This is a genomic window from Marinobacter sp. NSM, assembly GCF_052380025.1.
In the GTDB taxonomy this organism is placed as follows: Bacteria; Pseudomonadota; Gammaproteobacteria; order Pseudomonadales; family Oleiphilaceae; genus Marinobacter.
Genome location: NZ_JBQTCK010000002.1, coordinates 1 through 57,473, shown reverse-complemented (window position 1 = coordinate 57,473; position 57,473 = coordinate 1). Strand labels below are relative to the sequence as shown.

General features: G+C 56.9%; 51 protein-coding genes, 1 tRNA gene and 1 pseudogene (1 of these 53 running past the window's edge). 15 read left to right on the top strand and 38 right to left on the bottom strand.

Translation table 11 applies throughout. From position 1 onward, the window contains the following. From ACTZWX_RS04335 to ACTZWX_RS04315, 5 genes are all read right to left on the bottom strand, one after another. A protein-coding gene (locus ACTZWX_RS04335; RefSeq protein WP_444712890.1) for an Ig-like domain-containing protein crosses the window boundary here: on the bottom strand, positions 1-474 show its start. It extends 2,808 nt beyond the left edge of the window; only the first 474 of its 3,282 coding nucleotides appear in the window; it begins with the start codon at positions 472-474; its stop codon lies off the left edge, out of view. A 13-nt stretch (positions 475-487) separates the two neighbouring features. Continuing rightward, positions 488-1,855 carry an outer membrane protein transport protein gene (locus tag ACTZWX_RS04330; RefSeq protein ID WP_444712889.1) on the bottom strand — a complete coding sequence of 456 codons (1,368 nt, stop codon included), beginning with the start codon at positions 1,853-1,855 and terminating at the stop codon, positions 488-490. 302 nt (positions 1,856-2,157) lie between these two features. Further along, the gene (locus ACTZWX_RS04325) at positions 2,158-5,277 is read right to left on the bottom strand and encodes an Ig-like domain-containing protein (protein ID WP_444712888.1); all 3,120 of its coding nucleotides are present in this window, start codon (positions 5,275-5,277) and stop codon (positions 2,158-2,160) included. A gap of 11 nt (positions 5,278-5,288) precedes the next feature. Further along, positions 5,289-6,632: an alkane uptake protein AupA gene (aupA, locus tag ACTZWX_RS04320; protein WP_444712887.1), complete on the bottom strand. Its 1,344-nt coding sequence runs from the start codon at positions 6,630-6,632 to the stop codon at positions 5,289-5,291. Positions 6,633-6,854: 222 nt separating this feature from the next. Beyond that, positions 6,855-8,519 (bottom strand): LuxR C-terminal-related transcriptional regulator, encoded by a 1,665-nt coding sequence (locus ACTZWX_RS04315; RefSeq protein WP_444712886.1) that lies wholly within the window; start codon positions 8,517-8,519, stop codon positions 6,855-6,857. 132 nt (positions 8,520-8,651) lie between these two features. Here ACTZWX_RS04315 and ACTZWX_RS04310 point away from each other — a divergent pair, with 132 nt between their 5' ends. Together ACTZWX_RS04310 and ACTZWX_RS04305 are read left to right on the top strand one after the other, a co-directional pair. Next, a complete protein-coding gene (locus ACTZWX_RS04310) occupies positions 8,652-9,419 on the top strand; it encodes a class I SAM-dependent methyltransferase (protein ID WP_444712885.1) in 768 nt (255 codons plus the stop codon). Then, entirely contained in the window at positions 9,420-11,117 is a 1,698-nt protein-coding gene (locus ACTZWX_RS04305; protein WP_444712884.1) for a hypothetical protein, read from the top strand. Here the strand turns inward: ACTZWX_RS04305 and ACTZWX_RS04300 are convergent. Further along, a complete protein-coding gene (locus ACTZWX_RS04300; RefSeq protein ID WP_444712883.1) occupies positions 11,100-12,545 on the bottom strand; it encodes a hypothetical protein in 1,446 nt (481 codons plus the stop codon). The genes ACTZWX_RS04305 and ACTZWX_RS04300 overlap by 18 nt on opposite strands. Before the next feature lie 726 nt (positions 12,546-13,271). Further along, entirely contained in the window at positions 13,272-13,832 is a 561-nt protein-coding gene (locus ACTZWX_RS04295) for an Lcl C-terminal domain-containing protein (RefSeq protein WP_444712882.1), read from the bottom strand. A gap of 86 nt (positions 13,833-13,918) precedes the next feature. On the opposite strand from ACTZWX_RS04295, the pseudogene istB reads away from it, so the two are divergent. Beyond that, a pseudogene (gene istB, locus ACTZWX_RS04290) lies at positions 13,919-14,209 on the top strand (IS21-like element ISSpu5 family helper ATPase IstB); the annotation flags it as partial. Between the two features lie 275 nt (positions 14,210-14,484). Here istB and ACTZWX_RS04285 read toward each other — a convergent pair. The 3 genes from ACTZWX_RS04285 to ACTZWX_RS04275 form a co-directional block, all read right to left on the bottom strand. After that, positions 14,485-15,099: a tyrosine-type recombinase/integrase gene (locus tag ACTZWX_RS04285; protein WP_444712881.1), complete on the bottom strand. Its 615-nt coding sequence runs from the start codon at positions 15,097-15,099 to the stop codon at positions 14,485-14,487. 111 nt (positions 15,100-15,210) lie between these two features. Next, a complete protein-coding gene (locus ACTZWX_RS04280; RefSeq protein WP_444712880.1) occupies positions 15,211-15,525 on the bottom strand; it encodes a HigA family addiction module antitoxin in 315 nt (104 codons plus the stop codon). Between the two features lie 10 nt (positions 15,526-15,535). Continuing rightward, positions 15,536-15,814, bottom strand: a complete 279-nt coding sequence (locus tag ACTZWX_RS04275) for a type II toxin-antitoxin system RelE/ParE family toxin (RefSeq protein WP_072678653.1) — start codon at positions 15,812-15,814, stop codon at positions 15,536-15,538. Positions 15,815-16,139: 325 nt separating this feature from the next. On the opposite strand from ACTZWX_RS04275, the gene zapE reads away from it, so the two are divergent. After that, on the top strand, positions 16,140-17,600 hold the full coding sequence (gene zapE, locus ACTZWX_RS04270) for a cell division protein ZapE (protein ID WP_444712879.1): 1,461 nt from the start codon (positions 16,140-16,142) through the stop codon (positions 17,598-17,600). A 22-nt stretch (positions 17,601-17,622) separates the two neighbouring features. Here the strand turns inward: zapE and ACTZWX_RS04265 are convergent, their stop codons facing one another. The 6 genes from ACTZWX_RS04265 to rpsU form a co-directional block, all read right to left on the bottom strand. Next, positions 17,623-18,312: an endonuclease/exonuclease/phosphatase family protein gene (locus ACTZWX_RS04265; protein ID WP_444712878.1), complete on the bottom strand. Its 690-nt coding sequence runs from the start codon at positions 18,310-18,312 to the stop codon at positions 17,623-17,625. Between the two features lie 37 nt (positions 18,313-18,349). After that, complete coding sequence (locus ACTZWX_RS04260) at positions 18,350-19,246, bottom strand: GIY-YIG nuclease family protein (RefSeq protein WP_444712877.1); 897 nt, start codon at positions 19,244-19,246, stop codon at positions 18,350-18,352. A 789-nt stretch (positions 19,247-20,035) separates the two neighbouring features. Continuing rightward, positions 20,036-20,112: transfer RNA gene (locus ACTZWX_RS04255), tRNA-Ile, on the bottom strand. Positions 20,113-20,172: 60 nt separating this feature from the next. Further along, the gene (gene rpoD / locus ACTZWX_RS04250; RefSeq protein WP_152437230.1) at positions 20,173-22,020 is read right to left on the bottom strand and encodes an RNA polymerase sigma factor RpoD; all 1,848 of its coding nucleotides are present in this window, start codon (positions 22,018-22,020) and stop codon (positions 20,173-20,175) included. A 150-nt stretch (positions 22,021-22,170) separates the two neighbouring features. Continuing rightward, complete coding sequence (dnaG, locus tag ACTZWX_RS04245) at positions 22,171-23,907, bottom strand: DNA primase (protein ID WP_444712876.1); 1,737 nt, start codon at positions 23,905-23,907, stop codon at positions 22,171-22,173. A 153-nt stretch (positions 23,908-24,060) separates the two neighbouring features. Beyond that, positions 24,061-24,276 carry a 30S ribosomal protein S21 gene (gene rpsU / locus ACTZWX_RS04240; RefSeq protein WP_007153483.1) on the bottom strand — a complete coding sequence of 72 codons (216 nt, stop codon included), beginning with the start codon at positions 24,274-24,276 and terminating at the stop codon, positions 24,061-24,063. A 234-nt stretch (positions 24,277-24,510) separates the two neighbouring features. Between rpsU and tsaD the strand changes: the two genes are divergently transcribed. Beyond that, complete coding sequence (gene tsaD / locus ACTZWX_RS04235; protein WP_444712875.1) at positions 24,511-25,566, top strand: tRNA (adenosine(37)-N6)-threonylcarbamoyltransferase complex transferase subunit TsaD; 1,056 nt, start codon at positions 24,511-24,513, stop codon at positions 25,564-25,566. 12 nt (positions 25,567-25,578) lie between these two features. Here tsaD and plsY read toward each other — a convergent pair whose 3' ends face one another. Then, positions 25,579-26,172, bottom strand: a complete 594-nt coding sequence (gene plsY, locus ACTZWX_RS04230) for a glycerol-3-phosphate 1-O-acyltransferase PlsY (RefSeq protein WP_444713410.1) — start codon at positions 26,170-26,172, stop codon at positions 25,579-25,581. 145 nt (positions 26,173-26,317) lie between these two features. Between plsY and folB the strand changes: the two genes are divergently transcribed. Then, positions 26,318-26,689, top strand: coding sequence for a dihydroneopterin aldolase (gene folB / locus ACTZWX_RS04225; protein ID WP_444712874.1), 372 nt, complete (start codon positions 26,318-26,320; stop codon positions 26,687-26,689). Beyond that, on the top strand, positions 26,686-27,201 hold the full coding sequence (gene folK / locus ACTZWX_RS04220; RefSeq protein ID WP_444712873.1) for a 2-amino-4-hydroxy-6-hydroxymethyldihydropteridine diphosphokinase: 516 nt from the start codon (positions 26,686-26,688) through the stop codon (positions 27,199-27,201). Before folB ends, folK (ACTZWX_RS04220) begins: the two co-directional genes overlap by 4 nt. On the opposite strand, the gene pgi is transcribed toward folK (ACTZWX_RS04220), so the two are convergent. The 10 genes from pgi to dksA form a co-directional block, all read right to left on the bottom strand. Then, positions 27,184-28,845 (bottom strand): glucose-6-phosphate isomerase, encoded by a 1,662-nt coding sequence (pgi, locus tag ACTZWX_RS04215; protein WP_444712872.1) that lies wholly within the window; start codon positions 28,843-28,845, stop codon positions 27,184-27,186. The genes folK (ACTZWX_RS04220) and pgi overlap by 18 nt on opposite strands. A 54-nt stretch (positions 28,846-28,899) precedes the next feature. After that, positions 28,900-29,748 carry a pantoate--beta-alanine ligase gene (gene panC / locus ACTZWX_RS04210; RefSeq protein ID WP_444712871.1) on the bottom strand — a complete coding sequence of 283 codons (849 nt, stop codon included), beginning with the start codon at positions 29,746-29,748 and terminating at the stop codon, positions 28,900-28,902. Then, on the bottom strand, positions 29,745-30,539 hold the full coding sequence (gene panB / locus ACTZWX_RS04205) for a 3-methyl-2-oxobutanoate hydroxymethyltransferase (RefSeq protein WP_319635624.1): 795 nt from the start codon (positions 30,537-30,539) through the stop codon (positions 29,745-29,747). The genes panC and panB overlap by 4 nt, the downstream gene beginning before the upstream one ends. 119 nt (positions 30,540-30,658) lie before the next feature. Then, positions 30,659-31,159, bottom strand: coding sequence for a 2-amino-4-hydroxy-6-hydroxymethyldihydropteridine diphosphokinase (gene folK / locus ACTZWX_RS04200; RefSeq protein ID WP_444712870.1), 501 nt, complete (start codon positions 31,157-31,159; stop codon positions 30,659-30,661). After that, on the bottom strand, positions 31,156-32,526 hold the full coding sequence (gene pcnB, locus ACTZWX_RS04195; RefSeq protein ID WP_444712869.1) for a polynucleotide adenylyltransferase PcnB: 1,371 nt from the start codon (positions 32,524-32,526) through the stop codon (positions 31,156-31,158). The genes folK (ACTZWX_RS04200) and pcnB overlap by 4 nt, the downstream gene beginning before the upstream one ends. 711 nt (positions 32,527-33,237) lie before the next feature. Beyond that, entirely contained in the window at positions 33,238-34,635 is a 1,398-nt protein-coding gene (locus ACTZWX_RS04190; protein WP_152437239.1) for a sigma-54-dependent transcriptional regulator, read from the bottom strand. 7 nt (positions 34,636-34,642) lie between these two features. Beyond that, positions 34,643-37,606, bottom strand: coding sequence for an ATP-binding protein (locus tag ACTZWX_RS04185; RefSeq protein ID WP_444712868.1), 2,964 nt, complete (start codon positions 37,604-37,606; stop codon positions 34,643-34,645). Next, on the bottom strand, positions 37,596-37,772 hold the full coding sequence (locus tag ACTZWX_RS04180) for a hypothetical protein (protein ID WP_058090701.1): 177 nt from the start codon (positions 37,770-37,772) through the stop codon (positions 37,596-37,598). The genes ACTZWX_RS04185 and ACTZWX_RS04180 overlap by 11 nt, the downstream gene beginning before the upstream one ends. Before the next feature lie 4 nt (positions 37,773-37,776). Beyond that, positions 37,777-38,694, bottom strand: a complete 918-nt coding sequence (gluQRS, locus tag ACTZWX_RS04175; RefSeq protein ID WP_152437241.1) for a tRNA glutamyl-Q(34) synthetase GluQRS — start codon at positions 38,692-38,694, stop codon at positions 37,777-37,779. Between the two features lie 47 nt (positions 38,695-38,741). Further along, positions 38,742-39,182, bottom strand: a complete 441-nt coding sequence (gene dksA / locus ACTZWX_RS04170; protein ID WP_058090703.1) for an RNA polymerase-binding protein DksA — start codon at positions 39,180-39,182, stop codon at positions 38,742-38,744. Positions 39,183-39,359: 177 nt separating this feature from the next. Here dksA and sfsA point away from each other — a divergent pair, with 177 nt between their 5' ends. After that, positions 39,360-40,091: a DNA/RNA nuclease SfsA gene (gene sfsA, locus ACTZWX_RS04165; RefSeq protein WP_444712867.1), complete on the top strand. Its 732-nt coding sequence runs from the start codon at positions 39,360-39,362 to the stop codon at positions 40,089-40,091. Here the strand turns inward: sfsA and ACTZWX_RS04160 are convergent. The 3 genes from ACTZWX_RS04160 to ACTZWX_RS04150 are packed head-to-tail and all read right to left on the bottom strand — an operon-like array spanning position 40,075 to position 42,441. Further along, on the bottom strand, positions 40,075-40,446 hold the full coding sequence (locus ACTZWX_RS04160; RefSeq protein WP_444712866.1) for a Rieske (2Fe-2S) protein: 372 nt from the start codon (positions 40,444-40,446) through the stop codon (positions 40,075-40,077). The genes sfsA and ACTZWX_RS04160 overlap by 17 nt on opposite strands. Beyond that, entirely contained in the window at positions 40,443-40,811 is a 369-nt protein-coding gene (locus ACTZWX_RS04155) for a pentapeptide repeat-containing protein (RefSeq protein WP_058090706.1), read from the bottom strand. The genes ACTZWX_RS04160 and ACTZWX_RS04155 overlap by 4 nt, the downstream gene beginning before the upstream one ends. 43 nt (positions 40,812-40,854) lie before the next feature. Next, on the bottom strand, positions 40,855-42,441 hold the full coding sequence (locus tag ACTZWX_RS04150) for a bifunctional aminoglycoside phosphotransferase/ATP-binding protein (RefSeq protein WP_444712865.1): 1,587 nt from the start codon (positions 42,439-42,441) through the stop codon (positions 40,855-40,857). Positions 42,442-42,574: 133 nt separating this feature from the next. On the opposite strand from ACTZWX_RS04150, the gene mrcB reads away from it, so the two are divergent. Then, on the top strand, positions 42,575-44,893 hold the full coding sequence (gene mrcB / locus ACTZWX_RS04145) for a penicillin-binding protein 1B (protein WP_444712864.1): 2,319 nt from the start codon (positions 42,575-42,577) through the stop codon (positions 44,891-44,893). Then, entirely contained in the window at positions 44,890-45,471 is a 582-nt protein-coding gene (locus ACTZWX_RS04140; protein ID WP_444712863.1) for a tetratricopeptide repeat protein, read from the top strand. The genes mrcB and ACTZWX_RS04140 overlap by 4 nt, the downstream gene beginning before the upstream one ends. Before the next feature lie 60 nt (positions 45,472-45,531). On the opposite strand, the gene hemL is transcribed toward ACTZWX_RS04140, so the two are convergent. Genes hemL through ACTZWX_RS04115 form a run of 5 tightly spaced genes read right to left on the bottom strand, consistent with a single transcriptional unit; the run spans position 45,532 to position 50,485 of the window. After that, on the bottom strand, positions 45,532-46,812 hold the full coding sequence (gene hemL / locus ACTZWX_RS04135; RefSeq protein ID WP_444712862.1) for a glutamate-1-semialdehyde 2,1-aminomutase: 1,281 nt from the start codon (positions 46,810-46,812) through the stop codon (positions 45,532-45,534). Between the two features lie 12 nt (positions 46,813-46,824). Beyond that, positions 46,825-47,493: a thiamine phosphate synthase gene (thiE, locus tag ACTZWX_RS04130; protein ID WP_444712861.1), complete on the bottom strand. Its 669-nt coding sequence runs from the start codon at positions 47,491-47,493 to the stop codon at positions 46,825-46,827. Next, positions 47,481-48,287, bottom strand: coding sequence for a bifunctional hydroxymethylpyrimidine kinase/phosphomethylpyrimidine kinase (gene thiD, locus ACTZWX_RS04125; RefSeq protein ID WP_444712860.1), 807 nt, complete (start codon positions 48,285-48,287; stop codon positions 47,481-47,483). The genes thiE and thiD overlap by 13 nt, the downstream gene beginning before the upstream one ends. Further along, positions 48,284-48,706 carry a protoporphyrinogen oxidase HemJ gene (gene hemJ / locus ACTZWX_RS04120; RefSeq protein ID WP_061333554.1) on the bottom strand — a complete coding sequence of 141 codons (423 nt, stop codon included), beginning with the start codon at positions 48,704-48,706 and terminating at the stop codon, positions 48,284-48,286. The genes thiD and hemJ overlap by 4 nt, the downstream gene beginning before the upstream one ends. 3 nt (positions 48,707-48,709) lie before the next feature. Next, complete coding sequence (locus ACTZWX_RS04115; protein ID WP_444712859.1) at positions 48,710-50,485, bottom strand: chloride channel protein; 1,776 nt, start codon at positions 50,483-50,485, stop codon at positions 48,710-48,712. Between the two features lie 144 nt (positions 50,486-50,629). Here ACTZWX_RS04115 and argC point away from each other — a divergent pair, with 144 nt between their 5' ends. The 4 genes from argC to erpA all read left to right on the top strand — a co-directional run bounded on the left by argC (position 50,630) and on the right by erpA (position 53,282). Further along, entirely contained in the window at positions 50,630-51,667 is a 1,038-nt protein-coding gene (gene argC / locus ACTZWX_RS04110; protein WP_444713409.1) for an N-acetyl-gamma-glutamyl-phosphate reductase, read from the top strand. A 12-nt stretch (positions 51,668-51,679) separates the two neighbouring features. Then, positions 51,680-52,420 carry a DUF6776 family protein gene (locus ACTZWX_RS04105; protein WP_072678571.1) on the top strand — a complete coding sequence of 247 codons (741 nt, stop codon included), beginning with the start codon at positions 51,680-51,682 and terminating at the stop codon, positions 52,418-52,420. Between the two features lie 3 nt (positions 52,421-52,423). Next, positions 52,424-52,867, top strand: a complete 444-nt coding sequence (locus tag ACTZWX_RS04100) for a bactofilin family protein (RefSeq protein ID WP_444712858.1) — start codon at positions 52,424-52,426, stop codon at positions 52,865-52,867. A gap of 61 nt (positions 52,868-52,928) precedes the next feature. Then, positions 52,929-53,282 carry an iron-sulfur cluster insertion protein ErpA gene (gene erpA / locus ACTZWX_RS04095; RefSeq protein ID WP_061333558.1) on the top strand — a complete coding sequence of 118 codons (354 nt, stop codon included), beginning with the start codon at positions 52,929-52,931 and terminating at the stop codon, positions 53,280-53,282. Between the two features lie 4 nt (positions 53,283-53,286). Here erpA and ACTZWX_RS04090 read toward each other — a convergent pair whose 3' ends face one another. Then, positions 53,287-54,387, bottom strand: coding sequence for an anhydro-N-acetylmuramic acid kinase (locus ACTZWX_RS04090; RefSeq protein ID WP_444712857.1), 1,101 nt, complete (start codon positions 54,385-54,387; stop codon positions 53,287-53,289). Positions 54,388-54,389: 2 nt separating this feature from the next. Continuing rightward, a complete protein-coding gene (locus ACTZWX_RS04085; RefSeq protein ID WP_444712856.1) occupies positions 54,390-55,781 on the bottom strand; it encodes an OapA family protein in 1,392 nt (463 codons plus the stop codon). Between the two features lie 313 nt (positions 55,782-56,094). Between ACTZWX_RS04085 and tyrS the strand changes: the two genes are divergently transcribed. Then, positions 56,095-57,297, top strand: a complete 1,203-nt coding sequence (gene tyrS, locus ACTZWX_RS04080) for a tyrosine--tRNA ligase (RefSeq protein WP_072678568.1) — start codon at positions 56,095-56,097, stop codon at positions 57,295-57,297. On the opposite strand, the gene ACTZWX_RS04075 is transcribed toward tyrS, so the two are convergent. Next, on the bottom strand, positions 57,284-57,473 hold a 190-nt coding region (locus ACTZWX_RS04075), incomplete at its 5' end, for a hypothetical protein (RefSeq protein ID WP_444712855.1). The two genes, tyrS and ACTZWX_RS04075, sit on opposite strands and share 14 nt — an antisense overlap.

Below are 57,473 nucleotides of genomic sequence, written 5' to 3'. Positions count from 1 at the left end.
GAGCGCCTTGACGCCTGAAAAGCCCCCCCGCGTTGTAAACTGAATTCCCGGTTGTGTGTTTGCAGTACTGGTTGGATTCGAAATTAAACGCCCATCCGCCGTCTCCAGAGGAGACGAAAAGCTAACATCGTATTCAGTGCCCAACTCTAGGTTTTTTATCGGATCTAATACAATGCTACGGCCGCCATCAACGGCGCGAGCTTTGATTTCAGTTTGGCCCTCCGGGCCAGACAGGACAACACTTGAATTGACAGAGCTGATGTTAACTGGCGTGTTGAAGCGTAGGATAAGGTCAGAAATCGGACTGACATTTCGTTGCCCGTCGGCTGGATAGGAGTAAACCAGAGTGGCGGGACCGGTGATCGGTTCTCCGCTCTGGGGGTCAACCGGTGTAATGAGTGTTTGGCGATCACCGTCGCCTCCACAGCCAGTGATTGCAATGATGAAACCGAGCGGTATGAGATTTTTGTTCATGTCACCGTCTCCTCTAAAATTTAAGCGTGAGGGAGGCACTTACAACATGTATGTCCCCATCTGCGGTCACGGGGACGTCCGTTGTGTTGCCCGCAGAGTCTTCAGAAACAAGTGTAAAATCGCGTTCCAGCAATCGTTGGTATTGGTACCCTAAGTCCAGCCTGACCGGGAATGCGAGAATTCGAGTGCGCTCGTAGATGGCGGTTAAGCCCAAACCGAAGACAGCTCTATCGGTGTCGAAGTAATTGAGGTCAGGGTTGCGGTCTGTGCTCAGGGGCGACTCTTCGTAGGCCACACCACTTGTAACTATGAAGTTCCTGCTGAGTTGATACTCCAAACCGATGCGTGGGATCAGAATATCGTCAAATTTAATTCTCTGGCTCGGAGATAGCTCAGCCTGATCCTTGATCGAGTCCCCTTTGAACTCATCTTCCAATTCAGACCACCTTTGTTGTTCTAAAGATCCAGCTATGCGCCAGCCATCGCCTTTGTATTGCAAGCCCATTGAAAAAGTTTCAGGCTGAAAAGAATCTATAGTCGCTACTGCTATTGTTAAGCCAGGGTCGGGAATTGTTTGGTTTACTATGACGTTAGCGTCTACAGCCGTGGAGGCTGCAGATTTCGTGCGGTAAGCCAGAGCCAGCTCCCACCCGTCAAGAATGCAGTCGTCATTGCAGAAAAGTTTCGAGGGGGTGATTGTCGTACCCAATATAGCTTTTAGGGATGGCTCAGCGTTAACAGACAGCTTTTCTTTCGACGTTTCGCCGCCAAGGGTAGAGACCGCCTGCAAATTGGCGGAAGCTTCAAGTGTAACCCTTGCGGATGCGCCGACGGCTAAACCGTCGATTACTTCGGTTGCACCACCAACATTCAGGAACAGTGGTTCTTTTCCAAACTGTAAAAATTGGCCCTGATCAGACGTTTCCGAACGGAACGCGAGCATTTCTTTACCATACTTTTCAACACCAAGCATTAACCCGAGATAAATAGGACGTTCGGCTCTGGTTAAGGAGCTGAGGTTGGTCTTGAATCCGAGTAAAACATGTTGTGACGGCGAGTCGGCGAGTACATCGCCCGTAGCGTCGGACCTAGACGCTCTGAGCTCTTGTTCGGAGTGAAGAATGCCAGCGGTCATTTCTCCTCTCTCGTCTGACGTCAGAAAAGACGGATTGTAATAGGTAGCTGAGGCCTGTTCGTTAAACATGGAAAGGCCTTGGGCGGACGCAATGTCCATGGGAAGGAGGCCGTAGCTGGTAGCGAGATTGCCCATGCTAGCGTGGGCATTAACGGACAGGCCGGCAGTGGCAATAGCAAAGGATAGTGCCCGCAGGGCAAAGCGGTGAGTACCTATCATGTGTAAAGCTCCTGTTATTTTTGTCATTCAGGTGTTCATGAGCCGGCAATTATCTTGGCTGTTTTTTTCATATTTACACCTCTATGCTGGATATTAGCCCGCTTGTCTTTTTGGGACGTTGGCCCGGATGACGCATATCTGCGTCGAATTGAACACAGAATTTCCAATTTACAGGGTTAGACAAAGCAGGGAGATACGAAGATTAATGCGAGAGAGGTTTATGGGGGATGGGTGAGTCATTGCGACACTTTGTATCAAAAAGGCCAGCGGATGGCTGGCCATAAGGAAGATCTGATAGGGATAGCCCGGTTGCCCGGGCGGGCCTGTCCTCAATTCTGGGTATAGGGGGACAAGTAGTTCAGGTTCAGTTTGCCTGGTGGAATTTCCAGGTCAATCCGGCTGTTGGCATCTACGGCAACGTTGGCGATGCCTTGACATACGAATGTAAGCGGCCAGATGCCGCAGAGACCGCCAGTATTCTGGCCAGTGATTTCGATGGTCCCACGGGCATCCACATTGATAGGCACAGCTTCGACGTTGCTCAATGAGATCTGCATTCTGCCGTCTTCAAGGAACGTGATGGGGCCACGCAAGCGCAAATTGTTGATCTCATAGCTGCGAAGGTTGTGAGTCAGATTCGCAGGGCCGATACTCGGATTCAGGTACGGAGCATCAAGATAGACGTTCAGTGTGGTCTCGAATGTCAGTTGCCCGTCTTCATCGTTGGAGATGAAGCCTTTGGGCGGAATTCGACCGGCTTCGCTGTCGTTATCGTAGCGAATGCGCATCAGCATCGGCCCTGTCGGGATTTCCTCGTTCGGACTCAGGTCTACGCTCAGTATAAAGCTCGGGAAAGCATCGATAAAACTGGTATCAATCCGGACCCAAACACTGCTGGAGGTTGTCGCTAAGATCGACGGATAGATGTCGACCGGGATTCTTGGTTCGTTGTCGCCGTCACCAGCCAGGGGACTGCCATAGACCAATGTATCAAGCATCGCGGTAAGATAAATGGATTGGTCGCTGGCACAGTCCAAACCTACCTGGCAGCCAATATTCGCATTGGTTACGACCGTTGTGGTGTTCAACGGTGAAACGCCGGTTGCTCTCAGCCCTGCCGAATTCCGGAGAGTTTCGTCACCCGTCGCCCCTTGCTCGGTTCCCTTCTGGTAGGTCAGGTCAGAGTTGGCATCTGCGGTTGGCAGGTTGCGCAGAGGCAGGCTGACGGTTTGCGAATTCTCGGCTACCGCCATGAAATGATTTGCCAGGGCCTGTCCGCCGAAGGTCCGATTATTTCGATTCCGTGTGCCCTGTGTGAGCACTTCGGTTTGCAGTGGAAGGCCCGAGACAGAGCGGATGGCGTCGGTGCTGTTCAAGGTGTACCGATACTGAGCTCCTGGCTCCCAGCCGGCAACCGGCGTAATGACCAGACTGCGGGGGGTGCGGGTAACATCGTATTCGCCGGCAGGTACCGGTACCCAGAGACCATCCTGAACTACCTCCAGAGAGAAGTTTGCGCCAGGGACCAGAGTGTCTGGGTCGATGTTCTGTGAAAACCGTACCACCAGTGGCTTGTGGCTTGCGTGATCGGGAATAGGCAGCAGGTCGTCGGATGTCTTGCCACCTGCGCAGCGGCCCTGGTGGCCCTGGCTGAGGTTGATTCCGGTTTTTGTGCACGGGAAGCCGGGCATAGTTGCAAGCACCAGCGGTGATTGATCCTCTGGTGTTCCCGGTAGTGTCGGTGCAAGGTTGAAGTTCAAAGTGGTAGAGCCAAGGCTAAGCCCGGCGGTGTCCTCGATGTTCTCCAGAATCAAGCTGTACTCAGGGCCATGGGTCAGGGTTTGCTCAGGTTTAATGACCAGAACCGATCCGTTCAGAGAGCGTTCCGCGGTCAGCTCACTACCGCCTCCAAACAGCTTAACAGTGTCCTGATTAATGGTGCCGGGCAGTACAGGCTCCGAGAAGTAGACGATGAGTGGGTCGCCAGGGCGTAAGGTATCGGCGTAGTCGTCGCCCGGTACCCAGCTCTTGATGAACGGTGGCTGACTGTCCGAGAACTCTGTGGCTGCCGGCGCGTCGTCCGGATTCCGGTAGCCTTCCAATCGGAAAGAAATCAGTCCGGATGCTACATCCACGCCCATCACGTCTGGCTCGATTACGCCGACCGCTTCAATGGTCAGTGTGCCTTGCTCCACAATGGCCGTACCAATAAGATGTACGTGCAGCAGCTCCTGGGCCAACGCCGCATTGGCAATATTGTTCCCGGTATTGAGCGCCATGTCGATAAAGAGCTCAACCATTCTGGGTGCGTTTTCATCATCGGTGTAAGGGTTAGCCATCAGGAAGCCTTCCGCATCTGACAGGAAGCGCACTTCTATTGCCTCCGACGAAAAGCCTGCGGGCAACTCACCCGCCACGTTGACATCCACATTGGAGCCGGTCATCAGGGTGCCCCGGTCAATCCGCAACGGCACGCTCTGTTTGTTGGCGTCGAACCTCGGTATGTAGCCCAACTCTGCAAAGACGGTTCCCTGCGCACGGGTGATATTGTCCTGCCCCAAAAGCACCGAACGCAGGCCTACCGAATTAAAGCCTTCGCCGGAAAGCGACAGATCGCCCAGGGTGGTTGTGGCCGTTTGCGGCATCCGTTCCCGTTCCCCCTGGGGAGAGCGGGAATCGAGCGGTTGGATGGTCAGGGGAGAGTCATCTGACAGGTTTAACGGCGCCTGGGCCAGCGTGCTCCGGATGTCGTCACTGAGGTGCAGGGAATAGGTTTGGTTTGGGTCCAGGTCTGACTCAGGGTCAATGGTGACCCGGTGGCCACTGACATAAAGTTCCGCCGCAACCGGTTCACCCTGGCCATCCCGCAGTGCAATGGTGTCTCCGTAACGGAGGGTTTGTTCATCTACTGGTTCGGTAAACTGAATTCTCAGGGCCGAGATGTCTGTTGCGGGATAGCGATCGTTGCCCGCAGGAATAATGCGGGCGAGTTCAAAGCCCGTGCCTTCCGCGCGGTCCAATAATGGACCACTGGTGGCCGGTGCAGTGGTAAATTCAATGCCGCCATTCGGGAGCGTCACCAGGTCGCTGCCAGCCTTCAGGCCATTGGTGATCAGGGTGTAACGGGTGCCGGGTAACAGGGCTTGTGCCGGCCGAACTGCCAACCCCTGGTTCTCTGCGGTCATCTTCGCGTCCGTCAGAGTTACAGTGTCACCGTGCTCGCTCTCGAGTTGAAGACTTGAAGCAAGTTCATCCTCCGGAGTGGCTATACTCTGGGTAAAGCGCAGGAAGATCGGAGTGGTGGTGGCTACAGCGGCTTGCCCCGCCATGGGGTAGCTGAAATACAGGTCAGCCTGTGTTACCTCTGAGCGGTTGACGGTTTGCTCGTCGCCGCCGCAGCCCGCGAGAACAGCGGTGGCTACGGCCAGTGCAAGAATGGAACGCTTCATACTACACCTCGTCAGAACTTGAAGGTCACAGAGCCTGCGACAACGTGAACGTCGCCATCGGTTTCAACGGTTTCATTGGCGGTTTCACTACCGTACGGGGTTACCTGAAAATCCCGCTTCTGCAGTTGCTGGTACTGGTAGCCAAGATCAAACCGGACCGGATAGGCGAACAGGCGCGTGCGCTCATACTCAGCGCTGACACCAAGGCCGATCACGATCTTGTCGTTGTCGAAATAGTTGACCTCCGGATTCTGGGTGCTGCGTAAGGGGGATTCCTCATAAGCAACGCCAGCGGTGAGGGCAAACGCCTTGGTCAGCTGGTATTCACCGCCAAGTCGTGGCACCAGAATGTCATCAAAAGACATTCTCAGGCCCTCACTGACACCGCTTTGGTTCTTGATCGTGTCACTGGCGAAGGCATTCTCAAGTTCCGACCACTTCTGATGCTCGAGACTGGCCCCGATGCGCCAACCATCGCCCCGGTAATGCACGCCAAAAGCGAAGATTTCTGGTTGAAAGGAGTCGATCGTAGAGACGGCAAGGGGCAGGCCTGGCTCGGGAATCACCTGGGGCACCACCACATTGGCATCGACGGTCGTTTTGGTGTTGGAACGCGCACGATAGGCGATGGCCGTCTCGAAACCGCTGAGGATGCAGGCCTGTTCCGGGCAGAAGGTCTCGCCCAGTTCTGCATTAACGCTGGCGATACCTTTGAGCGACGGCTTGGCACTGACACCTAGCCGCTCCTGGCTGGTTTCGCCGGCCAGTGTTGAACGGGCATCCAGACTCGCCTCAGCTTGCAAGGTAATCCGTGCCGCCACACCGACATCAATCCCCCGCCAAATCGTGGTAGCGCCACCAATATTCAGAAACAGCGGCTCACGGCCGTACTGCAGGAACTGGCCGTCTTCCGAGGTTTCCGATTCAAAGGCCAGCATTTCCTTTCCGTACTTTTCAACACCGGCGATGAAGCCGAGATAAAGCGGGTGTCCGAAACGAGTGAGTGATCCGAGATTCGTTTTCATGCCAATCAGAACATGCTGGCTCGGGGAGTTGGATACCACATCACCGTCTCGGGTGGGGCTGCTGGCACGCAGTTCCTGCTCGGCATGCAGCAGGCCGGCTGTCAGCTCACCCCGGGGATCTTTGGTCAGATAGGCAGGGTTGTAGTAGGTGGCAGACACTTGTGTATTAAACATCGACAGCGCCTGCGCCGAGGCTATGTCACTTGGCATCACGCCATAGGTGGTGCCAAGGTTGCCCATACTGGCATACACGGGTAACGACAGGGATAGACTGATCGCCGAAACAGAGGCGCACAGAATCCGCTTACCTGCGAAATCAAAGCCATTCATTGTAATACTCCGTTGTTTTTTTTAGTCGCTTGTCGGTCTTGTGACCAATTTATCATTATTGTTGGATGATAAGCCCCAGCCGGACGAGCATGGTGTGGCCTTGGTGACAGTAGGTGCGAAGCCCAAAAGTCAAAGTTGATGTAAGTATCTGACAGATTATGGAATAGTCATCCAGAAGGGTGGGGCTGTGCCGTAGGATAAAGTGTATATATGTGACAAGGATCACAAAATTGCAAGAGGCGGCTGGTGTTCAGACAGCGCAGCAACAGCATGGTAGAGCCGTTCCGTTTGTGACACCGCCAATGTCAGCCCCTCGCCTGCAATCAGTTCGATAGTGATATTTGGGTTAATGCTTCGAAAAATGTCCAGGTGATGCGCCGGGGTGCTGGCATTACAGTCACCATGAATAAGTGTCAGAGGCAGGTTCGGAGTTTCCAGCAAGTGGCCCCAATCCTGAATCATAATCCTGAGATCCTCCAGGTACCCCGCCCCGAGTTGATTGACGTAGAACCCGTAGGCTGCAATCACTCCCTGTTTGAGGGAGTTCTTGCGAATTACATGCTCATCCGGCTCTACACCCTCGAAAATCACTTTTGGCCACTGCTCCGGCCCGAGCTTCCTCATCCTCAGGATCAATAGCCGAATCAACAGCCTCGCCAGCCAGGGCGCGTGGCGAGCAGCCTGGATGAAAATCGCTTGGTGAGCAGGCATGGCGTTAATCTGCTCCAGCTCTTTGAACGGGGGAGCTGCAGAGACGGAAACAATGCCGTTTATGTCGATGCCTGGCTGTTTCAGCAGCGCAAGGGCGGGGATAAGGGCGACTTCATGGGACAGAATGGTTACCCGAGAGATCGACAGCGTTTCCAGCACGGCGAGTATATCGTGGCACTGGCTTTCCAGTGGGTCTTCGGATTTGTCCGAGGGTTCGGTCCTGCCATAACCGGCGCGTTCGACGGCAATGACATCCAGCCCAAACTGAGCCGCCAGTCGCCGTTCGTCCGGAAAGTCCCCGGCACCGAAGGAGGGGCCATGGAGGAATAGCACCGGTTGCCCGCCGGGGCGGCCAAACCGGCGCCAGCCAATTCGCCGGTGATCACGGACCACCTCGTGAATACTCATGGGATAGTCGTCGTAATAGGCAGACAGCAAATCCCCTTTCGTTTTCACGGTATCCATGGCGGTCGCGGCAGAGGCGGCCATGGTAGCTGCCTGCACCTGACTTTTGGCGCCCAGCTTCTGCAACAGGCTTTTGATTTGCTGCCGGACGGTTGCCACCGAACTGCCTCGCTCTTCAGCGATCTCTTCCGACGAGCAGCCTCGTGATAGTAGCGCGAGGATGTGGCGTTCACTGGCGGACAGGCCGAACACGTCTGCGAACGCCAGATCAATGGATTCCGGCCAGTGTTGCTGCAAGGCATTCAACACGAAGGTTTTCAGTTTCTGCTGGTACATGCCCACGAGAATCAGGGGCAGGGTATGTTCATCACTGCCTTTTCGATAGGCCTTCAACAACGTGGGGCCCTGGGTGGAGGCGAGGCGTTCCTTGAACTGATGAAAGGCCTCCGGGCTGATGCCCAGGGCAACCAAGCCATCACCGGATTGCATATCAAACAGCTGGGCTGCGCCCACGTTCAGAGCAACCACCTGGCCAGACTCATTGAGAGCCAGGGCGGGGGCTGTGTGGTCGTTAACCAGTCTGTATAGCGGATCGTGGCCCGTTGCACGCTCTTCCAGGTCGTGCAGCGCCGTAGACAGTTCCAGGGCAAGGTCAGTCGGCAGAATGGCCTGTGAGCTAAGATCCGGTGCCAGAGCGACGATCAGGTCGGCAAATTCCGCTCGCCTGGCGGCAACGGCCGAGATGAGTTCCTTGAGGTTGTTGTCTGACATCGGGCTCTACCGGATATATCCCACCATTTAAACGAAATCAGGGAATTTCCGGATCACTTTATACCATGTGGTAGATGCCGCTTGGTGGCAGGCCCATTAATGTTAGCTCAAAACGCTGGGAGATACGGACAGTTGCTTGCAGATTACGCTGAAATTTTCCGGCACCGGGGTGGCAGTTACCATAAGGCCATGCTCACTGTGCCTCATGCGAGGGTGCTTGAGTTTAAACGGGCTTTAGAGCCCCTTATAGCAGATCTTGCAGCCCGTCCCGCCTTCCGGATAGCCGATGTGCCGTCTGGCGGGGAGTACCTGCGGAGTTTTCTGCCCGCAACGGTGGAGTACCATGGCTTCGACCCCAGTTCTGGCTTTAATACCGGCCCGGCTGAAGGTGGCGATCTGGCTGACTTGCCTTTCTCGGACCTATCGATTGATGCGTTTATAAGCCTGGCGGGGCTCCACCACTGTCTGGATAAGCGCCCTTTCCTGAATGCGTGTCACCCCGCACTGGTCCCCCATGGTTTGCTGTCTGTGCTGGATGTCCGGTCAGGGTCTCCTGAAGCCCGGTTTCTCGACGAGTTTGTAGGTGAATACAACGGCATGGGGCATGAAGGCGATTATCTTGGGCCTGGGTTCGTTTTACAGTTTGAGCCATCAAGATGGGATGTCCTGTCAGCGGGTATGGTGGATTGCCACTGGCAATTCACCAGTAAAACCGAACTGTGCGAATTCTGCCGTGGGCTGTTTCGTTTGCAGGGCGTTTCAGACAGCCTGATCCTTGAGGCCGTCAGAAGTTACCTGGGCGTCAAACCGAGTATTGATTCGCAAGAATCTGTGCAAATGCCATGGCGCCTTTACCGAGTGGTAGCCCGCAAATGCATCCCCAACCTTCAGGAGCACTGAATGCTGCAGAGACCCGATTGGGATATGCAGCCACCGGTTACGCGCTATTACGGTGGTTCAGATGTGACCCGTCAGCCTGGTTTTTGCGTGAACATCCGCCCGCCTTCGAATGCTTCGGAGCCGGTCTCACGAGCTTTTGTGACTTTGCTCGAACGCACCTTTCCGGAACCCGTCTTTGGCCGATTACCGAAGCCTTCAGGACACCCCGTCGGGCCTGAGACCTGGTTCGAATGGCTTGGGTACTGGCACCACCGAATCGTGCGATTCGCCGGGTTGCCGGTATTCGAGGCGCCGAAGGCCTTGCCTTCGCCGGATATGCCCAATTACTACCTGGTGTACTTCCCCTCATACGAGGGCACAGAGAACGCCAGTTTATCGCTTTTGAAGTGGCTGTTGACGGTGTCCATGGTCCCCCAAACCGACACCCTTGTTCGTGAGGCAATGTCCAGCCTTGAAACCGTCATGAAGCCCCTGGCTGACTGTGCCCCGACCTCGGCCAACATCTCGCGGTTTCTCTTCGCCGCTTTCGAGGCGCGTTTGCCAGTGGTTAGTCTGGGGCATCACATGTTTCAGATCGGCATTGGTGCATCCGGTGTGTGGCTCGACAGCTCGTTTACCTCCTCAACCCCGGTGATGTCGGCCAATCTGGTGCGAAACAAAGCGGCCACCAGCGACTTCCTTGCCAAGGCGGGCATTCCGGTGCCCAGGCAGGCACTTGCAAAGAATGAGGCTCAGCTGAAGCCTGTCGCCGAGGCACTTGGCTTTCCCTTGGTGTGCAAGCCGGCCGATCTGGACGGTGGTAAGGGCGTTCATCTGTACCTGGAAGACCTGCCTTCGCTGGCGGAGGCCTTCCGGCAGTGCCGGGAACTAACCGATCAGGTTCTTGTTCAGCCTCAGGTGCAGGGTCGGGATTATCGATTAACAGTGCATCGCGGAGAATGTGTATGGGCGATAGAGCGAGTGCCCGCCAGTGTGATTGGTAATGGAAAAGACACTGTTTCGAGATTAATAGAGCGTGAAAACGCCCGGCCGGAGCGTTCCGGCACCGGCCTCAGCCCGCTCAAGCCTTTGCCTGGTGCGGAATCCGCGAAAGACTTGCTCAACGCTCAGAACCTCAAGCCAACCAGTGTGCCGGCAACAGGCCAGGTTGTTGTGCTGTCGCATTTACCGAATGTCGCCGCCGGTGGCCAGCCGGTTCCGGTCTACGCCGACATTCACCCAGACAACGCCGAGCTGGCCGCCAAAGTAGCGCGATTGTGCCGCCTGGACCTGGCTGGCATTGATCTGATCATGCCGGACATCCGTCATTCATGGCGTGATATCGGCGCCTGGGTGATCGAAGTGAACGCGCAGCCGGATATTGGCCAGACCACCTCTGCCCACCTGTACGGCAAATTGCTCGGAAGGATGCTGCCGGAAAAGCCGGTTGAGATTCGCTACGTTGAAGGGCGGGAGCGTGACGCCTGGGGTAGGGCGGATAGAGTGAGCCACAAGGGGCGTTTCTGGGATGGGCTGAGCTGGCAGCCGTTACCCGAGAAAACGGCCGAACGGATTGCCTGGGCGCGGCAGTGCCTTTTGGATGATAAATGCCAAGGTGTATGGCTGGATGAGGTGAGTTGGAAATGGTTCAGGCAGGCCGCCACGGACTTGAGAATCCAATGGCGGCCGCAAGACGACTATTTAAACCGCCGGGGATGAAGAAACATAGGTAATTGGCCCGAGCCCCGGAAGAGGAATGAACCTGGTTGGACCATTTTCGCCATCGCGACAGACGTTATCTTCACTTGCTGTCGATATTGCCACAGCTGGGTCGCGGTCGGTTTGAGTATTGTTCTCATCCACATACACACGAGTCGTTTTCGGCGAGTTGCCATCTAAAACGAAACTGATGCCCGCGACCAGTGGTGCGCTGGGTTTAGAGGAATAGCCAATCGTGGCATTGGTTGGGCAATCCAGTCGCGCTTGGTTTGATCTGCCTCTCAAGAAGCGGGCTTCGGCTCCAACAAACTCAAAGTCCGCGGTAATGAACTTATCATTGCCACCGTTTGACAGGGTTTCGATAAAGAGCGATCCAGCATCTTCACCGGTACCGAATACGATGGAACTTGACTCAGCTGTTTCATTGCCACGATAGGGTGTTTCTACATATACGGTGTAGACATCGTTTTGAGGGTCGTTGTTCAATGCCGTGGGGGCCACAAAAACAGACGCAAAGTTGTTGAATTGCACCTGTGAGGAAGTGCCGCCATTGGGTGTAGTGGTGATGCTTAGGTTCGGCGCATCAAAGGCATACATACCCTTATATTCGTTTTCTGCCAGCCGATTGCGTACAAAATTAGTTGAGACGGACGGTAAATTACCGATGGCTTGTTGCGCTAAGGCGCCAATCTCGGCATAAACGTGGGTATCTACAAAGGTGCCAGAAACAACATGGTCGACGTTATCAAGGTCACTGATTTCAACATCTGAGCCGTCGAAACCAAATGTGAAAGCAAAGTTGTCCATGCGATTAGCCGCGCTTCGGGCTCCGGATTCACCGATCCAAGTGCGTTCTAATGTCACTGGGCCATTAACCGTGGCTATCACCGTTGTATTATCATCTGGAGCAACTATTTCACAGTCGGTAAAGATCACGGTAACCGCACTGCGGTACAGAGAAGAACCATCTCCCAGCGTTGTGCCTGTTTCGTCATTGGTGACGTCAGTCGGTAAATAGGTATTGTCAGTAGACGGGGCCAGAAAACCATCCCCAGTTTTGATTGTTCCGAACGTAGTGGAGGACCCGCCACAATTTCGTGGAGGGGCAGTATTGACAGGATCACTATCGCCTTGCGTTACCCAACTCTCGAAGCGAGATACACCTGATGTATCTTCACCTTCGATGAGATGTGTCCGCAAAAAGTCATACAACTCCGCCGGAAATGCCTGCTCTGGCAGCGCTTTCATCTCATCCAGCGCCGTCGTCGGATCCTGGTTAAACGCAAACGCTGCCGGGAAAGTCGGTTCATCCGGCGTTGTGTCCTCGTCCACCTGCTGATTGCCAGAGGAACTGGAACCACCACAACCCACCAGCGCCAGTGAGGTGGTTAAAACGGCTAAACCCAGAAGATTCTTCTTTGTATGCATGGTCGACATCCATTCTGATCACGGGATTAAGTGCCAGAAAAGAGTAGGGGAACGACACAAACGGAGCATCTACCATCTGGTATAAAAGTTGGGTTCTACTGAGAAAAAAATCGAAAAGTATTTGAAACGATGGAGTTCGCTTTAGGAGAGGGAAGAAAGCTGCAAGTAGTGTTGGGCCCACCTGGACTCGAACCAGGGACCAAAATTCATGTGTGGCCGTTTCTACGTATCCGACGCCCCTTTAGTCCAGGGCCCTTCGGACTAAATGGTATCTTCAGGCAGCGGTTTTATCGAGACCGCGCTTATAGTGCCGGGTTTGGAAGGGGAGTAAGGCTTTCATAAACGGCCTGAGATCGTGATCGAGCCCCCAGGATCGGGCCAGCCCGTCGACACGCTCCCGTGACAAACGCTCAGGAAGGTTTGCCTTCGCTAGGCAGGCTTGCTCCCCAGAATCCGGGTGCGCTGGGGCTGGCAGCCAGCAGTCGCTAGCAAACCGGCGCCCCTTCTGAAGGCCGTGATCGCCCTACATGAATGTTCGCTTTGGTCGCAAAGCGGACATTCAGGTCAATGGCCGATGGGCTCGCTTTGAGGGTCGCCCCGGCGGGATCAGCGCCTAAGATATTAAGGACTGTCCCTGTGGCTTTTGAATAACAAGCCACAAGAACAGTGCTGAAGAGGGAAATAATCCGCCTAACCGCTCCAGAGTGATCAAGTTTCGTTCAAAGTTTACGGGGCGGCGGTTCTTGCGAGACGAACTTTATGCAGCTTCTCTTTACAGAAACCAAAGCAATTGGCAGTGCCAGAAAAGAAACTGACATGCCATGCGTTCAATCTATCTGCTACAAGGGGCGAAGATGTCCAGAACTGAGCATTGGGTATATTCGGGAACACAGCAATATTCGCGCTGGGATTCCAGCATCGACGCTCAAAAATAGATAACAACTCATTTTTGTTAGGCAGACGCCAATCACTGTAACCAGCAAATGTTGAACTTTCTGCCTGTTGCAGCGCGCCAGCCCATGTATACCCGGTCATATTCCCAGCACATTCTCCGGTGTCTGAGTCCCACGTTTGACCCAAACCGCAGCGCATCCACATCAGTTGAGTTGGTTTGTGAACAGCCGTCCCGTCAGTATTTAACTCGAAATCAGAAGTAGGTGTAGTAGCAATAATTGCCGAGTTTTCATTGGCGCACTGGGTAGTGGATTCCTGGCTATTTGCATTTAACGGGAAAACCATAACTATGCCAGCCCACAGCGCCCAAGACCTTACTTTTTTAACGATCATTACGTAATCCCTCCTTCAGTCCCGAATGTCTGCGTACCGCACCAGGCGAACATATTTACCAATTGATTTAGGTTCAGCCTCCCCGAAGTCGCCTGGCCAAGGTCGACGTGCTGATCCTGGATGACTGGGGGCTGATGAAACTGAGCGCCGAGAATCGGCGAGACTTGCTGGAGGTGCTGGAAGATCGACATGGCCGGCGCTCCACCATCGCCACTAGCCAATTACCCATCGAGGAATGGCATGGCGTAATCGGTGACGCCACCCTCGCAGACGCCATTCTGGACCGGCTCGTTCACAACGCTTACAAGATCAATCTCCGGGGCGAGTCCATGCGAAAACAGCAGGCAAAGTTGACGGCCACCGAGACTTCGGAGTAAGAAGAGAACCCCGCGTCGCTACGCTCCGATGGGTGGCAGCCTTGCCCCGGTCCAGGTGGCAGGCTTCACGTGGAATGGGTGGCAACCTTTAGCGGTTTACGCAGGGATGGGGGCTCCTTAATTATCAGCCCAGAGAGCTAGAGCGAATGAGTGCAATTCGAGCGTTCGCTTTTGTTTAGCGACGGGAGGAGCATGATCGAAACCCGAGGGTGAGCATCTAGCGGGGCTGGCAGCGTCTGCGGCATCCAAAGGCGCCAAAGACACAAGTTACGCACCTAGATCTCAATACTCTCAGCTATCTCCAGAGCATCCTCGACCTCCACACCAAGGTACCGCACGGTGCTCGACATATTCGTGTGTCCCAACAGCAACTGGACGGCTTGAAGATTCTTGGTCTTCTTGTAGATCAATGTCGCTTTGCTGCGTCTCATTGAATGGGTTGCATAGACTGAAGGGTCAAGTCCAATGCTGGTAATCCACTTTTTGACAAGGCGGGCGTATTGGTGGGTAGTGATATGGTCGAACTTTCGTATCCGGCTCGGCCACAAATAATCCATACCCGAGAGTCCGCGCAACTCGATCCATGCTTCGACCGATTCGCGCGTCTTTTTGGTTATCTCAAACTGAACAGGCTGACTGGTCTTCTGCTGGATGACTTGCGCCCGGTCCAGAACCTCACCGTTTCTGGAAATATCTCGAACCAAAAGCTTTACCAAATCGCAGGATCGGAGTTTGCAGTCAATTGCCATGTTGAACATCGCCAGCTCGCGGATATTCTTCGCTATCTCTAACCGAATACGGATAGCCCATATTTGTTCGAGTTTGAGCGGTAGCTTCTGGCCGACGAGCTTCCCTTTGTTCCAAGGAACTTTGCTGGTAGAAAACGTCATGACGTGGCCCTCTTTGGAGGGTAAGGGCCTTTAAGTATGGCTCAGAAGATTGTTCTCTGCTGGCCAACCGGTCGCAAAGCAGCGGAAAATCGATAGCTGTGAAGCCGTTGGTTATGCCCTGTGTCTGATTTCAGATACCGCAGTCCACGGACGAATAGTCTTTAACTGATCCTCCAGGGCATCTTTGGCAATCTCAGTGTCGTAGGCTGCTTGAGCGCGCAACCAGTAGCCGTTAGACAAGCCAAAGAAACGACAGAGTCGTAGGTCCGTGTCTGCGGTAATCGAACGCTTTCCCGCGATGATCTGGCCTATTCTCTGAGCAGGCACCCCAATTTCTTTGGCCAGGCGGTATTGAGAAATGCCCATCGGCTCCAGAAACTCTTCTTTCAGCAACTCGCCTGGCGTGACAGCATCAATGTTGCGCATGAGCCACCTCCTAATGGTAATCAACAATTTCGACATCTTCCGCGCCAGCCCTGGTCCAGCGGAAACAAACCCGGAACTGTTTGTTGATTCGAATGCTGTGCTGGCCTTGGCGGTCCCCATGCAATGGCTCCAACATATTTCCGGGTGGTACTTTCAAATCATCCAACTGGCTTGCAGCTTGGAGTTGCCGAATCTTCCTTAACGCAACTCGCTCAAAATTGACGAAGCGCCTGACGCGGCGTCCGCTTGCCAACTTCTCGGTGTCCTTACATTTGAACGATATGATCATGATTCAATAGTGACGCGATGCAACATTAACGTCAAGCGTTATTAGCCGGAAGATGAATCTCGAATATTCGCTTTTGGTTACCTGAGCTCCGAGTGAGCCCTGCCCTGGTCGCGAAGCGAACATTCAAGCGGCTGGAGCAATACTCTCCCCCCCGCTGTATTAAGCCTCTTTTTTAGGAATGTTCGCAGCGACAGGGCAGAACCCGGGGCTTGCCGGATAGAGGAGGTGTGTCAGGGTTAATTTGATACCTAAACAGAAATCTAGCGTACCAAACCACCATGTTAATAAACTCATCAGTTCCATGATGAAGACTGTGGTGAAGAATATGACAGCACAACATCGCGTCGCTTGGTGGTCCTTCCCGACAGGCCCCGTGACAGCAGCGTATAAACGCATGGTGGATGCGGGGGAGGTGCGACGAGATGACGCGCAGGTCGCTTTGGCGGCAAAATTCGATGCCCTGCACGGTTCTCTTACCTCGCTCCCACCAGTACCAGTACGCAGCGACGAGCCGACAGAGGGCAGCTTTAAAAACCGCAGTCCACTGTTGCGGTTACTGGCGCGATCCTTGGCACACGCTCAGTCTTCTCTTCGAAAGAAGTTCCATTTATGGTCTTTTGGTCCGCCACCGCGAGGCATGTACATTCATGGACCGGTCGGGGTCGGCAAGAGCTTTCTAATGGATCTCTTTTACGCGTCGGTTTCTGTTCCTGATGACACTTCTTGCTGTACTAATGACAGCCACAAACACATAAACATAACCAAACGCCGCGTCCACTTTCACGAGTTCATGCTAGACGTCCATCATCGAATCTTTGTCTACAAACAGGAACACCCACAAGGTGATGCGATCCCCGTCATCGCGCAACAATTGGCACAAGAAGCCCAACTCCTCTGTTTCGATGAATTTCAAGTGACAGAAATTGCCGATGCCATGATTTTGAAGCGACTGTTTTCAATATTATTGAATTGGAATGTCGTGATGGTGGCCACCTCGAATCGATCCCCCGATGCCTTGTATGAGGGAGGCATCAACCGCTCCCTCTTTTTACCATTCATCGACATGTTGAAAAACACGTCCGACATTATTTCTATGGACGATTCCCAGAAGGATTATCGACTTGAAAATCGAGCGGATGGTCAATCCTATTTTTGGTCAAACAACGATATTCATGGCGATAATAATACTAACAACAACATACAGGCGCAGTTGGAAGAAATATTTGGTGACACTGCATCCGGAACTGAGGCCGAGACCATTCCTGTGCTCTTTGGTCGCACCGTCCAGGTTGCCCGATTCAATGCCCGGTGTGCCTGGTTCGACTTTTCCGAGCTGTGCTACCAACCGCTTGGGGCGGCTGATTATATTTCCCTTTGTTGCCGATTTCCGGTCATCATCATGGAACGCGTCCCCCAGCTGGATGCCAATCACCTCAACGAAGCGCGACGGTTCGTGACCCTCATTGACGCGTGTTATGAATCTGGCACCCGCTTGGTGCTGGCGGCACAAGTCCCGCTCGACGAATTGTTTGTTGATTTTGAAGCGCAAGTCGAAAGCAGTGATGGAGATGGAGAATTGATTGTCAATGAGAAGGGTGGGAACTCGAGTTCCTTTGCGACGACCATGATTCGCACCAAAGAAGGAGAATATTATGAGTGGTCGGCGACGGGTCGAATTGGCGTGTCACTGGCACAGCTATCGTCCGCCAATGATCTAGCTTTTTCCTTTCGACGAGCCGCGTCTCGGTTGGTTGAAATGGGAGGAAATGAATGGGGACGGCAATGACGAAAGGTCGCAAAGCGGACCATCAAAGGCCCAGAATCAACGTCAATGGCACGTGGTCACTTATTGAAATCCAGTCGTCGTGGTGACCGATCTGCAAGGCACAGTCTTCCGTGAGGTCTAGCGAGGTAAAAACGTAATCAATGTGGTAGGCCTTTTGTCGATTTCGCTGCAAGAAAAATGTTGGGCTTGTTTCCTTTCCCTGTTCTTCCTCAAAGACGCGATGATACTGGCTCTCGAAACCCATCTCGCTAAGCTCGGCAACTACGTCTGAATGGTTCCACCAGCGATCCGGCTTATCCCAGCGCACATTGCTATTAAAATCTCCTAGAATGACTGTCTTTGGCCTTCTAAGATCGTCACGATGAATCTGAAGGTACTTCCAGAATTGCCCCATGTAGCCAAATGCTTCCTCATTGCGCCCTTTCGTCCAGACGGCCAGCACTGTGAAATCTCTGTTGATAGTGAAAGGTAGAAAAAGCCTGAGATCTTCCGTACTCCAATTCAGTGTTTCACTTTTGCTGAACAGTCCAGGGACGGAAAAGCTGCCGCTCCAATCTAACTTTTCAACTCGATGACCGTTTCGGGGAAAAATGCCGATACCACGATTTTTTGACTCGCCCACCCACAGGTAAGAACCGGCCCACTCTCCATATGCGGGGGTCGATAACGCAGGGTCTTCACACTCCTGAACCACTAAGACGTCAGCTTGCAAGCTATCTGCTTCTGCAAGCTTTCGTCTGAGCGCTCCATTACAGTTCCAGGTTACAACTTTCATAGATAGAGACAGTGAACTGACTGGGGTTAATGGCTCTCAATCTCTTTGAGCAGCTTGCCGTTTTTGTCTTTCCAAGCGGTAAGACCGTTTGCACTCCCTCCGTGAATAACGGCAGCCGCGGGCTTGGACTAGAGAACTCAGTATCTTTGGCGAAAACTAACTTGCCATCTTTCTCGGTCAGCGCGCCCTCGTCGATGAGTTTGTTTCGCTGAACAAGAACCGCTGGCCATTTTTGGGCAGACGCTCGCTCTTTTAGTACTGCTTCAGATCCAGCAACAACGACCATTCCATTTGGAGTGAGGTAGCCTGTCGCGGTGACATTTTTGATCGAGCAGGTAAGGATTTCAGTATCTACTCCTGGCTCTTCGTTGCCGCCAGTTTTGACAAAGCTTTCTATGCCGAAGACTGGAAGGATCTGATGAACTTTATCTAGAAAAACTTCCATGTCTTCTCGATCTGATTCAGGAAGCTTTGACCCACTCCCTTGACCATTTATAACAACGGAACGACCTACTTCTTTCGCAGCTTCGATCAATCGTCCCTCGATATAGCGAATGTGGGCCTTGGTCAAATTTTCGTCTTTGCTTATAAAAAAGGCTATGTGGTTCCAGTAGTCTTTGACGAGGTGTGATTTTACCCGATCTTGGATGCATTCAGCCTCACCGATGTAAATCACGCTTTTGTTAGTGTCCGGATCTACACCCGTTAAAAAATAGATTCCTGAATTTTGGGACTCTTCGCGTTCTATAACCCGATCAAATTCACTACGCGGCCCAGCGACGGCTTTCCCGGTCCAGTTTGAAAGCTCAACCGTGCGTAATCGCTTTGGATCACCATAAACCAAGAACATTTTCAGAGTTGCTGAAGGCAACTGATTACTCCTTAATTTAGGCGTGATGGGCGAGTGGTCTTGCGTCTCTTCGTAAACCTCAAAGCAAGCTTTTCACAGGTTTGGGAGAGAGGCAAATCCTGACCCTGTAGTGGGGATTTGCGGCGGTCTTCGTGCAGTGCGAATGTTCGCTTTTTGTTTAATTCCTGAATCAAAGCCGCCAAAGTAAAATTACAGGTATAAACTAGCGTATGGCTCGGATCTGACACCATGAGCTCGCTGTTGGCGGAGCATGGATTGAATGCCTGATGCATTAAATGTAACCGCGCTGACGCATCTTTTCGATGAATGGTTTGCATTGATCAGACTGGCGAATAACTTCAGGGTCTAGTCGAACAGTGCCTTCAGCTGCTATTCGCACATGCGGATTTGGATGCTCTCTGACCAGTCGACGGATTCTCTGCGTTTGCTCACAGGCGGAGAGCAATTTTGATAGGCCCATCTCTAGTTCTTCCGGAAGCTTTGATTCGGATTCCTGGCTACATCAAAAAAGACAGTTTTTCTGAGATCGCACAGTTCTTTGGCAGGCAATTGCTCCTCACACATTTTCAAATGTGACTTATGTATTTTGGAAGCACGGATTTCAAGCACTTTTGGAAGGAGATAGTTTGGAAACTTAGTGACCCGCGAATTTCGTCCTTTGTGTACAGCAAACACGTTATTGGAGAGGGGATAAGGAGGGGGCCAAAACTCCTAACTTATGTCACCATAATGTGGTCGTTCCGGCCAATTTATGGTGTCACGACCTAGGTTCAGTGCGACTGAAAGGAGTGGTGGGCCCACCTGGACTCGAACCAGGGACCAAGGGATTATGAGTCCCCTGCTCTAACCAACTGAGCTATAGGCCCTAAAGGGAAAGCGGGGGCCATTATACCCACGAGGGGTGGCGCCCGCTACTGTCTTGCGGATTAACCGTTGCCCTGGTCGTCAATAAAACCGCGCAGGTGATCGGAGCGGGAAGGGTGGCGCAGTTTGCGCAGGGCCTTGGCTTCGATCTGACGGATACGCTCCCGGGTTACGTCGAACTGTTTGCCGACTTCTTCCAGGGTGTGGTCGGTGTTCATTTCAATACCGAAACGCATGCGCAGTACTTTCGATTCGCGAGCGGTCAGGCCGGCCAGCACCGAGCGGGTCGCCTCGCGCAGGCCTTCGGCAGTGGCGGAATCCACCGGCGACAGGGCCTGGATATCTTCGATGAAATCGCCCAGATGGCTGTCTTCATCGTCGCCAATCGGGGTTTCCATGGAGATCGGCTCTTTGGCGATCTTCAGTACCTTGCGGATCTTGTCTTCCGGCATGTCCATGCGCTCGCCCAGCTCTTCAGGCGTGGGCTCGCGGCCCATTTCCTGCAGCATCTGGCGGGAGATACGGTTGAGCTTGTTGATGGTCTCAATCATATGCACCGGAATCCGGATGGTACGGGCCTGGTCCGCGATGGAGCGGGTAATGGCCTGGCGAATCCACCAGGTGGCGTAGGTGGAGAACTTGTAGCCACGGCGGTATTCGAACTTATCCACGGCCTTCATCAGGCCGATGTTGCCTTCCTGAATCAGGTCCAGGAACTGCAGGCCACGGTTGGTATATTTCTTGGCGATGGAAATCACCAGTCGCAGGTTGGCCTCGACCATTTCTTTCTTGGCGCGGCGAGCCTTGGCTTCGCCGATGGACACCCGACGGTTGATTTCCTTGATATCGACTACGTCCAGATCCACTTCGGTCTGTACGTTCTGGATGCGCTTCTGCAGGCGCACGATCTCGTCGATGCGCTCACCAATGGCTGCGGCGTATGGCTTCTTGGTGGCCGCGATTTCTTTCGCCCATTCCAGGTCGGTCTCGTTGCCCGGGAACCATTTGATGAAATCTTTGCGCGGCATTTTGCAGTCGCGTACGCAGATCTGCATGATGGCCCGTTCGTTCTCCCGCACCAGATCGTTGGTGGAGCGAACCACGTTTACCAGCTCGTCGAACGCCTTGTTGCCCAGCTTGAAGGGGGCAAATACCTGGCCCAATTCGTTCAGCGCTTCCTGGGTTTTCTTGTGGCTGCGGCCGTGCTTGGCCAGCGCCTTGTCGGCGGCATCCAGTTTTTCTTTCAGCAACTCAAAACGCAGGCGGGTTTCTTCCGGGTCCGGACCGTTATCGGTTTCTTCCTCGGTTGAAGTGTCGTCGTCATCATCGCTGCTGTCGTTGTCGTCAGCAGAGGTGTCTTCGCTGGTGTCTTCGCCCATGAACGGCTCGGCGTCGTCCGGGTCCAGGAAGCCGGTAACGATGTCGCTGATGCGACCTTCGTTCTCGATGATACGATCGTAAGCCTGAATCACGGTGCCGGCGGTGCCGGGGAAGTGGGCTACGGCGGCCATGACGTCGCGAATGCCTTCCTCAATGCGCTTGGCGATCACGATTTCGCCTTCACGGGTCAGCAGTTCAACGGTGCCCATTTCACGCATGTACATGCGTACCGGGTCGGTGGTGCGGCCGGCATCGGTTTCTACGGCGGCGAGAGCGGCGGCGGCTTCAGCAGCGGCGGCTTCGTCGGCGGTGGAGTCGCCTTCAGTCATTAACAGGGTATCGGCGTCGGGTGTTTCTTCGCACACCTGGATACCCATGTCGTTGATCATCCGGATAATGTCTTCAACCTGATCCGGATCTGCGATATCTTCCGGTAGGTGGTCGTTTACCTCGGCGTAAGTCAGGTAACCTTGTTCCTTGCCTCGTGCGATGAGGTCTTTCAAACGTGATTTCTGCGAATTGCCTGACATAGACACCCTGTGAACTCGCTTTTAAAGAGGAAAAAAGTTAAACAGCCATTATAGCTGCCGCGTATCTGCTGTGCCACCGAATGGTTAGATGGTGATCAGTGGCGTCAGTTTCAAGTGGTCATGCCTCAGCAACGGGATTTAACGCAGGATTCAATCTACGTTGCCCTTGCTGAGCGTTCTCAGCTCTTCCCGCTGTTCCGGGGTGAGCGTGGCCAGATTCCGGAGCAGGGTTGCCAGTCTTTGCTGGCGCGCGGCCTCTTCGTTCGGGCTCAGCAGTTCTCTGGCGGCTGCCAGTATGCTTTCCCGGGCCGGTATATGCTCCAGTCCATCAAACAGGTTGTAGAACCTGTCTCTGGCCTGTTTGTCCGTTGCCAGCCCCGCGACTAATGCTTTGCGGGTACTGATATTCTGTTCTATCAGCCAGCGGGCGAACCGCCCGGCCTGCTCCAGCTGGCGGTTGCTGTCAGCCAATGCTTTGACTTCCGCCGCCATTTCCGGTGCTTCCAGTAGTGCCAAGCAAAGCGTGCTGTCTTTGCTCAGCTTCACATCTATGCGTTCTTCTGTCGGCCGGCTCTGCCGCTCGCCGCGCCATCCGCGCGCCTTGAAGTCATTGCCTTTAGGCCGCTCCTGCCAGGGCTTCCGGCCGCCACACAGGCGCATCATTTCGTGCCACATGGCGTCCCGCAGTGTGCTGCGGGGCATTTTGTTCAGAAGCGGTTCTGCCCGGGCTCTCAGTTCGCCTCGGTGTTCCGGCAGCTCCAGGTTCAAACCTTCGCTCTGCCGGTCGAACAGGTAACGTGACAGGGGCGTTGCCGCCTCAATCCGCTGTCTGAAGGCGTCTGCGCCTTCCTTCCGGATCAGTGTGTCCGGGTCTTCACCCTGTGGCAGCATCAGAAACTGCAGGTGCAGGCCGTCGGCCATCAGTTCCAGGGCGTTCTCCATGGCGCGGTCTGCAGCACGGAAACCGGCCTGGTCGCCATCAAAGCAAAACACAATGTGCCGGACTTGCCTTAGCAAGGCGGTCAGACTGTCCTGGTTGGTTGCGGTGCCCAGGGTTGCCACTGCATCGTGTATGCCGTTCTGGGCCAGCGCGATCACGTCCATATAGCCTTCAACCACCAGCAGTTTGTCCAGCTGGCGGATGGCTTGCCGGGCCTCATAAAGGCCGTAGATCTCCCGGCTTTTATGAAACACATCCGACTCCGGGGAGTTGATGTATTTGGCCTTGTCGTCTCCGAGGGTGCGGCCGCCAAAGGCCACCGTTTTGCCCCGGGTGTTCCGGATCGGAAACATCACCCGATTGCGGAACAGATCTCTTGGTCGGCCGTACTTGTCTGAAACCGTTTTGGTTTCCAGTAACGGCTCTTTCAGATCTTTCGGTGCGGCGTCAAAAAGCGCCGTTCCGGTGCCGGGCGCAAAGCCGATCTGGTACTGCTCGATGATGGCATCGTCCAGGCCGCGCTGTTTCAGGTAGTCCCGAGCGTAAGCGCCTTGCTGGCTGCCTAGGGCCGAGTGGTAGAAGCGGCTGGCGAAATCCAGGGCGTCGGTCAGGGTTCTGGCCTGTTGCATTTCCTGTCGCGCAGCGCGGTCATAAGGCACTTCCAGCCCGGCCCGTTTCGCCAGTTCTTCTACGGCTTCGGTAAAGCCCAGACCGTCGAATTCGCGGATAAAGCTGATGGCATCGCCATGAGCGCCGCATCCGAAGCAGTGGTAAAAGCCTTTGTCTGGACGAACGTTAAACGACGGTGTTTTTTCGTCGTGAAACGGACAGCAGGCCTTGTAGTTGGCGCCAGCCTTTTTGAGGGTTGTGCGGCTACCGATCAGCTCTGCCAAATCAATCCGATCAAGCAGGTCTTCAACAAATCGTTGAGGGATCAGTCCGCTCATGGTGGCTCCACTTCAGTCGGGGTGCCTGATACAAACCGGTATTCACCATAGCCAAAAATGCCGCCGAAGCCAGGCCTCGGCGGCATTTTCAGTTTGCCGGAGAAGGCGAAACGCCGTTCCGGCAATCAGTCTTGCTGTCGATGCGCGCTGAACTCAGTACAGACGCTCGAACTTACGCTGCTCACGCTGAAGCTTCTTGAGATGACGCTTAACGGCGGCAGCTGCTTTACGCTTACGAACAGCGGTCGGCTTCTCGTAGTGCTCACGACGACGTACTTCAGACAGTACACCGGCCTTCTCGCAGGAACGCTTGAAGCGACGCAGTGCTACGTCAAACGGTTCATTCTCTTTCACTTTAACAGCTGGCATTCGAAAATCACCTACCTGATAGATTCGGTTTCAATTGGTTCCGCCGGCCTTGGCCATGCGGGCTCGATACCTGGTCAGATTGGCTAAAACTCGACCAGTGCATAATTTAGGGCGGCAATGATAGCCGTTGGATGTGTTCAGGTCAATGACTGTTCAACGAAACTGCCGGAGCCTCCCCGGTTTCTGCTAAAATGCCGCTAGCTCAATATTCCCATTTCGGACGCGGCCCAGACTATGCTGATTCTTGGTATTGAAACCTCCTGCGATGAAACCGGCGTTGCCCTGTATGACACCGGGCAGGGCTTGCTGGCCCACGCACTGTTCAGCCAGATTGATATGCATGCGGATTACGGTGGGGTAGTGCCTGAACTGGCGTCCCGTGACCATGTTCGCAAACTGTTGCCGCTGTGTGACCAGGTGCTGGCACGGGCCGGCAAGAAGCGTGGCGATCTGGAAGGCATAGCCTACACCGCCGGCCCGGGCCTGGTCGGAGCACTGATGGTAGGCGGGTCGGTGGCCCATGCACTTGGGTTTGCGCTGGGGATTCCGGTGCTGGGTGTCCATCATATGGAAGGGCATTTACTGGCTCCGATGCTGGAGGACAATCCGCCGGCGTTTCCTTTTGTGGCTCTGTTGGTATCTGGCGGCCACACCCAGCTGGTTCGGGTGGATGGTATCGGGCAGTACCAGATGCTGGGCGAATCGGTGGATGATGCTGCCGGCGAAGCTTTTGATAAAACCGCCAAGATGCTCGGGCTGGATTATCCCGGTGGGCCCCGAGTGGCGGCATTGGCGGAACAAGGTCGTGAGGGCATTTACCGTTTCCCCCGGCCGATGACCGATCGCCCCGGGCTGGATTTCAGCTTCAGCGGATTAAAGACCTTCACCCTGAACACCGTAAACGATGCCAAAGAAAACGACGCCTTCGATGAGCAGGTAAAAGCAGACATTGCCCTGGCGTTCGAGGCGGCGGTGGTGGATACCCTGACCATCAAGTGTCGGCGAGCGCTGGAGCAGACCGGCTGCAAGCGCCTGGTTATTGCTGGTGGAGTAAGCGCCAACAAGCGGCTTCGTGCGGGGTTGGAAAAGATGACCGCAAAACTTAACGGTTCGGTGTTTTACGCGCGCCCGGAGTTCTGCACCGACAACGGCGCGATGATCGCCTACGCCGGAGCCCAGCGTCTCAAGTCCGGTCAGAGGGACGGCGAGCGCATCGTGTCTGTGCCGCGCTGGCCGATGAATACCTTGCCGCCGGTCAATGAACCGCGGGCAAACGGCCTTGTTGATTAGCCCGGCCGGAACCTAGAGCCCGGTTTCCCGGCCCTGGGCCAGGCGGATCAGGTTGTTGCGGTGGCGTACCACGATCAGAAGGGTCAGCAGCCCGAACAGCGGTAAGGTGTCCGGTTCGATCAGTGCGCTGATGACCGGGCCACTGATAACCGCCACCAGGGAAGCCAGGGCGGAAATGCGCCAGCGCCACATCATGAGTAGCCAAAGCAGCGCCATAATCCCGGTGGTCACCGGCGCCAGTGCCAGCCCGGCCCCCAGAGCCGTGGCCACGCCCTTGCCACCTTTGAAACGATAGAACAGTGGGATCATATGCCCGGTAACGGCGCACAATGCCACCATGGCCTGAACCAGTATCGACATGCCTGCCAGGTGCGATAGCCATACCGGCAGCCAGCCTTTGAATGCATCCAGAACCAGTGTGGCCACGGCTGGTTGCCAGCCACCGGCGCGGTAAACGTTGGTAGCGCCGGGGTTGCCGGACCCCAGGGCCCTGGGGTCCGGCAGGCGCCAGAGTCTGCATACCGGTATGGCAAACAGCACGGAGCCGGCCAGGTAGGCACCGAAGCAGAGCACGACAATCAGAAACGGGTTACTGGTCAGGTTCATGGCCATATCACGGGCGCGCAGACGGCGCCGGGTGTTCTGTGAGAAAATGCCCGCCCTGAAACTCAGCACACAGGCAAACCTCCACACTATCGTTTGCCTGCACAATATTCAATCAGCCTTGAGTGGAACACACTGGGAGTCCGGTTTGGCAGAAGGTTTGGTAGACACAGTGCTCATTGAGGGCCTGGCAGTGGACACGGTGATCGGCGTGTACGATTGGGAGAGGGAAATCACCCAGCGGGTACTGGTAGATCTGGAAATGGCCTGGGACAACCGTGTGCCAGGCGCCAGCGACAATGTTGCCGACGCACTGGATTACGCAGCCGTCAGCGAGCGGGTGAGTGAATGCCTGCAAACCCTGAAACCCCAGCTGCTGGAGCGGGCGGCAGAGGAGATTGCTGCATTGCTGCAATCAGAATTTGGCGTGCGCTGGTTACGGCTGACCCTGAACAAGCCCGGCGCCGTGCCTGCGGCGCGCTCCGTGGGTGTCCGGATTGAGCGGGGAGTGCGGGGATGAGCCGGGTTTATATCAGTATTGGCACGAACATCGAGCGTTATCGCCATGTGACGGCGGCCTTGGATGCGTTGGCAGGGTGGTTTGGTGAATTGACCATCTCGCCGGTTTACGAGAGTGAATCCGTCGGTTTCGAAGGGTCCGATTTTCTCAATCTGGTGGTAGGGATCGACACCGAGCTCTCGGTCGGTGAGCTGTCCCGCCGATTCAAGCAGCTGGAAGCCGATAACGGCCGAACCCGCTCTGCCCCCAAGTTCAGCCCCCGAACCCTGGATCTGGACATTCTGACCTATGAGGATTCTGTCGGGGTGGTCGATGGTGTCGAGCTGCCGCGGGCAGAGATCCTCAAGAATGCTTTCGTCTTGCGGCCGTTGGCAGACATCGCCGGAGACGAAACGCATCCCGTCTGCGGGCAATCGTACCAGCAGCTCTGGCAGGGCTACCGGCGCGACCAGAAGCTCTGGCCGGTTGAATTCAGCTGGCAGGGCCGCCAGATTTCAACGGCGGTTGGCTGACCGGAACAGCCGGATCATCTGGTCTGTGGCACTGTCACCGGCAGTGCCTTCAGGTTCCTCCCCGAGCAGCCTGGGCAGGATCTGATTGCCAATCTGCTTGCCCAGCTCCACGCCCCACTGATCAAAGCAATCCACATCCCAGACCACGCTCTGCACGAAGGTACGGTGCTCATACAGTGCGATCAGAGCCCCAAGGGTTTCCGGGGTGACTCTGTCCATCACCAGAATATTGCTGGGTTTGTTGCCCGGTATTTCCTTGTGGGGGGCGAGGGCCTTTGCTGCGGCCTGCTCCAGGCCCGCTTGCAACAATTCCTGTTCCGCTTCGGCCCGGGTTTTTCCGGCCATCATGGCGCTGGCCTGGCTCAGGCAGTTGGCAAACAGGGTGGCGTGGTGATGTTCTACCGGATTGTGGGACTGCAGGGGAATGATGAAATCGGCAGGTATCAGCCGCGTGCCCTGGTGAATCAGCTGGTGGTAGGCATGTTGGCCGTTGGCGCCAACGCCGCCCCAGAGAATTGGGCCAGTCTGGTAGTCCACGGCTTCGCCGTCCTGTGTTACCCGCTTGCCGTTGCTTTCCATATCCAGCTGCTGCAGGTGCTCCGGCAGATGTTTGAGGTATTCGTCGTAAGGCAGAACCGCATGGCTTTGTGCGCCCCAGAAGTTGTTGTACCAGACGCTCAGCATGGCCATGATCACCGGCAGGTTGCTGGCCGCTGGCTGTTCCCGGAAGTGGCGGTCCATGGCGTGTGCGCCAGCAAGCAGGGCCCGGAAGTGTTCCATGCCAATGGTCAGGGCAATGGGCAGGCCAATGGCCGACCAGAGTGAGTAACGGCCGCCCACCCAGTCCCACATGGGGAAGATATTGTTGCGGTCTATGCCGAACCGGACAGCTTCGTCAACGTTGGCGGTCACCGCCAGGAAATGCCGGGCCACGGCCGGCTCACTGTGGCTTTTGTCGAGAAACCACTGGCGGGCCAGCAAGCTGTTATCCAGTGTTTCCTGGGTGCGGAACGACTTTGACTGCACCAGGAACAGGGTGGTTTCAGGGTCCAGTGACCTCAAGGTTTCGGCGATATCGGTGCCGTCGACGTTGGCGACAAAGTGGCAGTTCAGCTGACCGTGCCAGAACGGCTTCAGGGCCTCCACCACCAGCTTGGGGCCGAGGAACGAGCCGCCAATACCGATGCTCACCACGTCGGTAAAGGGCTTTTCGGTGTAGCCGGTATGCCGGCCTTCGGTGATGGCGGACACCAGCTCTGCCATTCTGTCGAGTGTGGCGTGCACTTCCGGAATAATGTTTTCACCGTGTACCCGAACGTCCTGGCCGCGGGGTTGGCGCAATGCCGTGTGCAGGGCGGGGCGGTTTTCCGTTCGATTGACGATGCCGCCATCAAACAGCGCGTTTCGCTGCTGCTCCAGGCCACAGGCCTGGGCCAGGTCCATCAGCGCGTTGAAGGTGGCATCGGTAAGCCGATTGCGGGAGAAGTCCAGGGTCAGACCGGCGCCGCTCACCAGGTACCGCTGGGCTCGCTGCGGGTCGTCCCTAAACAGATCCCGTATCGGCGTTCCGGCCAGCTGATCCTTGAACTGGGCCAGAACCCGCCATTCCGGAAGGTGAGTCAGTGGTGCCGGTTTGTCGGGCATCAGAGGGTCCTTTCTGTTCGCTGCCGGATAGTCTCCAGGCGGTGGTTCCGGGTGTTATCGGGTAACGCAAAGGTTGTCGATCAGTCGCGTCGTCCCTAAAAACGCAGCGACCAGGAGAGTCAGCTCCCGATCTGTTTCGCTGGCGGGCTTCAATGTCTGGCTATTCACAATGTTGAAATAGTCCGGGCGTAGCCCGGCCTTGGCCAGCGTGTCGTTCGCTTCCTGTGCCAGATCGTCAAAATCGGAGCGGCCCTGTTCCAGTAGCGCAGCCACGTTGGTCAACGTCTGATACACCACCGGCGCAATGGCTCTTTCCTCTTCATTGAGATAGCCGTTTCTGGAGCTTTTCGCCAGCCCGTCCTCTTCGCGAACAGTGGGGGCGCCAATAATTTCAACCGGGATCATCAGGTCCCGGGTCAGTTTGCGGATGACGGCCAATTGCTGGAAATCTTTCTCGCCGAACACTGCCAGGTCGGGCTGAACCATGTTGAACAGCATGGTGACGACCGTTGCCACACCCTCGAAGTGCCCTGGCCGGCTGGCACCGCAGTGCCCTTCGCTGACTTCCGGCACAACCACTTTGGTTTGTCGGGCCAGGCCTTCGGGGTAAATCTCGTCCGCCGAAGGCGCGAACACCAGGGTGTTGCCAGCGGCGGCCAGCTTGTCCTGGTCGTCTGCGAGTGTGCGGGGGTAAGTGTCCAGGTCTTCGTTGGCGCCGAACTGCATCGGATTGACAAATATACTGGTGACAACGATATCCGCTGCCTCTGCCGCCTTCCGTACCAGCGAAACGTGGCCCTCGTGCAGATTGCCCATGGTGGGCACCAGGCCAATGGTTTTACCCTGCTGCCGGTAGCTGCGCAGAATGGTTCGGAGTTCTTTGAGTGAATGTACGGTTCTCATGCCTTGAACGTATGCTCCTCGGCCGGAAATGAACGCGCCTTGACGGCCTGGGCGTAGGCGGCGATGGCCTCCGGAATAGAGTTGGTTTCCGCCAGGAAGTTCTTCACGAAGCGGGGTTTGCGGCCGGTGGTGATGCCCAGCATATCGTGCAGCACCAGTACCTGGCCGTCGGTGTCTGCGCCTGCGCCAATGCCGATCACCGGGGCCCGGACGGCCTGAGTGATGCGGGCAGCCAGAGGGGCGGGTACGCATTCCAGAAGGATGACATCGGCGCCGGCCGATTCCAGCTCGCAGGCATGCTCGATCATGGCTTCGGCAGCCTTTTCGTCACGGCCCTGAACCTTGTAGCCGCCAAACTTGTTGACGAATTGTGGCGTCAGCCCCAGGTGGGCGCACACCGGCACACCGCGCTCGCTCAGCGCTTCGATGGTGTCTTTCATCCAGTCGGTGCCTTCAAGCTTGACCATGTGGGCGCCGGCGCGCATCAGCTCTGCGGCGTTGTCCAGGGCATCGGTCACGGTGCCGTAAGACATGAAAGGCATATCGGCCATTATCAGTGAACCCTGGTTGCCTTTGGCAACGCAGCTGGTGTGGTAAACCATCTGTTCCATTGTGACCGGCAGGGTGCTGTCATGCCCCTGCAGAACCATGCCCAGCGAATCACCAATCAGGATAACGTCAACGCCGGCCTCACTGACCACATGTGCGAAGGTGGCATCGTAGGAGGTCAGGGCAGAGAAGGCTTCGCCCTTTTGCTTATATTCCCGCAGGGTATTGATGGTAACTGCCATAAGATCCTTGCCTTTTGGGTGGATGGGCCGGTTCTGGCTCGGGGCCGTCCGAGCTCAGAGCGATAGATTAATGCCGGGGTATATCTGACACAAGAGTAGCATGGGAGTCTGGCTTGGGGTCAGTGACTTCCGGCCTTTGGGGGCAATAATCGAAGCTGGTTGTCCGGGCATGCTTGTCGCAGTGTTTCAATGCTTCGGCCATCGGGCAGCACCAGCTCGGGATTCAGATCGAGCAGGGGCTGCAGCACGAAGTCCCGGTTGGCCAGCTCGGCATGGGGTACGGTCAGTCGTTCGTCGTGGATGCTGTCGTTGCCGTAAAGCAGCAGGTCAAGGTCCAGGGTTCGGGGCCCCCAGTGGCGCAGTCGCTCCCGGCCATGAGCCTGTTCGATGGCTTGAAGATGATCCAGTAGCTGGTGTGGCGACAGCTCCGTGGACAGTTGTACGGCGCCATTCACGAAGTCCGGTTGATCCTGAGGGCCAACCGGCCGGCTGGCATAGAAGGCAGACTGTGCCATCAGGGAGGTGTTGGGCAGGCTGGCCAGTTCGGCAACCGCGCGTGCCAGCTGTGCGGTTGGGTCTTCCAGATTGCTGCCCAGCCCAACATAGGCCACTACCCTCATGCTTGCGGTGGCCTTTTGACCGAGCTGCGTTTGCGGCGCCGTTTACGCGGGGTGCTGGCGGAGCCCAGTTCCGACAGCATTTTTTCCTGCCCGCGTTCGTCCAGGCGCTGGAACTCCGTCCACCAGTCGCCCAGTCCCGGTTCGATCTCGCCGGCAGACTCCCGCACCAGCAGGAAATCGTAGGCGGCCCGGAAGCGCGGGTGGGTGAGTGTGCCAAAGGCTCGCTTGCCCTGGCGACGGGGCAGGCGCATTTGCATTTCCCAGATTTCTTTCATGGGGCCGGAAAAGCGCTTCGGGATCGCGGTAGCCTGTACCTGCCGGCCAATCACTTTGCCGATGGCACCATGGAGGGCCGGCTGCACCGGGTCGCCGTTGTCTTGCCGGCGGCGCCATTCCATCTGCAAGGCTGGCCAGAGCATGGCGGCAAACAGGAAATAGGGGGTGACGGATTTGCCCTGGGCAATTCGGGCGTCGGTGTTGCGCAGTGCCTGGCGAATGAGTTCGTCGGATTCCCCGGCCTCAATGGCCCTGGCCGTTTCCGGGAACAATGGCGCCAGCAGATTGTACTCGCTCAGCAAATCATAGGTGGCTTCGCCGTGGCCAGCAGAGAACAGCTTGAGAACTTCATCAAACAGTCGGGCTGACGGGATGTGGGTCAGCAGCGGAGCCAGTTCCCGGATGGGAGCTTCGGTTTCCGGTTCAATCTCAAAACCCAGTTTGGCGGCAAAGCGAATGGCTCGAAGCATGCGAACCGGATCTTCCCGATAGCGGGTTTCCGGGTCACCGATCAGGCGGATCTGACGATTTTTCAGATCTTCAACGCCATTGGCGTAGTCAATGATGGTGAAGTTACGGATGCAGTAGTACAGGGCATTGATGGTGAAGTCGCGGCGCAGGGCATCTTCTTCCTGGTTGCCGTAGACATTGTCTCGCAACAGCAGACCATGCTCACTGGTTCTGTGCTCATCAGCTGCCGGCTCGTCTTCGGTGTCCCGGGCATTGCCCCTGAAGGTGGTGACCTCGATGATCTCCCGGCCGAATACCACATGTACAATCCGGAACCGGCGCCCGATCAACCGGGAGTTACGGAACAGGTCATGCACCTCTTCGGGCGTCGCATCGGTGGCAATGTCGAAATCCTTTGGCTGCCCGCCCAAGAGGATGTCGCGCACGCCGCCGCCCACCAGGTAAGCCTCGTAGCCGGCCTTGTTAAGCCGGTGCAGGACTTTCCGTGCGGGTTCGCTGATCATCGAGCGGGACACGGCGTGCTGATCCCGCGGGATCTCCTGCCGCTGGTAGCGTCGGACTTTCTTTCTCCCGTTGCCGGGTATGAAGGAGCGTAGTTTTTCTACAAGTCGTTTAGGCATGAAATTCCGTGATTGCTGTGCGCAAAGACGGGGATTTTAACGGTTTGCGCAGGAATTGCACACGTTTAGGCAGAATAGGGAACAAGAAAGGTGATTTTTGCTCAGGGCTTGGGCCCAGAAGGCGGATACTGCGGTTCAAATAATCAAAAGGCGGATTCGTTTTCACGAACCCGCCCTGAAAGCGTTGACGATCTGCATTGTTTTTGTTGTTGCCGGGATTCTTTTTGATTTTTCTACCCCACCGTGTGTCCCAACAGTAAGGACATTAAATAATGCAAACGGAAAGCTTTGAATACACAGAGCGGTCAGGAGCAACGTGCGGGCTATGTTGGTAGGTGCAGTGCCGCTTCGGGAGCGATTCTTGTCTACATCTACAACTCGCACATGCCTGGGGACCACTAAAAAGCAAAGTACCCAAAACACTCAGTTCGCTTGCGCCCTATTTTTGTTTTTGTTGATGGACGCTCGTGCAGCTTTTTGTTCTTGTTTTGACGCTGCGGTGTCACTCTTGTTTTTGTTGTTGTGCGCTAAAAAGAGTGCGAAGGCTGTGCCAGTTTTTGAAATTCTTTAATTAACATAGGGTTATCTTTCAGTAAGAAATAAGTGTTACCCCGTATAGGTCTAAAGTGTTACCTGCCTCACGTTACTTTGGCGTGAATTGTTACCTTGGGGAACGTGAGGTAACAAGTGATCCGGGGTTCATTTCTTGGTTCAGGAACTTTTTTTGCGGGGAATGCCCAAACGCTGGCGCCGTTCCCACAGAGATTTCCGGCTGATGCCCAGTTTCTGAGCCAGCTCGGTTTCGCTCATCCGGTCCTGGTTCTCCAGCACAAAATGCTGAAAGTAGTCTTCCAGAGACAGGTCGTTGGCGGAGTCTGGCTCGCGGGTGCGGGTCTGCTCGTTGTTGCCTTCTACCAGAGTTTCGGGAATGTATTCGTCACTGCCCTCGTTATCGAGGTCCAGCACTGAGGGGGTGATGATGTCTCCGTCCGTGAGAATGGAGGCCCGTTCGATGGCATTCTCCAGCTCCCGCACGTTACCTGGCCAGCGGCACCGCTCCAGCGCCTGCATGGCCTCCGGGCTGAGACTGAGCTCCGGCCGTCCGAGCTTCTCTGCCTGCCGTTTAAGGAAACGGCGGGCCAGGCCCAGAATGTCTGACCGGCGTTCTCGCAGGGGCGGAATTCGGATTTGCATTACGTTAAGCCGGTAATACAGGTCTTCCCGGAATTCTCCGGTGCGGGTCATGGCCTTCAGGTTGCGGTGGGTTGCGGCAATCATGCGCACATCGACTTTCCGGCTCTGGGTGGAGCCGACCTTGCGGATCTCGCTTTCCTGCAGCACCCGCAGTAGCCGGGCCTGGGCTTCCGCTGGCAGTTCTCCTATCTCATCAAGGAACAGGCTGCCGCCATCGGCGGCTTCAATCAGACCGGTACGGGCGGATACGGCGCCGGTGAAGGCGCCTTTCTCATGGCCGAACAACTCCGATTCAATCAGGCTTTCGGGGATGGCGGCGCAGTTTACTGAAATCAGCGGCTTGGTAGCCCGGGGGCTGAGCAGATGCAGGGCTCTGGCCGCCAACTCCTTACCGGTGCCGGACTCGCCCTGTATCAGGACGGTGGTTTCGGTCGGGGCCACCTTGCGAATCAGCGTGAACACCTTCTGCATGGGCTCGCACTGGCCGTACATGATGGCTGCCGGGTCGGATTCGGTCGCCTGGTGCTGCCCGGTGCTCTCGCCACTGCCGGGCTCAGCAGGCTGCGTACTCTGGCGGGCCAGGATGTTCTCCACGGCTGCGAGCATTTCATCGTGATCAAAGGGCTTGGCGATGTAGTCCACGGCGCCGAGTTTCATGGAATCCACGGCGGAGCGCAGGCTGGCGTAGCTGGTCATGATCAGCACCGGGGTGTTGGGCGCCCGGTTGATCATCTCGGTACCCGCCGCGCCGGGCAGGCGCAGATCTGTGATGATCAAGTCAAAGCCGTCCGGTTCCAGGTTGTCCGCTTCCTCAACGGAGACGGCATCCGCCACCTCGTAACCGGCGTGCTGTAGAAGCTTGCGGACCGCGGAGCGGATAATGTCTTCATCTTCAACTATCAGAATACGGGGCATATCGCGTTCACGACCTTTCGTTCGGGGTGCTGTTGCCGGTATCGGTGTCTGGCTCGTAGGCGGGCAGGCGTAACCTTACACAGGTTCCCCGCTGGCGTTCGGTATCGGCCGGGCTTTCCACTTGTACGTTGCCATAGTGTTCTTCAACAATGCTGTACACCAGCGAAAGCCCAAGGCCCGTGCCTTTGTTCGGTGCTTTGGTGGTGTAAAACGGTTCAAAGATATGGTCCAGCTGGTCAGCGGGAATGCCGGTGCCTTCGTCAATCACTTCGATGATAGCGGAGTAGCCATCGCCCTTTCCACTGACCCGAATGGTGCCGCCGTCTGGCGAGGCATCACGGGCGTTGGCCAGCAGGTTGACGAAGACCTGCACCAGGCGTTGCTCATCCCCCAGTATCTGCAGGTTTGCCGGGCACTCATTCATGTACCGGATGCCCATACCCTTGTCACTCAGCGACAACAGGTTGATGGATTCTTCCACGCAGCGGTGGATACTGACCGGCTCATAGCGGTTGGCATGGGCGTGGTTGCCCGTTCGGGCAAAGTTCATCAGTGACTGAAGAATGGCGGAGATGCGTCGGGTTTGCTGCTGTATCTGGTCTGCGGTTTCCAGGATGGACGGGTCGTCGGTTTCAAGTTTCAGGTTCTGGGCCAACGACGAAATACCGGTGACCGGGTTGCCAATCTCGTGGGCAACACCTGCGGCCAGCCGGCCCACGGAGGCCAGCCGTTCACTGTGCATCAGCTCGTCTTCCAGCAACCGGGTTTCGGTCTGGTCTTCCACCAGAATGATAGAGCCACCCTCTGGATGGTCTGGCCCGCTCAGGGCGGCCTTATGAAGGTTCAGCCAGTGGGGCTTGCCGCGCAGGTCCAGCCGGTGTTTGTAACGGTGCAGGTCGTCGCCCCGGTTGAAGTCGTCCAGCAGGGTATGCCAGTGCTCCGGCAGAGCCATGAGTTTGGCGCCGACCACCTCGTCGGCAGAAATGCCGGTGAGCGATTCGATGGCGTGGTTCCACATCAGGATTTCGCCATCCTCACCGACAGAGCAGGCGGGTATCGGCAGGTTCTGCAGGGTCTGCCGGTAGTGGCGCCGCAAGTTGTCGAGCTCCCCCGCCAGGCCGGTAAGCTGGTTCTGGTAGTCGCCCAGCGCCCGTTCCACGTAGCGGATGTCCTGGCCGGTGCCGCCGTGGGTCAGGGGTTTGAAGCCCAGATGGCGTTTGACAATATCCCGGGCCACGGCAGGGCCCAGCAAGCCCGACAGGTTGATTTCAACCTGATCCCGCAGGCGCCTGAGCTGGTAGGGGCGAAACTCCACGTTGGGCAGCTTTAATTGCCCCAGTGCGCGCTCCACTTCCCGCCGGGCCACGATCGGGCCCAGCGGGTCGGTCAGGTGTTGAACGAAGTCGTTGGAAGATGTTGCCAGCAGTTCCCTACGCTGTGGGCGAGACAGCGCACCCAGGGAGCAGGCCTGTGCCGCGCTGGTTTCTTCCGGAGACGCGGGGCTCAGGATGGAGACCAGTGCAAACACCGAAATGTTGGCCGTCAGGCTGATGAACGTGAACAGATGCCAGTTGTCATAACCCGGAGTGACCGGAAGGTCCAGCCAGGACAGCAGGTCGGCGGCGTAGGAAAACGGCAGCACCAGGGTGGTCATCCAGATGGCCAGGCCGGTCAGCAGCCCGGCGATCAGGCCGCGCCGGTTGCCCTCCGGCCAGTAGATAACGCCGAGGGCGCCTGGTAGCAGTTGCAAGGTGCCGGAGAGCGAGATTGCTCCGAGGATGGACAGGTCCAGGTTCTGGCCAATGGTTTCGTGGAACAGCAGCGCCAGAAACAGGATAACGGCAATGAGCAGGCGTTTTACCCACTGCAGCCACTGATAGATGTCGCCCTGGTCTTTGGGGGTTTTCAGGGGCAGCACAACATGGTTGAGAACCATACCCGACAGCGCCAGGGTGCTAACGATCATCAGCCCGCTGGCGGCGGAAAGCCCTGCAATATACATCAACAGTGTTAGCGCTGGGCTCTCCAGTGCCTGGGCCACCCCGATACTGAAAAACGCCTGGGGCACAACAACACCCAGGGCCTGACCGGCCCAGACAATCAGGGGCACAGGCAGGCCAAGCAGCAGCAGATACAGGGGCAGGCCCCAGCTGGCTTTCGCCAGGGCTCTTGGCGATGGGTTCTCGCTGAAGGTCATATGGTACATGTGCGGCAGGACCAGCGCGGCGGCAAACGACATCAGCAGCAGGGCCCGCCAGCTGCCGTCATTGATCGCCATGGTCATGGTTGCCTCGGGGTGTGAGGCCTGGGCCAACCATTCTTCAAGCCCGTCGGTGCCGCCGAACACACCGAATAACACCACACCACCCAGTACCAGCAGGGCAACCACCTTGACCAGGGAGTCAAAGGCGATGGCCAGCACCAGCCCCTGATGGTTGCCAGAGCTCTGGTGCCGGCGTGCGCCAAAGAGCATGGTGAACAGCACGACGATCAGGCTGAACATCACACTGATGGCTTTGGGTGAGGTGTCAGGCGCGAGCAGGGACGCCGATACCGCAACAGCCTGAATCTGCATGCTCAGCAGCGCCAGAATGGCGGCGGCTGAGCAGAGTGTCACCAGGGTGCCGGCCCACTGGCTGCGATAACGATAGGCAAAGAGGTCAGCCAGGGACGTCAGTTGATAAGCGCGGCCAATGCGCAAGATCGGGTTCAGCAACACCGGTGCCAGCAGAAAGGCCCCGGAGATACCCAGATAGTAAGCCAGAAAGCCGTAACCAGATTCCGCGGCCATGCCGATGGCGCCGTAGACTGCCCAGATACCGGCGTAGACGCCAAGGCTGAGGGTATAAACCAGAGGATGTCGTACCCACTGGCGCAGCAGAGTGCCCCGCTCGGTACTCCAGGCAATGCCGAACAACAGAATCAGGTACAGGAGGCTGGCCAGTAGCAGGCCGCTGGCGCTAAAACTCATTTGGGTCTCGCCGCCATTCGAGCCAGAAGCCGATGGCAATCAGGCCTCCCCAGATCACGTAGGGGCTGTACCAGGCGTTATCTGGTGAGGTCCACCAGTCCAGAATGTTGGGAGAAAAAATATAAATGGCCAGTACCAGCAAAAAGACCAGGCGGTAGATATACATCGGCTCAGTGGTCCGGACGCAAGTGTGTGTCTGGGTTTATACCATGGGCCTGCCGGGATGTCAGGGGGATAGCGTGCCGGCGCCAGTTTTCCCGGCCCCAGGCCAGTACATCGTCCACCGTTGCGTTCAGAAGCGCGGACGGCGGCTGTTGGCCCAGGGCTGCCAGTGCGTTGACCAGGTTGGCTGCGGGCTGTTGGTCATCCAGCGCCGGAGCATGGGTCTGTTTGCTCAGCTTCTGGCCCTGATCGTTCACGATGACGGGAATATGCAGCCACTGCGGTGGCTGGGCGCCAAGAGCACGGAAAATCTGTTGCTGCTGCGCTGTCATGTCCAGTAAGTCGGAGCCCCGCACCACGTGGCTGATGTTCTGGTCGATATCGTCCACCACCACCGCCAGTTGGTAGGCATAGAAGCCCTCCTTACGCAGTAGCACCGGGTCGTCCAGTTCTGCCGCTACTTTCTGTTGCTGATCGCCCAGCAGCAGGTCCTGCCAGTGGCTGAGTTCGTCGGTCAGGGCAAATCGAATAGCGTAGGGGGTATCTCCAGGTGCTGGATGGCCATCTCGGCAGTGGTCCGGATGATAACCGCCGTGCTTTTGGAGCAGTTTTCGGGAGCACCGGCAACGATAGGCTTGATGCCGCGCCAGAAGCTGGCCAATGGCAGCCTGGTAGGCGTCGTGGCGCCGGGATTGAAATCGTACCGGTTCGTCGGGAAACAGCCCGTGGCAATCCAGGGAATGGAGAATCTGGCCGGTGGCCTCGGGGGGCTCCCGTAGCGGGTCCAGGTCTTCGATACGAACCAGCCAGTCGCCACCGGCGGTGCGGGCTTCCAGCCAACTGGCCAGGGCGGTTACAAGGGAGCCGAAATGCAACGGTCCTGTCGGGGAAGGGGCAAAACGCCCACGGTACCGTGGTTGCTCCATAGAGACTCAGTAAGCCGGCTGCTTATGCGGCCGGCTATCGGTAGGGCTCAGATGCCAGTCTGGCGCTCGCGGATTTCTGCCAGGGTTTTGCAGTCGATGCACAGTGTGGCTGTCGGGCGAGCTTCAAGGCGACGAATGCCGATCTCCACGCCGCACTGATCGCAGAAGCCGTAGTCGTCTTTGTCGATGCGGTCGATGGTCTGGTCGATCTTTTTGATCAGCTTGCGCTCGCGATCCCGGGTGCGCAGCTCCAGGCTGAATTCTTCTTCCTGGGTTGCACGGTCACTGGGATCCGCGTAATTTGCGGCGTCTTCCTGCATGTGGTGCATGGTGCGGTCCACTTCTTCCATCAACTCCTGTTTCCATTGCAGGAGCAGATTTTTGAAGTGCTGCAGCATATCAGCACTCATGTAGTCTTCACCCTTTTTCATTTCATAAGGGGTGAAATTGGTAAAACGTTCGCGTGGTTGTTCTGCAGTGTTTGCCATTGAACCCGGCCTCTTGTTTGTACTTCTACAAGAACGCTTTGCTTCCGCCGCGCCAGCACGGTTGCTGCGCGGTTTAACCCTGGATAAAGCATTCGTCCTGAAACGGGAATTTGCGGAAAATAGCAGATTAGTCTCAGGGTGGCCAGCCTTGTGACAACGACTTTTTGCGGAGAGCACATGAAGTTTGCTGAACCTTTGGTGGAAGGGCGGCTGATTCGCCGCTACAAACGCTTCCTTGCCGATGTGCGATTGCCCGATGGCGAGGAAGTGACGGCGCACTGCCCGAACACCGGCTCCATGCTGGGTTGCCAGCCTGATAACGCCAGGGTCTGGCTGAGCCGTAGCGATAATCCCAAGCGCAAGTTGAAGTACACCTGGGAGCTGGTGGAAACCGCTCCGGCGGTATTTGCCTGCGTGAATACCGCCCGTCCCAACGCCCAGGCACGAGAGGCCATTGAAGCCGGGCGGGTACCGGAGCTGGCCGGTTACACAGAGTGCCGGGCAGAAGTGCGATACGGTGATGAGAAAAGCCGGATAGATTTGTTGTTGTCGGGCCATCCGGCGCGGCCAGACGCCTGGGTTGAGGTAAAGAATGTCACTTTGGCGGAAGGTTCGAACGGCTATTTCCCGGATGCGGTGACCGAACGGGGCCAGAAGCACCTGCGGGAACTGATGGCGCAGGTTGCAAAAGGCGACCGGGCGGTACTCTTTTTTGTGGTTAACCACACAGGAATCGACAGGGTGCGCCCGGCGGATCATATTGATGCCCGCTATGGCGAGTTGTTACGCCAGGCGAAGGCCGCCGGGGTCGAGGTGCTGGCTTATCGCGCCGCGCTGTCGGGGCCGGATGGCAACCCGGGAGGCAGGCTGGACCTGACCGAAGTGGTGCCGGTCAGTCTTCAAGCCTGATTTCGATCTGGTCACCGTTCTGGCGTACATCCAGGGCAGTCAGGGCATCGCCCTGGCAGGGCCCGGCAATGCATTCGCCGGTGCCGGGCTTGAACAGCGCGCCGTGGGTCGAGCACTGGATAAACAGGTTGTCGGCGTCCATGAACTTGCCCGGCATCCAGTTCAGTTCGATGCCCAGGTGCGGGCAGAGGTTCAGGTAGGCTTTCGGCTCGCTACCATCCAGAAACACAAAACCGGTCAGGGGCATGCCTTCCGGTTCACGGGCTTTCTGTTTCAGCCGGAATTCAATAAACCGGCCCGAAACCAGATCCGTTGCCGGGCAAACGGTCTGCCAGGGATGGTTCTGTTCCGTCATTTTGGCAGCAGGGCGTAGCGCATGCGGGTGCCGTGGTTCAGTGACATCACGATTTCATCGGCCTCCAGGCGATGGGGGAAATAGCAACCGGAGATCTTGGCGCTGGCGATGCTGGCACCCTCCATCCGGGACTTGGAAAAGTCGATGCCGCGCAGGTCGGCGCCCCGGAAGTAAGCGTGGCGTAAATCCAGCCCCTTGGCGTCGAGGCCACGTAGGTCCAGCCCTCGGAAGTCGCCATGGGCAAAACTGGGCAGCTCGCTCAGTTTTGCTTTCTCGGCATTGAACGCCTTGATGTCTTCGCTGCGCAGTATTTCATACAGCGGGTGATCAATCTGATGCAGTTCGTGTTCCTGAATGTCGTCCATCTCACACCTCGAATGGAATGATGCCAAGCGTACGCAGGTAAGTTTAGACGCTTTGGCTCGGTGGCAAGCCAAAGTGCTGCCGAATTCGGTCTGCGACCGCTTCAGCTACATGCTCCTGATCGGTATGCAGGTGCACCGTGTGGGTTTTCTCCTCCACCGTCAGTGGCTCGAACCAGCTTTGCTGTGCATCCAGCAGTTCTTCGGTGGCTTCCGAGGCATCGCCTTTGCGTTTGCGCACCCACTCCCGCCTAAGCTGTTCCGGGGCCTCGCAGTGCAGCAGGGCAAAGGGCACGCCCTGGGCCTCGGCCACCTTGGCAAAGAGCGTGCGTTCGCGTTCTTTCAGGCAGGCCGCATCCACAATGACGGAAAGCCCGGAGGCCAGCAGGTCCTGGGCCAGATTGGCGAGGTGCTGGTAAGTCTGTTCGGTGACTTCCGGGCTGTACAGGTCCGTGCCAACGCCGGATTTGCTGTCGTCCAGCGGTCCAAGGCCGTGCAACCGTTTGCGCTCAACATCTGAGCGCAGCCTGATCAGGTTCAGCTCGCCGGCCATGGCGGCACTGACGCAGGTTTTGCCGCTGGCTGAAAGCCCGGTGGTGGCCAACAGGTAATGGTTGGGGATCTCGCCGTAATCTTCCGCCAACTGGGCGTAATCCCGGTATCGTTGCATCAGGCCGGCTCTTTCGTCCTCGTCCAGGCTTGGGTTAGCCATGGTGAATAGGGCGATTTTGGCCCGGACCATCGCCCGGTAAGCCTTGTAGAGCGGAAGCAGCGCCAAGGCTTCGAAATCGCCCCGGTATTCCAGATAGCTGTTCAGCACCAGGTTGGCCAGCAGCGGTTCCCGGCGGGATTCCAGGTCCATCAGCAGAAACGCCAGATCGTTGATGACATCAATCCAGCGGAACGGCTCATTGAATTCGATGCAGTCGAACACCGTAACCTGATCGTTGAACACTGTAATATTGGCCAGGTGCAAGTCGCCATGGCATTCCCGCACCATGCCTTTTGCCCGCCGGCTGGCAATCAGCTCCCGGTGCCGCTCGAAGGTGGTTCGGGTCCAGTCTTCCAGATTGTCCAGCTGCAGCAGCAGGGCGTTGTCGTCCAGCATCGGGCGGATCTGGTCGAAATTCTCTTGCATGGCAGCGTACACCGCTTCCGGGGTACCCAGTGGCTTGTCTTCATCAACGGCGGGCAAGCTATCGTGGAACTGCGCTACCTGGCGGGCCAGGTTGGTGAGCATCTCCGGTGGCAGGTCACCGCGCTCCTGGCGCTTGTCGAACAGCTGGTCCTGGTCGAACTGGCGCATGCGGATGGCGTATTCGAAGGCTTCTTCCTCGCCGCCGATAACAGGCTGCTCCGGTGTGCCGGTAATCGGCAAAACGTCCTGGTACAGTTCCGAGGCCAGGCGGCTGTTGAGTCGGAGCTCTTCCTCGCAGAAGTGCTTGCGGCGCGTCAGAGTGGAGAAGTCCAGAAAGCCGAAATCCATCGGTTTTTTGATCTTGTAGGCGTAGCTGCCGGTCAGTAACACCTGTGAAATATGGGTTTCAATGACCTGGAAGCCCTGTACCGGGTGGTCATACAGTGCCGGGTTTTGCAGTGCCTTGATCAGTGTTTCCGATGGGGTCTCGCTCACGGTGTGCTCCTGGTTCCCTGAACTCATTGATTTTTATCGCTCTGTTCTGATTGGCCTACTATAACGGGTGGATTACAGAAATAACACACAACAGACCTGCCGAAGGGGTTGCCCGCTTCGTTATAATCCGGCCATGACCAAATCTCGTTCCTCCCGTAAAAAATCCTATAAATCCAGACCGGTGCGCAAACGCAGCGGTTTCTGGCGTCTCCTGTTTCGTGCCGGGGCCCTGGGTCTGGTGCTTCTGGCCGGCTGGATGGTGTACCTGGACGCGGTAGTCACCTCCCGCTTTGAGGGGCGACGTTTTGAAGTGCCGTCCCGTGTCTACGCCCGGCCACTAGAGCTCTACGATGGCGCGAGCGTGAGCGCATCAGGTCTCGCCCGTGAGCTGGAGCTGGCGGGCTACCGGGCCGGAGATGGCGTTCGCGCAGGCACCTATCAGCGTAATGGCGGGCGCTTTGTGATCAGCGCCCGTGGTTTCAGGTTCCCCGATGGTGAGGAGCCCCGGCGCCGGTTGTCGCTGCTGGTATCCGGGGACCGTATCCAGTCGTTTTCGGTCGTAGCGGGCCCGGATTCCCCGATTGTCCGGCTGGAACCTGCCCAGATTGGGGGTATCTACCCCACCCACCGGGAGGACCGGGTGCTGGTTCGGCTTGACGAGGTGCCGGAGCTGTTGCCCCTGGGCCTAATGGCGATTGAAGATCGGCAGTTCTACGAACATCACGGCGTTGCGCCTTCGTCTATCGCCCGGGCCATGCTGGCAAACATCAAGGCGGGGCAGATAGTGCAGGGTGGCAGTACCCTGACCCAGCAGTTGGTGAAGAACTTCTTCCTGACCCGAGACCAGACACTGGTGCGCAAGGGTAACGAAGCCCTGATGTCGGTTTTGCTGGAATGGCACTACGAGAAAGACGACATTCTGGAAACCTATCTGAACGAGGTCTACCTAGGCCAGGCCGGCAACCGCAGCATCAACGGCTTTGGCCTGGCCAGCCAGTTTTTCTTTGGCGAGCCCCTGAAAGACCTGGACGTTCATCAGATTGCCCTGTTGATCGGCATGGTGAAAGGCCCCAGCTACTACAACCCGCGCCGCCACCCGGAGCGGGCCAAGGCCCGGCGTGACCTAGTGCTGTCAGAAATGGCTGAGGCCGGGCTGATCAGCGCTGATGATACAGCCCGGGCCATCCGCCAGCCCCTGGGGGTGAGCGCCAGGCCCTCTTATACCGATAACCGTTATCCAGCATACATTGACCTGGTGCGCCGGCACCTGGCTCGAGATTACCGGGAAGAAGACCTGCAGAGTGAAGGCTTGCGCATATTCACCACCCTGGCCCCGGCGGTTCAGGGGGCGTCAGAAAAGGCGGTTCGCGATACCCTGCCCAGGCTGGCCCGTGGCGACACCCGCGAGGCCCTGGAGGCAGCTCTGGTGGTCACCGCGAAGGACACCGGCGAGGTTTTGGCGCTGGTGGGCGGCAAAGCCCCTGAGTTTGCCGGCTTCAACCGTGCCGTAGACGCCCGCCGGCCCATTGGCTCGCTGATCAAGCCGTTCACCTATCTGGCAGCCCTGGAACAGGCTGACCGGTATACCTTGATTACCCCGGTTCAGGATCGCGCGTTTACCCTGGAGTTTGACGACGGCCGGTTGTGGCAGCCCAAGAACTTTGATAGGGAGGAGCGTGGCGAAGTGCCCCTGCACCTGGCCCTGTCCCGGTCCTACAACCTCCCGGCAGTGCGGGTAGGGCTGGATGTCGGCATCCCGCGCGTGCAGGAAGTATTAAGGGCGTTTGGGGTGACCACACCGATTTCGGACTATCCCTCGCTGCTGCTTGGCTCTATGTCGTTGGCGCCGGTGGAAGTGGCCCAGCTCTACCAGGGGCTGGCTACCTCCGGTTTCAACACACCCTTGCGGACCATCCGGGAAGTGACCGATGCCCGCAACGAGCCGTTATCGCGCTATAACCTGAAAGTCGACCGGGTTGCCGACCCCGCTGCGGTGCACCTGGTGCAGTACGCCATGCAGGAAACCATGCAAGAGGGTACCGGCCGCTCAGCTTATCGGACCCTGCCAGATCGACTGACACTGGCTGGAAAGACCGGCACAACAGACCAGGGTCGGGACTCCTGGTTCGCCGGGTTCAGTGGTGATTATCTAGCGGTGGCCTGGGTGGGGCGTGACGATAACGGCCCCACGGTATTGACCGGCGCCTCTGGCGCCTTGCCGGTGTGGTCTGCAATGATGGCGCAGTTGCCACAGCATGGCTTTTCACCGGTCATGCCGGACGGTGTCCAGTATCATTGGGTCAATGCCCGGGAGCAGGCATTGACGGGAGAGCGGTGTGAGGATGCCCGTCTGGTGCCCTTTATCGCCGGCAGTGAGCCCCGGCAGCGCCTGGACTGCGAAGGGCAGTTCGGCCGGCAAATACGCAGTTGGTTTGAAGGATTGTTCCGATGAATAAAACAACGATTACCCGCGCCGGTTGCCTGGCTATGGCGCTGGGCCTTGCAGGCTGCGCCGGCGGCCCCGGCGGTGGCTCCATCTACGTACCTACGGGCGGCGATGATCGCTCGAGTGCGCCGGAACCGCCAAGGACCGCAGAGCCGCACAAAGAGTCTGAGCCCCGGGTATGGCGCAAGAGCGAGCAGCCCAAGGTGAGTGAGCCGGAGGCGCCCGCTACCCGCTCGCCCAGTTATCGGGAGTCCGGTGACGAGCTGCCGGCCGCAGCGGTTAGTCTGATTCGTGATGCCGACCAGCGCCTGGCGCAGGGGGATTCTGCCGGCGCCATCGCCCGTCTGGAGCGGGCGCAACGCATAGCGCCTCGTTCCTCAGAGGTTTATTTCAAGCTGGCGGAAGCCTATGTGTCTGGTGACAATCTGGGGGCGGCAGAACAGTTCACCCTGAAAGGTCTGTCGCTGGCGGGCAACGATTCGAGAATGCAGCGTTCGGGGTGGTTGTTGCTGGCGGACATTCGCCGGGCCAGAGGCAACGTGGCCGGGGCCGATCAGGCTGAGGCCCGCGCCGGGGCGTTGTGATAGAAGAATGCCAGGAGATCAAAGGCCGTCCCTGGCCTTTGTTGGGATAACTCCCCCTGGTTAAAGAGCCGCCATGACTTTCCGTGCGGCTGCCAGGGTGAACTCAATGTCTTCATCGCTGAGTGCTGCGGTGGTAAAGCCCGCTTCGAAGGCGGAGGGCGCAAGGTAGATGCCTTCCTTCAGCATTCCCTGGAAGAACTTCTTGAAACGTTCCACATCGCACGCCATCACCTGTTCGAAGGTGGTTACCGAGGGCTCGCTGGTAAAGAAGAATCCGAACATGGCGCCGGCGGACTGGACGGTCAGCGGGATGCCGGCTTCGTCGGCGGCGGCTTTGAGTCCGTCGCGTACCTTGTTGGTTTTCTCCGTCAGCTTATCGTGGAAGCCGGGCTCAGAAATGGCGTTCAGGGTGGTCAGGCCCGCAGTCATGGCCAGGGGGTTGCCGCTCAGGGTGCCGGCCTGGTAGACCGGACCCAGTGGAGAAATGTGCTCCATGATTTCCCGCTTGCCGCCAAAAGCACCCACCGGCAAGCCGCCACCGATCACTTTGCCCAGGGCGGTCAAGTCCGGCGTTACGCCGTAGAAGCCTTGGGCGCCGCCGAGTGACACCCGGAAGCCGGTCATTACTTCATCAAAAATCAGCACCGTGCCGTGTTCATCGCAGACTTCCCGCAACCCTTCCAGGAACCCGGGTACCGGCGGAATGCAGTTCATGTTGCCGGCAACAGGTTCGACAATAATAGCTGCCACCTGATCGCCAATTTCCTTGAAGGTTTCCCTCACCTGATCGATGTCGTTGTAGTCCAGGGTGATGGTATGTTCGGCCAGGCTGGCGGGAATGCCCGGGGAATTGGGCACGCCCAGGGTAAGAGCGCCGGAGCCAGCTTTCACCAGCAACGAATCCACGTGGCCGTGGTAGCAACCTTCAAATTTCACAATCTTGTCCCGGCCGGTGTAGCCACGAGCCAGGCGAATGGCGCTCATGGTGGCTTCGGTGCCGGAGTTAACCATGCGTACCAGTTCAATGGAGGGCACCAGCTCACACACTTTCTTCGCCATCTCGGTTTCGATGGCGGTAGGGGCGCCATAGCCCACACCCAGATCCACCTGGGCGTGCAGGGCCGCTTTAATGCGCGGGTTTGAGTGGCCAAGGATCATCGGGCCCCAGGAGCCGATAAAGTCAATGTATCGGCGGTCATCTTCGTCATACAGATAAGCGCCTTCGGCATGCTTGAAGAAAACCGGAGTACCGCCAACACCGCGGAAGGCCCGCACCGGTGAATTTACGCCGCCCGGAATGTATTTCTGGGCCTGTTCGAATAGCGTTTCAGAGTGAGTCACGGATAGCTCCTGTCAGTTTGAAGATGAGAAAAGAGGGTGATGCCTGGCCACCAGCCGGGTAAAGGTGTCCGCTCTGTGCCTGATGTCCTCCGGAGTGCCGCCAAACAGACCGCCCACTACCGCAATCAGGTCTGCGCCGGCACAGATCAGGGCTTCGGCGTTGTCGGTGGTGATGCCGCCAATCGCGGTAATCGGAAGCGCCAGCGCTCTGGCTTCCGTCAATACACTCGTTTCTGCAGGTGGTGCACCGGGTTTGGTGGCCGAGTTGTAGAACCGGCCAAACGCCAGGTAGTCGGCCCCTGCCGCCTTGGCGTTGCGGGCAAGGTCCAGCCGATGGTGGCAGGTAATGCCGATGATGGCCTCTGGCCCCAGAACACGCCGGGCGTCGGCCAGGGTGCAATCGTCCTGGCCCAGGTGCACGCCCGCAGCGCCCACCCGCAGGGCCAGTTCCGGGTCATCGTTAATCAGCAGGGGCACGACGGCCTGGCGGCACAGGGCGTTCAGCTCCGTTGCCTGGCGCAATCGCTCGGCACTGGTGCCTGCCTTGTCGCGGTACTGTACCAATGTCGCTCCGCCCTGCAATGCCGCTTCCACGGCGGCAATCAGTTGATCTGCCGGGGTCAGTGCGTTATCGGTAATGGCATACAGGCCAGGTTTTAGTATCCGGTTCAGCGTTCCCACAGAATGCCCCGGTCGGGAACCCGTTGGCCTTTGCCTACGTTCAGCGCGTGCAGAAGGGCACGATGAACGTAGTTCTGCGCCTGGGAGATTGATGCCCTGGCCGACAACCCACTGGCGCGCCCGGCCGCAATGGCGGCGGCCAGCGTACAACCGGTGCCGTGGAACTCATTGGCACCGACCCTTTCCACTTCCCAGTGCATGGGTTCCGGGGCGTGGTTGTACAGGGTATTGACGATATGGATACCCGTGCCATGGCCACCGGTGGCCAGTACCGATTGGCAGCCGGCGTCAATCAGGTTTCTGGCGGCCTGGTCAGGATCACCACTGCCACCCAATTGGGCCAGTTCAACGCCATTGGGGGTGATCATTTCCGCCCTGGGGAACAGCCGGGTTTTCATCGCCTGAACCAGCGCTTCATCGGCAAGATCGCCGCCGCCTGCGGCCTTGATGACCGGGTCGACAATCAGCGGTAACTCCGGCTGGCTGTCAAGAAACTCAACCAGCACATCGACCACATCGGCATTGCCCAGGGCACCGGTCTTGATGGCATGGATGGGCACATCTGCTGCCAGGCACTGCATTTGTTGCCGGATCAGCTCAGCGTTGACAGGCTCGGCGCCATACACGTTGTTGGTGTCCTGCACGGTCAGGCAGGTCAGCACTGGCAGGGGGTGCCCGCCAAGGGAGGTAATCGCCTGGATATCGGCCTGAATGCCGGCACCACCGGAGGGGTCCAGCCCAGACAGCACCAGAACATGGGGGCGGGTGTAGCTATTAATGGTTGCTCTCCTCAAAAGGGTTTTACAACAGCCAGAATGACCACCGCTAACAGAATGAATACCGGAACCTCGTTAAACCAGCGATAGAACACGTGGCTGCGGGTATTCTTGTCATCCCGGAAGACTTTCACCAAGTGGCCGCAATAGAAATGGTAGACGACCAGCAGCGCGACCAGAGCTAGTTTGGCGTGCATCCAGCCCATGCTGAAATAACCGGACACATTGTAACTGAGTAACCAGATTCCAAAGACCACCGTGGCGATCATCGAAGGTGTTGTTATGCCCCGGTACAGCTTGCGCTCCATGATCTTGAAGCGTTCGCGGCCCGGCTGGTCCTCACAGGCTGCATGGTACACGAACAGTCTGGGCAGATAGAAAATGCCGGCAAACCAGCACACCAGGGAAATGATATGAAACGCCTTGACCCACAACATCCATCAACTCCGTCGGTATTGGTAATAGCTTTCGATATCTGATTGAAGCACGACACCATAAACCCGCTGAATCATCGGGGCTACATGGCGTTGTACGTACAGTGCCTCAGCCTGGGTTGAGTCGAATTCGTTCAGGGCCTCTTCCAGGGTGGCTTGATATTGCACTGGCGCCACATCCCGCCGGTTGGCCGGGATTTCCATCAGGTCGACGGTGTCCGGAGGGGCGACGCCCTCTTCGGCAACCTGTTTTTCGGTGTCTTCCAGGTAGCGGGCAAGATCCACTGCCGGTAGCAGCGCGGTTGGCCCGTTGCTGCCCTCAACCAGCAACCATTTGGGTTCCGACTTCAGTGCCTTGCGGGCCTCATCCGGGGTCAGCTCCCGATCCGTGCGCAAAATGCTCCGGTCCATGATCGCGCCCACCGACACTCGCCTTAACGCCTGGATCACTGGTGAATTCTGGTAACTCAGGCCCTGGTTTTTCAGAATGGTCAGGAACAGGGATTTTTTGCCGAAAGCTTCACTGGTCACCAGGCTGGCGGTGGTGATGATCAGCATGCCAGGCAGAATGATGTTCGGGTTTCGAGTCAGTTCCATCAAGGCCATCAGTGCGGCCAGCGGTGCCTGTAGCACCGCCCCCATCATCGCCCCCATGCCCAGCATGGCGTAAAAGCCCACCGACGATGCCAGCTCGGGGAAGATCTGGGCGCCAATCAGCCCCATCGATCCGCCAAGGGTCGCCCCCATGAAAATGGTCGGGCCGATCACGCCACTTGGCATACCAAGCCCGATAGACAACCCGGTAATCACCAGTTTTGCCACGCCCACGCCAAGCAGCAGCCAGAACCCCAATTCGCCGTGAATGGTTTCGCTGACCGTGTCGTAACCAATACCCATGGTTTCCGGAACCAGGATCGCAAACGGCACCATCAGCAGGCCAGCCACCGTGATACGGAGCAGTACCGGCCGGTGGTGATGGCGCCCCATGTTGTCCACCAGATGGATAAAAGCCGCGGCGGCAATTCCGATGATCACGGCAATCGCGAGGATCCATGGAATTTCCAGCAGAGAGTTCATCGTCAGCGCGGGCACGCTGAAGGCTGGTTCCGAGCCGTAGACGATCTGGGTAATGATGGCGGCACTGACCGCCGCCAGAATAATCGGCGTGAAGCCGGCAATGGTGTACTCCATCATCACCACTTCCATGGCGAAGATCACGCCGGCAATCGGCGTGTTGAAAGACGCCGAGATAGCGGCTGCACAACCGCAGGCCACCAGTGTTCGTATGCTGTTGTTGGGCAGTCTCAGCCATTGCCCGAACAGGCTTGAAAACGCTGCGCCCAGGTGCACCGCAGGGCCCTCCCGTCCAGCCGACTGGCCGGATACTACGGTGGTAACCCCGGCAACAAACTGAACCATGGCGCTTTTGAACGATATGTAGCCCTGATGGTAGTTCAGGCGCTCCATAATGTGGACGATGCCCACCTTGCGATCGTGAATGGACAGTTTGTGCAACAGAATGCCCAGGCCAACGGCACCGGCCAGAGGCAGCAGCCCCCTGGTCAGGATGTCCAGTTGCTCGAAGTTCTCTGAGCCCGCTCCGGGCAGGAGATGTTCCAGCGGCCATTCAATGGCGAGCCGGAACAACAGAATCACCGCGCCCGTGACAATTCCGGATAACAGCCCAAGCACGGCCAGTTGTGGCAGTGCATCGACACCCGACAGTTTCCTCCGGAAAACGGGGATCAGGTTCTCGGTGATCTGTTGCCTGATGTTACGCATGAGCGCCGGGTTCCGGGTCGATGGGCGGGTCCTTCAGAAGGATTCTGACAACATTGTAACCATGGGTCTGCAGGCTGCAATAAGTCCTTGGATTATCATGGTAGACTACCCGGGAATTCTGACCAGACCACGTTGGAGATGAGTGTGATTAAAATAGGCATCGTTGGGGGAACCGGGTACACCGGTGTTGAGCTGTTGCGGATTCTTGCCGTTCATCCGGACGCAGAGGTGAAATGCATCACTTCGCGCTCCGAGGCTGGTATGCCGGTAGCTGACATGTACCCCAATCTGCGAGGGCATTTTGACCTGGCCTTCTCGGAGCCTGATTCGGCGGTGCTGGCACAGTGCGATCTGGTGTACTTTGCCACACCCCATGGGGTTGCCATGCGCATGGTTCCGGAGCTAATGGCCGCCGGCGTTCGTGTGGTAGACCTGTCTGCGGATTTCCGCCTGAAAGACCTGGATGTCTGGGCCAAGTGGTACGGCATGCCCCATGAAACCCCGGAGTGGGCACAAAAAGCGGTTTATGGTCTGCCTGAGGTGGCACGTGACTCGATTCGCCAGGCCCAGTTGGTTGCCAACCCTGGTTGTTATCCCACGGCGGTGCAGCTTGGCTTCCTGCCCTTGCTCGAACAGGGGCTGGTTGATCCCACCCGGCTGATTGCCGATGCCAAATCCGGTGCCAGCGGTGCCGGTCGCCAGGGTAACATCGGCATGCTACATGGTGAGATCGGTGAAAGCTTCAAGGCCTACGGTGCCTCCGGGCATCGGCACCTGCCGGAAATCCGCCAGGGCCTGAGTCTGGCAGCTACCGGGCCGGTGGGCGTAACCTTCGTGCCGCACCTGGTACCGATGATTCGGGGTATCGAAGCCACCTTGTACGCGGAGCTGTCCGAGCCGGCGGATTTTGATCGGCTCCAGGCCCTCTACGAAGAGCGCTACAGGGCGGAGCCATTTGTGGATGTCATGCCTTTTGGCAGTCACCCGGAAACCCGCAGTGTTCGCGGCGGCAACCAGTGCCGGATGGCATTGCATCGCCAGGAACAGAGCAATGTGGTGATTGTCTCCTCGGTCATCGACAACCTGGTCAAAGGCGCTGCCGGGCAGGCAGTGCAGAACATGAATATCATGTTTGGTCTTGACGAAACCCAGGGCCTGAAGGCTCCGGCACTTCTTCCTTGAGGGCAATACAAGGTGAGTGATACCCGCAAACCGAACGATGAGTATGTGGTGATCCGCCACCGGCCGGGCTACCGCCTGCGCCGGACGATGATCCTGCTGGCTTTTACCGTGGTTGCCGCCATTGCAGGTTACGCTGCTGGAATGGCGCAGGGCGGGTTCCGGTTTTCATCTGCTGAAGCCTCGAACGAGCAGCTGGCACAGGAGTTGCGCAGTCTGCGGGATCAATTCCGCACCGCGCGGCAGAATCTGGTGAATCTAGAGCGCGGGCGGGCGATCGACGAACAGGCACTACGAGAAGCCAGGAACACCATCGTTGGGCTCGAAACCCGAATATCGGAGTTGGAGGCAGACCTGACGTTCTATCGGAATATCATGGCGCCCTCAGAAACCAGTAAAGGACTGCAGGTTGACAGCTTTACCTTGGCGTCCGCCCGTGGTGATAACACCTATCGGTTCAAGATGGTGCTAACTCAGGTTGGCAATAACAACAGTTTTATTGCCGGGCAGGTGGCCGTGAATATCATAGGCCGGTTGGGCGGTGAGAAAGAAGTGATTGCCTTGCGCGATCTGTCCGATGACATCGAGGATCTGGGGGTCAGGTTCCGGTTTCGGTACTTCCAGGATGTAGAGGGTACCTTGAGCCTTCCCCAAGGCTTTGAGCCCTACGAAATCCAGGTGGTTGCGCAGGCGCAGGGGCGGAATGCCTCACAGGCAGAACGAACATTTGATTGGGCACAGTTAACTGGGAGCTGATACATGCTGGGCAAGAAAAAACAGAAACCGCGCCGTTCCGTTGGCCATTTCGATACCTTGATTTCATCCAGAACAACCATTGAGGGCGATGTACGCTTTTCCGGCGGCTTGCACGTGGATGGCAAAATCAAAGGTCGGGTGCTGGCGGAAGAGGGCAGTGACGCTGTGGTCCGGCTGTCGGAGGTGGGTGAAATTACCGGCGATACCACTGCGCCACATATTATTATCAATGGCAAGGTGAACGGTGACGTGCGCGCCACCAGCCACCTTGAACTGGCAGAGAACGCTGCCATTAACGGTAACGTATACTATCGTCTTATCGAGATGGCCATGGGGGCATCCGTGAACGGTAATCTGGTTCGTCAGGATGAAACCAGCGGCCTGCTGACTCACAATAAAGAGTCTGTGCTGAGCGAGGAGTCAGAGGGTGAGGGTAAATCCGAATAGTTGACTGTTTTAGTCGGGAATACCATAATCCTCTGACCGCTTTATCTCCCGGAGGCATACCTTGAGTGTAGTTCAACAGCAAATAGCCACACCGTTGTTCTTCAGCGACAGCGCTGTTGCCAAGGTTCGCGAGTTGATCGAGGAAGAGGAGAATCCTGATCTCAAACTGCGGGTGTTCGTGACAGGCGGCGGTTGTTCGGGGTTCCAGTACGGGTTTTCGTTCGACGAGAATCAGGAAGACGACGATACCGTCATAGAGCGGGATGGAGTGAAGTTGTTGGTTGATTCCATGAGCTACCAATACCTCGTAGGCGCCACCATTGATTATCAGGAAGGCCTTCAGGGTTCACAATTTGTGGTTCAGAATCCAAACGCCAGTTCCACCTGCGGTTGCGGCAGTTCGTTTTCCATCTGATGCCTCAAGCCGGGTAAATCGCGCCCAGCACCCGCGGGCCTCTGGCGCCGGTCACCTCGGGAAGGTTTCCGGGCTGGCCTTCGAGGGTTTGCCTGGCCAGCCAGGCAAATGCCACCGGCTCTACCCATTGCGGGTCCAACCCCAGATCAGCCGTTGTGGTCAGTGCTACCGACCCCAGTCCGACTCTGAGTTCATTCATCATTAACCGGTTGAACGTTCCGCCGCCGCAGGCGTAAACCGTCATGTTGGCGGACTCCTGTGGCAACTGCTTCAGAACGGTAATCACCGTCAGTTGTAACAGGGTCCGTTGAACGTCTTCTGCAGCCAGATCGGGGAACCGCTGCAGGTGGGTTCTGATCCAGTCAAGGTTGAAGCGCTCCTTGCCGGTGCTTTTCGGAGCTGGCTTGCTGAAATAGGCATCGGAAAGCATGCTGCTCAACAGCTCCGAATGCACAGCGCCCTCGCTTGCCAGGTGTCCGGATTCATCATAGTGACGCCCGGTCTGGTCCAGGCACCAGGCATCAAGCAAGGCATTTGCCGGGCCGGTATCAAAGCCTATCAGCGGTTTGCGGCCAGCGGCTGGAAGCCAGGTGATATTGGCAATTCCTCCAAGATTCAGTATGCAGCGATCCTGCTCGTCCGAGGCAAACAGCCATTGATGGAAGGCCGGAACCAGTGGGGCGCCCTGACCACCAGCGGCCAGGTCTCTGCTGCGAAAATCCGAGACCGTGGTCAGCCCGGTGCTTTCCGCAATACAGGCGGCATTGCCAATCTGAAGTGAGAAGGGGGCAGGGCCGGCAGGTTGGTGGCGTACTGTTTGCCCGTGACTGCCAATGCCTCGAATATCCCGGATTTCCAGGCCGGAGCGCCGGATCAGTTCCTTTGCGGTATGACCAAAGTGGTGGCCCACCAGTGTGTCCAATTCACCGAGTTCGTCAGTGTCTGACTGGTTTCGGGTAGCCAGCAGGAGCCTTTGTCTAAGTGGTTCAGGGTAAGGTAGCGAAAGCGTGGAATGGATATCCAGATGCCGGCCAGTGAAAGACACCAGCACCGCGTCCACTGCGTCCATGCTGGTGCCTGACATCAGGCCGAGCCAGTAGGTCATAATCAGTTGTCCGATGCCAGAGCCAGTTGGCGGCCACTCTCGCGGAAACCATTGAACTGCGCCAGCCGTTGCTCGGTGAATTGGCGAAATCTTGCCATTTCAGCGCTTGGTACGGGCTTGGCGTCGGGCAGTTTCACGGTACGGGAGTTCTTGGCAACGCCATTCACCCGGAACTCGTAATGCAGATGAGGGCCGGTCACCATTCCGGATGAGCCAACATAGCCAATGGTGTCTCCCTGTTTTACCCGGGTGCCATTCTTGATGCCTTTACCCAGTCGACTCATATGAGCATACAGGGTGGTGATATTGTCGCCATGCTGCAAAACCACGGTGCGGCCATAGCCGCCTTTCCAGCCGGCAAACTGCACTCGCCCACTGCCGGCTGCCTTGATCGGTGTGCCCGGGGGCGCGGCATAGTCGGTTCCCTCGTGGGGTCTGACCACGTCCAGTACCGGGTGTCGGCGTTGCAGGTTGAAGGGCGATGACACGCGGGCGTTGATTGGAACTCTCAGAAACGCCTTACGCATACTTTTGCCTTCCGGCGTGTAATAGTCACTCTCGCCGTTGTTGTCTGTGTACAGCAGGGCCACATTCTCAGTACCGCGGTTGATGAAGCGTGCGGAAAGAATCCGACCGGTATCAAATTTTTTACCGTCGATGTACAGCTCTTCGTACACAACTTCGAAGCTGTCACCCTTGCGGACGTCGTAGACAAAGTCGATGTCCCAGCCAAATATTCCGGCCAGTTCCATGGTGAGCCGGTCATTCAGGCCTGCGTCCCTGGCGGCAAGATAGAGGGATCCGTCAATGACGCCGGCGGCAAATGTCGGGCGCGGCTCCGGTTTGCGAACTTCTGTGTTGCCAAGGAAGCCGTTGTCGGCCTTTGAGATCTTGAGAGTTTCCAGGCGGCTGCGTTGCAGCTCTACGGCCACAAGCTGCCCCTCGCTGTCGACACCGAAGCGAATGTCTTCCCCGGCGTATAGGCGCTGAAGCTTGCCTGCTTCGCCCTCACCGTGAATCACCGACAGCATGATGCCATCGTTGAAACCTGCTTTGCGAAACAGCGAAGACAGTGTGTCGCCAGACTTTACACGAAACTCCTGCCAGTCGACCTTCGGGGTATCGGGTTTCGCTGTGCGCTCAGTCTGAGCGATTGGTTCTTCGGCACTTTGCGCTTTGTCCTCTGAGGGCTGAGTGCCGGTGGCTTCCTGTGTCTGGGCGGGCCTGGTGTCTTTCGATGCCGCGCCAGACACCAGGCCCTCTTCGAGGTCAATGGTGTAGGACATGCGCTTGGCTTCGACGTCAGCGCTGGGGCTCATCAGTACAGCCGCAGAGACAACAACCGTCACTGCTGCTGCCAGAGTAATATGTGTTTTGGGGAATGTTTTAAGCACGTGGCTCACCCGTTTTCATCGGTATTCCAGCAAGTTGTACTAGCTAATTAAAGCGCTAGATCAAGTAAAGTCAAACAGATTACCGCATCTGACATTATCAGGACAGTGTCGAACATTACGGTTGAGCGGGTGTCTGGTCGTACAAAACTGCCTGCCGCTGGTATAATGCCTATCCTTTTATTGCTCGGTTTGGTTGAAAACTGAGCAGTCACACTTTAGCAAGGGTGTCGGTTAAACACAGATTTGTTTTGTTGAGGTCTGTAACTGCCGCCGGCAAACCCTGGCACCAAGTCAAACTGGGGACGAAAGGTTCATGGCAACAATTGAGGAAGCGTTGGCCGTTATCAAGCGCGGTATTGACGAGCTGATTCCCGAAGAGGATTTGATTGCAAAGCTTAAAGAAGATCGGCCGCTGAGGATCAAGGCGGGTTTCGATCCGACCGCACCTGATTTGCACCTCGGCCACACCGTGCTAATCAACAAGCTCCGCCAGTTCCAGGATCTTGGCCATGAAATCATCTTCCTTATTGGTGACTTCACGGGAATGATTGGCGATCCAACCGGAAAAAGCGCAACACGTCCTCCTTTAACAGAAGAGCAGGTGCGCAAGAACGCTATTACCTATAAAGAGCAGGTGTTCAAGATTCTGGACCCGGAGAAAACCCGGGTTGTATTCAATTCCGAATGGATGAGCCAGATGAATGCCGCGAGCATGATCCAGCTCGCGGGTCAGTATACGGTTGCACGGATGCTCGAGCGTGATGACTTCACCAAACGTTATAAAGCTGAGCAGCCGATTGCCATTCACGAGTTCCTGTATCCGCTGATTCAGGGCTACGACTCCGTAGCGCTTGAAGCTGATGTGGAGCTTGGTGGTACTGACCAGAAGTTTAATTTGCTGATGGGGCGGATTCTGCAGAAGCATTATGGTCAGGCGCCCCAGGCCATTATTACCGTTCCGATTCTTGAGGGTCTGGATGGTGTGCAGAAGATGTCCAAGTCGTTGGGCAACTATGTTGGGGTCAGTGATTCGCCGGGAGAGATGTACACCAAGCTGTTGTCGATGCCGGATGAGTTGCTGTGGCGTTACTTCGAATTGCTGAGCTTCCGGCCGATGGCGGAAGTGGAACAGTTCCGCGCTGAGGTAGAAGCTGGTGCCAACCCGCAGGACTATAAAAAAATACTGGCTGAAGAGCTGATTACTCGCTTCCATGATGAGGAGGCTGCGAAAACCGCTCACAAGTCTGCCGGCAACCGGGTTGCGCTCGGGGAGATTCCAGAAAACGTACCATTGGTAGAAGTCTCTCTCGAAGGGCAGGATGAAATGCCGATGGCAGCCGTCCTTCGCCTGGCTGGGCTGGTAAAGAATGGCGCTGCTGCCAGAGATGTGCTTGGTCGTGGCGCTGTCTATATAGATGGCAAGCAATTTGAAGGTGATCGCAGGTTTGTCAAAGGTGATGATTGCGTTGTCCAGGCGGGTAAGAAGAAGATTGCTCGGGTTGTCATTGTCGAGTGAAGTAAGGCTGGTTGCGGCCAATTTGAAAAAATTTCAGATTGGCCGTTGACTCCTCGGCAGAGGTCTGTAGAATGCACATCTCGCTTGAGGGGCTGGCCACTGAGAAGGGGTAAAGCTTCGCCGATAACTGCTTGAAAGCACTGAAGAAAAAGTTCAAAAGATTCTTCAGAAAGCGG

Bases quoted from the DNA above. Each gene is read 5' to 3' on its own strand.
- ACTZWX_RS04330 (WP_444712889.1), bottom strand. From the start codon at position 1,855: ATGACAAAAATAACAGGAGCTTTACACATGATAGGTACTCACCGCTTT.
- panC (WP_444712871.1), bottom strand. From the start codon at position 29,748: ATGAGAACCGTACATTCACTCAAAGAACTCCGAACCATTCTGCGCAGC.
- ACTZWX_RS04155 (WP_058090706.1), bottom strand. From the start codon at position 40,811: ATGGACGACATTCAGGAACACGAACTGCATCAGATTGATCACCCGCTG.
- ACTZWX_RS04295 (WP_444712882.1), bottom strand. From the start codon at position 13,832: ATGATCGTTAAAAAAGTAAGGTCTTGGGCGCTGTGGGCTGGCATAGTT.
- ACTZWX_RS04180 (WP_058090701.1), bottom strand. From the start codon at position 37,772: ATGTATATCTACCGCCTGGTCTTTTTGCTGGTACTGGCCATTTATATT.
- gluQRS (WP_152437241.1), bottom strand. From the start codon at position 38,694: ATGGAGCAACCACGGTACCGTGGGCGTTTTGCCCCTTCCCCGACAGGA.
- ACTZWX_RS04185 (WP_444712868.1), bottom strand. From the start codon at position 37,606: ATGAGTTTTAGCGCCAGCGGCCTGCTACTGGCCAGCCTCCTGTACCTG.
- ACTZWX_RS04100 (WP_444712858.1), top strand. From the start codon at position 52,424: ATGCTGGGCAAGAAAAAACAGAAACCGCGCCGTTCCGTTGGCCATTTC.
- tyrS (WP_072678568.1), top strand. From the start codon at position 56,095: ATGGCAACAATTGAGGAAGCGTTGGCCGTTATCAAGCGCGGTATTGAC.
- ACTZWX_RS04090 (WP_444712857.1), bottom strand. From the start codon at position 54,387: ATGACCTACTGGCTCGGCCTGATGTCAGGCACCAGCATGGACGCAGTG.
- dnaG (WP_444712876.1), bottom strand. From the start codon at position 23,907: ATGAGCGGACTGATCCCTCAACGATTTGTTGAAGACCTGCTTGATCGG.
- pcnB (WP_444712869.1), bottom strand. From the start codon at position 32,526: ATGCCTAAACGACTTGTAGAAAAACTACGCTCCTTCATACCCGGCAAC.
- ACTZWX_RS04315 (WP_444712886.1), bottom strand. From the start codon at position 8,519: ATGTCAGACAACAACCTCAAGGAACTCATCTCGGCCGTTGCCGCCAGG.
- folK (WP_444712870.1), bottom strand. From the start codon at position 31,159: ATGAGGGTAGTGGCCTATGTTGGGCTGGGCAGCAATCTGGAAGACCCA.
- ACTZWX_RS04280 (WP_444712880.1), bottom strand. From the start codon at position 15,525: ATGCGCAACATTGATGCTGTCACGCCAGGCGAGTTGCTGAAAGAAGAG.
- sfsA (WP_444712867.1), top strand. From the start codon at position 39,360: ATGAAGTTTGCTGAACCTTTGGTGGAAGGGCGGCTGATTCGCCGCTAC.
- ACTZWX_RS04160 (WP_444712866.1), bottom strand. From the start codon at position 40,446: ATGACGGAACAGAACCATCCCTGGCAGACCGTTTGCCCGGCAACGGAT.
- plsY (WP_444713410.1), bottom strand. From the start codon at position 26,172: ATGAACCTGACCAGTAACCCGTTTCTGATTGTCGTGCTCTGCTTCGGT.
- ACTZWX_RS04300 (WP_444712883.1), bottom strand. From the start codon at position 12,545: ATGCATACAAAGAAGAATCTTCTGGGTTTAGCCGTTTTAACCACCTCA.
- ACTZWX_RS04285 (WP_444712881.1), bottom strand. From the start codon at position 15,099: ATGACGTTTTCTACCAGCAAAGTTCCTTGGAACAAAGGGAAGCTCGTC.
- hemJ (WP_061333554.1), bottom strand. From the start codon at position 48,706: ATGTTGTGGGTCAAGGCGTTTCATATCATTTCCCTGGTGTGCTGGTTT.
- ACTZWX_RS04115 (WP_444712859.1), bottom strand. From the start codon at position 50,485: ATGCGTAACATCAGGCAACAGATCACCGAGAACCTGATCCCCGTTTTC.
- folK (WP_444712873.1), top strand. From the start codon at position 26,686: ATGAGCCGGGTTTATATCAGTATTGGCACGAACATCGAGCGTTATCGC.
- panB (WP_319635624.1), bottom strand. From the start codon at position 30,539: ATGGCAGTTACCATCAATACCCTGCGGGAATATAAGCAAAAGGGCGAA.
- pgi (WP_444712872.1), bottom strand. From the start codon at position 28,845: ATGCCCGACAAACCGGCACCACTGACTCACCTTCCGGAATGGCGGGTT.
- ACTZWX_RS04305 (WP_444712884.1), top strand. From the start codon at position 9,420: ATGCTGCAGAGACCCGATTGGGATATGCAGCCACCGGTTACGCGCTAT.
- dksA (WP_058090703.1), bottom strand. From the start codon at position 39,182: ATGGCAAACACTGCAGAACAACCACGCGAACGTTTTACCAATTTCACC.
- ACTZWX_RS04275 (WP_072678653.1), bottom strand. From the start codon at position 15,814: ATGATCATATCGTTCAAATGTAAGGACACCGAGAAGTTGGCAAGCGGA.
- ACTZWX_RS04140 (WP_444712863.1), top strand. From the start codon at position 44,890: ATGAATAAAACAACGATTACCCGCGCCGGTTGCCTGGCTATGGCGCTG.
- tsaD (WP_444712875.1), top strand. From the start codon at position 24,511: ATGCTGATTCTTGGTATTGAAACCTCCTGCGATGAAACCGGCGTTGCC.
- zapE (WP_444712879.1), top strand. From the start codon at position 16,140: ATGACAGCACAACATCGCGTCGCTTGGTGGTCCTTCCCGACAGGCCCC.
- ACTZWX_RS04325 (WP_444712888.1), bottom strand. From the start codon at position 5,277: ATGAAGCGTTCCATTCTTGCACTGGCCGTAGCCACCGCTGTTCTCGCG.
- rpoD (WP_152437230.1), bottom strand. From the start codon at position 22,020: ATGTCAGGCAATTCGCAGAAATCACGTTTGAAAGACCTCATCGCACGA.
- ACTZWX_RS04190 (WP_152437239.1), bottom strand. From the start codon at position 34,635: ATGCCCCGTATTCTGATAGTTGAAGATGAAGACATTATCCGCTCCGCG.
- aupA (WP_444712887.1), bottom strand. From the start codon at position 6,632: ATGAATGGCTTTGATTTCGCAGGTAAGCGGATTCTGTGCGCCTCTGTT.
- mrcB (WP_444712864.1), top strand. From the start codon at position 42,575: ATGACCAAATCTCGTTCCTCCCGTAAAAAATCCTATAAATCCAGACCG.
- rpsU (WP_007153483.1), bottom strand. From the start codon at position 24,276: ATGCCAGCTGTTAAAGTGAAAGAGAATGAACCGTTTGACGTAGCACTG.